At 34.4% G+C, this 40,802-nt stretch carries 39 protein-coding genes and 1 riboswitch (1 of these 40 only partly in view); of the genes, 9 read left to right on the top strand and 30 right to left on the bottom strand.

Features of this window, described 5'->3' with window-relative positions:
* Positions 1-268 carry the beginning of a ribonuclease H-like domain-containing protein gene (locus JM172_RS06205; protein WP_214481416.1) on the bottom strand. It extends 968 nt beyond the left edge of the window, so 268 of the gene's 1,236 nt are visible here — the first part of the coding sequence; the start codon lies at positions 266-268; its stop codon lies off the left edge, out of view.
* A 296-nt stretch (positions 269-564) separates the two neighbouring features.
* Positions 565-2,811 (bottom strand): DEAD/DEAH box helicase, encoded by a 2,247-nt coding sequence (locus JM172_RS06210; protein ID WP_214481418.1) that lies wholly within the window; start codon positions 2,809-2,811, stop codon positions 565-567.
* 139 nt (positions 2,812-2,950) lie between these two features.
* On the opposite strand from JM172_RS06210, the gene JM172_RS06215 reads away from it, so the two are divergent.
* On the top strand, positions 2,951-3,643 hold the full coding sequence (locus tag JM172_RS06215; protein ID WP_214481237.1) for a Crp/Fnr family transcriptional regulator: 693 nt from the start codon (positions 2,951-2,953) through the stop codon (positions 3,641-3,643).
* Positions 3,644-3,911: 268 nt separating this feature from the next.
* On the opposite strand, the gene hcp is transcribed toward JM172_RS06215, so the two are convergent.
* The gene (hcp, locus tag JM172_RS06220) at positions 3,912-5,207 is read right to left on the bottom strand and encodes a hydroxylamine reductase (RefSeq protein ID WP_214481238.1); all 1,296 of its coding nucleotides are present in this window, start codon (positions 5,205-5,207) and stop codon (positions 3,912-3,914) included.
* A 222-nt stretch (positions 5,208-5,429) separates the two neighbouring features.
* Between hcp and JM172_RS06225 the strand changes: the two genes are divergently transcribed.
* Positions 5,430-5,897: an Hsp20/alpha crystallin family protein gene (locus JM172_RS06225; RefSeq protein ID WP_214481239.1), complete on the top strand. Its 468-nt coding sequence runs from the start codon at positions 5,430-5,432 to the stop codon at positions 5,895-5,897.
* Positions 5,898-6,093: 196 nt separating this feature from the next.
* On the opposite strand, the gene JM172_RS06230 is transcribed toward JM172_RS06225, so the two are convergent.
* Positions 6,094-6,243 (bottom strand): hypothetical protein, encoded by a 150-nt coding sequence (locus JM172_RS06230; protein ID WP_214481240.1) that lies wholly within the window; start codon positions 6,241-6,243, stop codon positions 6,094-6,096.
* A gap of 281 nt (positions 6,244-6,524) precedes the next feature.
* Between JM172_RS06230 and JM172_RS06235 the strand changes: the two genes are divergently transcribed.
* Genes JM172_RS06235 through JM172_RS06245 form a run of 3 tightly spaced genes read left to right on the top strand, consistent with a single transcriptional unit; the run spans position 6,525 to position 7,256 of the window.
* Positions 6,525-6,707, top strand: coding sequence for a hypothetical protein (locus tag JM172_RS06235; protein WP_214481432.1), 183 nt, complete (start codon positions 6,525-6,527; stop codon positions 6,705-6,707).
* 17 nt (positions 6,708-6,724) lie between these two features.
* Entirely contained in the window at positions 6,725-6,976 is a 252-nt protein-coding gene (locus JM172_RS06240) for a sigma-G-dependent sporulation-specific acid-soluble spore protein CsgA (RefSeq protein ID WP_214481241.1), read from the top strand.
* A 43-nt stretch (positions 6,977-7,019) separates the two neighbouring features.
* On the top strand, positions 7,020-7,256 hold the full coding sequence (locus tag JM172_RS06245; protein WP_214481242.1) for an Acb2/Tad1 domain-containing protein: 237 nt from the start codon (positions 7,020-7,022) through the stop codon (positions 7,254-7,256).
* Positions 7,257-7,402: 146 nt separating this feature from the next.
* On the opposite strand, the gene JM172_RS06250 is transcribed toward JM172_RS06245, so the two are convergent.
* The 4 genes from JM172_RS06250 to JM172_RS06265 all read right to left on the bottom strand — a co-directional run bounded on the left by JM172_RS06250 (position 7,403) and on the right by JM172_RS06265 (position 13,630).
* Positions 7,403-7,828, bottom strand: a complete 426-nt coding sequence (locus JM172_RS06250) for a YppG family protein (RefSeq protein WP_214481243.1) — start codon at positions 7,826-7,828, stop codon at positions 7,403-7,405.
* Between the two features lie 389 nt (positions 7,829-8,217).
* Positions 8,218-9,018: an FxLYD domain-containing protein gene (locus JM172_RS06255; protein ID WP_214481244.1), complete on the bottom strand. Its 801-nt coding sequence runs from the start codon at positions 9,016-9,018 to the stop codon at positions 8,218-8,220.
* Between the two features lie 338 nt (positions 9,019-9,356).
* Positions 9,357-10,460, bottom strand: coding sequence for a response regulator (locus JM172_RS06260; protein WP_214481245.1), 1,104 nt, complete (start codon positions 10,458-10,460; stop codon positions 9,357-9,359).
* Positions 10,460-13,630, bottom strand: coding sequence for a hybrid sensor histidine kinase/response regulator (locus tag JM172_RS06265; protein WP_214481246.1), 3,171 nt, complete (start codon positions 13,628-13,630; stop codon positions 10,460-10,462). The genes JM172_RS06260 and JM172_RS06265 overlap by 1 nt, the downstream gene beginning before the upstream one ends.
* A gap of 435 nt (positions 13,631-14,065) precedes the next feature.
* On the opposite strand from JM172_RS06265, the gene JM172_RS06270 reads away from it, so the two are divergent.
* Positions 14,066-14,263 (top strand): YppF family protein, encoded by a 198-nt coding sequence (locus tag JM172_RS06270; protein WP_214481247.1) that lies wholly within the window; start codon positions 14,066-14,068, stop codon positions 14,261-14,263.
* 175 nt (positions 14,264-14,438) lie between these two features.
* Here JM172_RS06270 and JM172_RS06275 read toward each other — a convergent pair whose 3' ends face one another.
* Complete coding sequence (locus JM172_RS06275) at positions 14,439-14,978, bottom strand: hypothetical protein (protein ID WP_214481248.1); 540 nt, start codon at positions 14,976-14,978, stop codon at positions 14,439-14,441.
* A 257-nt stretch (positions 14,979-15,235) separates the two neighbouring features.
* Between JM172_RS06275 and JM172_RS06280 the strand changes: the two genes are divergently transcribed.
* A complete protein-coding gene (locus tag JM172_RS06280; RefSeq protein ID WP_214481249.1) occupies positions 15,236-15,403 on the top strand; it encodes a hypothetical protein in 168 nt (55 codons plus the stop codon).
* A 106-nt stretch (positions 15,404-15,509) separates the two neighbouring features.
* On the opposite strand, the gene thiC is transcribed toward JM172_RS06280, so the two are convergent.
* The 3 genes from thiC to JM172_RS06295 all read right to left on the bottom strand — a co-directional run bounded on the left by thiC (position 15,510) and on the right by JM172_RS06295 (position 18,324).
* Positions 15,510-17,276, bottom strand: a complete 1,767-nt coding sequence (gene thiC, locus JM172_RS06285) for a phosphomethylpyrimidine synthase ThiC (protein WP_214481250.1) — start codon at positions 17,274-17,276, stop codon at positions 15,510-15,512.
* 176 nt (positions 17,277-17,452) lie between these two features.
* Positions 17,453-17,567, bottom strand: a riboswitch (TPP riboswitch).
* 72 nt (positions 17,568-17,639) lie between these two features.
* Positions 17,640-18,008: a DUF1798 family protein gene (locus JM172_RS06290; RefSeq protein WP_214481251.1), complete on the bottom strand. Its 369-nt coding sequence runs from the start codon at positions 18,006-18,008 to the stop codon at positions 17,640-17,642.
* Positions 18,009-18,114: 106 nt separating this feature from the next.
* Positions 18,115-18,324, bottom strand: coding sequence for a hypothetical protein (locus JM172_RS06295; RefSeq protein WP_214481252.1), 210 nt, complete (start codon positions 18,322-18,324; stop codon positions 18,115-18,117).
* Positions 18,325-18,992: 668 nt separating this feature from the next.
* On the opposite strand from JM172_RS06295, the gene recU reads away from it, so the two are divergent.
* Both recU and JM172_RS06305 read left to right on the top strand, forming a co-directional pair.
* Positions 18,993-19,592 carry a Holliday junction resolvase RecU gene (recU, locus tag JM172_RS06300; protein ID WP_214481253.1) on the top strand — a complete coding sequence of 200 codons (600 nt, stop codon included), beginning with the start codon at positions 18,993-18,995 and terminating at the stop codon, positions 19,590-19,592.
* Between the two features lie 40 nt (positions 19,593-19,632).
* The gene (locus JM172_RS06305; RefSeq protein ID WP_214481254.1) at positions 19,633-22,176 is read left to right on the top strand and encodes a transglycosylase domain-containing protein; all 2,544 of its coding nucleotides are present in this window, start codon (positions 19,633-19,635) and stop codon (positions 22,174-22,176) included.
* Positions 22,177-22,459: 283 nt separating this feature from the next.
* Here the strand turns inward: JM172_RS06305 and JM172_RS06310 are convergent, their stop codons facing one another.
* The 18 genes from JM172_RS06310 to JM172_RS24700 all read right to left on the bottom strand — a co-directional run.
* Positions 22,460-22,972 (bottom strand): YpoC family protein, encoded by a 513-nt coding sequence (locus JM172_RS06310; RefSeq protein ID WP_214481255.1) that lies wholly within the window; start codon positions 22,970-22,972, stop codon positions 22,460-22,462.
* A 2-nt stretch (positions 22,973-22,974) separates the two neighbouring features.
* Complete coding sequence (gene nth / locus JM172_RS06315; RefSeq protein WP_214481256.1) at positions 22,975-23,646, bottom strand: endonuclease III; 672 nt, start codon at positions 23,644-23,646, stop codon at positions 22,975-22,977.
* A gap of 287 nt (positions 23,647-23,933) precedes the next feature.
* The gene (locus JM172_RS06320) at positions 23,934-24,629 is read right to left on the bottom strand and encodes a DnaD domain-containing protein (protein ID WP_214481419.1); all 696 of its coding nucleotides are present in this window, start codon (positions 24,627-24,629) and stop codon (positions 23,934-23,936) included.
* A gap of 393 nt (positions 24,630-25,022) precedes the next feature.
* Positions 25,023-26,315, bottom strand: a complete 1,293-nt coding sequence (gene asnS / locus JM172_RS06325; RefSeq protein ID WP_214481257.1) for an asparagine--tRNA ligase — start codon at positions 26,313-26,315, stop codon at positions 25,023-25,025.
* A gap of 470 nt (positions 26,316-26,785) precedes the next feature.
* Positions 26,786-27,973 carry a pyridoxal phosphate-dependent aminotransferase gene (locus JM172_RS06330; protein ID WP_214481258.1) on the bottom strand — a complete coding sequence of 396 codons (1,188 nt, stop codon included), beginning with the start codon at positions 27,971-27,973 and terminating at the stop codon, positions 26,786-26,788.
* 20 nt (positions 27,974-27,993) lie between these two features.
* Positions 27,994-28,473, bottom strand: coding sequence for a cell wall elongation regulator TseB-like domain-containing protein (locus JM172_RS06335; RefSeq protein WP_214481259.1), 480 nt, complete (start codon positions 28,471-28,473; stop codon positions 27,994-27,996).
* Between the two features lie 19 nt (positions 28,474-28,492).
* A complete protein-coding gene (locus JM172_RS06340) occupies positions 28,493-28,663 on the bottom strand; it encodes a YpmA family protein (RefSeq protein WP_214481260.1) in 171 nt (56 codons plus the stop codon).
* Positions 28,664-29,307: 644 nt separating this feature from the next.
* Positions 29,308-30,129 (bottom strand): ComEC/Rec2 family competence protein, encoded by an 822-nt coding sequence (locus JM172_RS06345; protein WP_214481261.1) that lies wholly within the window; start codon positions 30,127-30,129, stop codon positions 29,308-29,310.
* Positions 30,130-30,180: 51 nt separating this feature from the next.
* Entirely contained in the window at positions 30,181-32,979 is a 2,799-nt protein-coding gene (gene dinG / locus JM172_RS06350) for an ATP-dependent DNA helicase DinG (protein WP_214481262.1), read from the bottom strand.
* 91 nt (positions 32,980-33,070) lie between these two features.
* Positions 33,071-33,454: an aspartate 1-decarboxylase gene (panD, locus tag JM172_RS06355; protein WP_214481263.1), complete on the bottom strand. Its 384-nt coding sequence runs from the start codon at positions 33,452-33,454 to the stop codon at positions 33,071-33,073.
* A gap of 2 nt (positions 33,455-33,456) precedes the next feature.
* Entirely contained in the window at positions 33,457-34,314 is an 858-nt protein-coding gene (gene panC / locus JM172_RS06360; protein WP_214481264.1) for a pantoate--beta-alanine ligase, read from the bottom strand.
* Complete coding sequence (gene panB, locus JM172_RS06365) at positions 34,311-35,150, bottom strand: 3-methyl-2-oxobutanoate hydroxymethyltransferase (protein WP_214481265.1); 840 nt, start codon at positions 35,148-35,150, stop codon at positions 34,311-34,313. Before panB ends, panC begins: the two co-directional genes overlap by 4 nt.
* A 404-nt stretch (positions 35,151-35,554) precedes the next feature.
* A complete protein-coding gene (locus JM172_RS06370; protein ID WP_214481266.1) occupies positions 35,555-36,547 on the bottom strand; it encodes a biotin--[acetyl-CoA-carboxylase] ligase in 993 nt (330 codons plus the stop codon).
* Positions 36,505-37,719 carry a CCA tRNA nucleotidyltransferase gene (locus tag JM172_RS06375; protein WP_214481267.1) on the bottom strand — a complete coding sequence of 405 codons (1,215 nt, stop codon included), beginning with the start codon at positions 37,717-37,719 and terminating at the stop codon, positions 36,505-36,507. Before JM172_RS06375 ends, JM172_RS06370 begins: the two co-directional genes overlap by 43 nt.
* Positions 37,720-38,190: 471 nt before the next feature.
* Positions 38,191-39,342 (bottom strand): N-acetyl-alpha-D-glucosaminyl L-malate synthase BshA, encoded by a 1,152-nt coding sequence (gene bshA, locus JM172_RS06380; RefSeq protein WP_214481268.1) that lies wholly within the window; start codon positions 39,340-39,342, stop codon positions 38,191-38,193.
* Positions 39,339-40,046 (bottom strand): bacillithiol biosynthesis deacetylase BshB1, encoded by a 708-nt coding sequence (gene bshB1 / locus JM172_RS06385; RefSeq protein ID WP_214481269.1) that lies wholly within the window; start codon positions 40,044-40,046, stop codon positions 39,339-39,341. The genes bshA and bshB1 overlap by 4 nt, the downstream gene beginning before the upstream one ends.
* Entirely contained in the window at positions 40,043-40,459 is a 417-nt protein-coding gene (mgsA, locus tag JM172_RS06390; protein WP_214481270.1) for a methylglyoxal synthase, read from the bottom strand. The genes bshB1 and mgsA overlap by 4 nt, the downstream gene beginning before the upstream one ends.
* A 12-nt stretch (positions 40,460-40,471) precedes the next feature.
* Positions 40,472-40,802, bottom strand: a 331-nt coding sequence (locus tag JM172_RS24700; RefSeq protein ID WP_284730434.1) for a 4-hydroxy-tetrahydrodipicolinate reductase, incomplete at its 5' end; no start/stop codon positions are given.

A 40,802-nucleotide genomic window follows, 5' to 3' on the forward strand; every position in this document is an offset into this window, starting at 1 on the left:
GAGGGTGTTGAATGTGATGACTTTGCCACATCTCAATTACCTCATGGAGCTCAGCAAACGAGTGTTGACCATGTTTATACCCTATTGGATATGAAACTTCTCTGATAAGACAGTATTGATCATCAAAAAAATATGGATTTGCCGAAAAAGAAGTCCATTGTTCAAGAAATGGTATAGTATGATCGTCTGTCTTTGAACTTTGGCTATTCTTCTCACTTTCGTTGACAAGGTGTTTCTTATATAAATTAAGTTTGTTTTTAATAGACATAAATAATACTACTTGTAACAACGTAAACAAATGAATGACCATTTGATTTATGTTATCACCGTATGTTCACCTGCCTCATATCTAATACGAACATAGCCATGAATGCTCTAGAAGTCACATGTCAAATAAATAGCTTAAGCTGTTTTGGCATTGATTGTCGCTGTTCGTTCTAAGCATTAGCACGTTTTCACCTCGTGTTCGTGGTAGCTTTTCTACTATTACGATTATTGAGCTCTATTAAAGCTCATTTAACAGTCATAGTAACATAGCAATAAAGTTTACGTAAGAGTAATAGGTTAAAATTGTTCTAGCATGTTAAGCACCGCTCTCTTGCGGTCGTTACCTCCTATTTCGATACCAATACAGGATGGACAACCTTCCTCACAAGGACAACGTAATATTAGGTTTCTCGATGCTTTAATGATTAAGTCCTGACTTTTATAGACCTCTTCTGCTAATCCTATTCCCCCTGGGTAATGATCACAAATAAAGATTGTTGGTTTTCCTGTATGTGTGGCTTTAATTTGTGATACTACATGGAGATCATTACGATCACACATGACGTGGATAGGTATAATATGGCTAAATACATTTCTAATCCCAAGTAAAATTTGCTCTAACGCTTTTTCATCTTCGTTATTTTCAACTTTTTGGATTTCAAGCCATGTAGCACTCGTATGTAATTCTTCTTCGGGTAATTGAATTGGGCCAGAGCCTACATTCTCAAATGAAGACAATTTAATTTTCTTAAATATCGTAGGTCGAGCATTAATTGTTACATCTCCATAATTCATTGTAGTTGTTTTTCTATTCTTTGTTTGATCTATTTCCAATACTTTTAATTGTATAGCTAAATTAGCGTCAGTGTAATATTCTACATCCACTTTCTTTACGTACGCTTTCTTATGTTCCCAGTCTAGTTTTTCTACCTGATGTTGGATCCCTTCATGTATATAAATCGCTTCGTCATGTAAAAGAGTCATAGCGCTAAAACGATCCATTTCGCCAATGATTTTAACATCGGCAATATTTGATTGATCGATAATAACGACATTCTCTTGTGATGCCGACCTCAGACTAATATTGCTTGCTGGAAAGGATTGATTCGCCCAATAAAATTTCTCACCATTACGATACAACACGCTTTCATCGACTAAATATTCCATTATTTCCATCACATCTTGTTTCCCAAATTGTTCATTCTCTCTAAAGGGTAATTCATAAGCTGCACATTTTAGATGGTCAACTAGTATAATTAAATTTTCTGGATTGATTCTTGCAGATTCTGGTGATTTTTCAAAGAAGTAGTTTGGGTTGTTCACAATATATTGATCAATTGGAGTAGAGTTAGCTACCATAATAATAAGTGCTTCACTGTGACGACGACCTGCACGTCCAGCTTGCTGCCACGTACTTGCAATACTTCCAGGATATCCTGTCATGACACACACTTGTAACTGCCCAATATCGACCCCCAATTCCAAAGCATTCGTACTCACTACACCCATTATGTTCCCATTGCGTAGACCTTGCTCAATTTCTCTTCGTTGCTTCGGTAAATAACCGCCTCTATATCCTCTAATAGATTTTGAACCGAGTTCTTTTTGTACTAGTTGTTGAATATGACTTAATAAAATCTCAACACGTACTCTACTTCTTGCAAAAACAATTGTTTGAATATGATTTTTTAAAAATCTTTGTGCAAGATCATTGACTTCAACCGTTGCACTTTTTCTAATGTTTAAAGGTTTATTTACAACAGGCGGATTATAAAAAACAAAATGCTTCCTGCCACTAGGTGCACCGTTGTCATCAATTAAGGTCATTGTGCTTTCTGTTAACCTTTCAGCTAATTCCTTAGGATTTGCTATAGTCGCTGAAGTACAAATAAAGATCGGATCACTACCATAAAAATTGCAAATTCTTTTAAGCCTGCGTATGACATTCGCGACATGACTTCCAAACACACCGCGATATGTGTGTAATTCATCAATTACGATATATTTTAAGTTTTCAAAGAGACTAACCCATTTTGTATGATGAGGAAGTATAGCTGAATGTAACATGTCAGGGTTGGTGATGACAATATGTCCAGCTTTTTTTACTTTTTGTCTAATCGTCGGCGAGGTGTCACCATCATAAGTAAAACTTTTTATATCAATCCCCATTTCTGAAATGATCTCATTTAATTCACTCTTTTGATCTTGCGCTAACGCTTTAGTAGGGAAAATATATAATGCGCGGTTCATTTCATCTTGTGCAACAGCTTGAAGAACTGGAAGATTATAGCATAATGTCTTTCCAGATGCAGTTGGGGTCACCGTTACAATATTCTGTCCATCTTGAACTGCTTCATATGCCGTACATTGATGTGTATATAATGAGTTTACACCCCTATTATGTAAAGCTGTTTTAATTCTGGAGTCAACATTGTCAGGTATACTCATTGTTTTTGCTTTCTCTGGCTCTACCTCATGCCAATGTATAATATTATCATTTACTTTAAGTTCGTCAATAATGTCGGACAGCGACTTTTTATTCACTACCTGTTCACCGCCTATTTTAATTAATATCACATCTATTTTATTGTAACGAATAAACGTTCGCAATGAAAGTTTTTAGTCGCCAAATTATAAAATCTGTTAAAATAAATATAATGAAAATACTGTGGAGTGGAAAGAAATGAATAAACAAACTATTGAAGACGTTTTAAGAAATGTACCTTTATTTAAAGAACTTATAAATACTGAATTAAAGGAAATTGTAAATATTGCAATCACCAGAACGTACCAAAAAGGGACTCATATTTTCATGCATGAAGACCCGTTAGATTATGTGTATTTTATACATACTGGTAAGGTAAAGATATATAAAAATGATATTCAAGGGAAAGAACAGATTGTATCTGTATTAAGTGATGGAGATATGTTTCCACACGTAGGTTTTTTTAGAAAAGGCAATTATCCAGCTTCGTCATTCGCTGTCGAAAGTACTGCTGTTGTAGCAATTTCTATCTCTAATTTTGAACAATTACTTTTACAACATCCAGAAGTTTGTATTAAACTATTTAGAGTGATGGGTGAAAAAATTATCGATTTACAAAAGAGACTTGAAGAACAAATTTTAAATAATACATATGAACAAATCGTTAAGCTGTTATTAAGACTTTCAGAAACTCACGGAACGGAAGTTGATAACCATACTAGAGTGCTGTCGACCCAATTCACCAATAAGGAACTAGCTAATATGATTGGTACGACTAGGGAAACAATAAGTAGAACGATCACAAAGCTTAAAAAACAAGGATATATTACAGTGAATTGCGATGGCAACCTTGTTATTGATGTAAGCAAGTTCGAATCAGAAATCTTGTGAGTTAAAGGCTAAAAGCTCTTTTTAAAAGCGATTACGAAATGGACAATAAGGTAAAGTTCTATATGAAGTCCAAAACTTTGAAGATAGAAAAACATCCGAATCGCAGGTTATATACAAATTTAGCTCTTTTACGAAAACAACAATTAATGCAAAGACAACCAAAAAGATGAGTTGCTAGAGCAGCAACTCATTTTTCATGTTCCCAAACTGTTATTACTCAGAGTGAGTGTAAATTGGTCATCCGAAAAAACAAACTTACCTTAGTGAACTAAATAGTTAAGGATAACATTTGTTCCATATCGTCCTGCGCATTATCAATTAATTGGAGGTTGAATGTTTCTTGTAAAACGTTCAGGACTCCCTCAGAAATAAACTCTGGTGGCTTAGGCCCAATGCGAATATCTTTAATGCCTAAACTAAATAAACCAAGTAAAATTGCTACGGCTTTTTGCTCGAACCAAGAAAGAACAATACTGATTGGTAAATCATTTACTTCACATTCAAAAGCATCAGCTAAAGCAAGTGCTATTTTTACCGTTGAGCCTGAATTATTACATTGACCTAAATCAATATAGCGAGGAATTTCTGTCCCTGGTACCGTGCCATAGTCTACATCATTAAAACGAAACTTCCCACAAGATGTAGTTAAGATAACTGTTTCTGGTGGCAAAGATGTAGCTAGCTCTCGGTAGTACTCTCCACCTTTTCCTGGAGCATCGCATCCAGCTATAACAAAAAACCTTTTAATTTTGCCATCCTTAACTGCTTGGATAACTTCAGGTGCCAAGCCTAATACTGTTTCATGATGGAAGCCGGTTACTAATGTTTGTTCTGATTCAATGTTTGCATCTGGTAATTGGAGTGCTCTATTTATTAAAGGAGTGAAATCATCATTCTCTATTTTTTGAACATTTTCCAAGCCAGCTACTTCATATGAATACATTCGATCTGCATACGTGCCCTTAATCGGCATTACACAGTTTGTGGTTGCTAAAATAGCACCAGGAAACTTTTCAAATAATCTACGTTGGTCATACCATGCTTTTCCTATATTCCCTTTTAAATGCTGATATTTTTTTAATTCTGGATAACCATGTGCAGGGAGCATTTCTGAGTGAGTATAAATGTTTATCCCTTTCCCTTTTGTTTGCTCAAGCAACTCTTGCAAAGCAAATAAATTATGACCAGTTACTACGATACACTTTCCTTCAATTTTATTTTGAGAAACTGTTATTGGCTGGGGTATACCTAAACGTTCAGTATGAGCTTTATCAAGTACGTCCATGATACGAACTGCTGCTTGCCCTACCTTCATTGCCATATCAATATGTTCTTCAACATTAAAATTTGAATTCGTTAACGTCATATAAAGTGCTTCATGAGTCGTTGCATCAACAAATGGATCGGTATATCCAAGTTGATTAGCATGTGTCCTGTATGCAGCGATGCCCTTTAAACCAAATACGATTGTATCTTGTAAGCTTGCGATCGTTTCATCCTTTCCACATACACCAACCACTTTACACCCTCCTGATGGAGTTTGTTCACATTGATAACAAAACATGTCTATCTCCCCTTTAAAAACGGAATTTTCATGTTTTAGCATACATCTTTCGCATACTATCAATTGTGATGTTAATCACTTTTATGCATAATTTACAAAATGTTCACATTTATACCATTTTTTCATTACATGACATGAGATACTTTGTGTGTTTTTTTGTGCCCTTTCCGAACGAAGCGCATAAGTTATAGCGAATAAACTTTTTTAATTGAGGTGAAAGTTGTGAGTTCAGACAATAATAAATTATCTAAAAATCTAGAGAACGAATTCAATGGCTTAATCAAATCGATGAATGAATTCATTAGTGAAAATCCTTTTAAACGGATATTTGAGTCTCTTGATGACCTACTTAGAGAGCCCCTCTTCATTCAACAAATACCTATACGAACATTTGAAACAGATAAAGAGTATGTTATTAATGCAGAATTACCTGGTGTTAAGCGAGAGCAAATAAGCCTTGAATTCTTCGAACATTATGTAACGATCTCACTTAATAACAGCGAAATAATTGAAGAGACAAATGATAAACAACAAACATACCAAAAAATGCATACATTCCAACAGGCTTCAAGAACCGTTCACGTTCCCTACAAAATCCCAGAGCAAAACGTAACGGCAACATTTAGGGACGGCCTACTAGATATACGTATTCCACGCCAACAGCGCAAGCGGATATCCATTCAGGAATAGAACTTCATTAAATGCTCTTTCGTAAACCTTCTTGCTATTAAACAGAATGATGAGTATAAATACAACTCAATAATTCTAAGAGTAGATAAAGTTCCACGAACGCTAGTGTGTGTATATCAAAGAAGAAGTGAAAAAATCAATACTATATAAAAAAGCAGCGAAGAAAATATTCATTCGCTGCTTTTTATGTATTCCATTAGGAATTTTTGTGAGATTCACTTCCGTATTTCGGATTATTTTCTGGAGTTGAATCATGTTGAATGGACTGCTCATTAGCAAATTCAGTCTCATTCCTATTGTTCGGATATTTATTTTGTCTCTTTCGGTTATTGTTTTGATTAGTCATTCATATTCCTCCTAGTTATCGTTTTTATTATTCATTTCCTTTTTAGGACGTTTTTGTGTAAATTGGTTTCCAAATTCCATGTTTGTTTTTTGTGGTTTATTTTGCTTCTTTGTCACCTATGCTCCTCCTTTTTCAATTCATTTGGAGCAACGGATTGACATGACCTTTGCTCCAATACATAGTCTGTGACGCATGAAAAAAGATTATACACCTCATATTTCATACTATAAATTACATATTTTTAAAAATTAAAAGCAAGTTATATGTAGGAGGTGGATGTAGTGAATAAAAAGAATGAAAATCCAGAACATATACAAACTGAAACTCATCTAGACCCATCAGAAGAGCCAAGATTAGTAATCAAGACAAATCTTGATCCTGAAACGAGTGTTGAGGAAAATCCCTATTATAATGAAAATGTGAAAGATGTTGAAGAGTTTACGGAGTATTTTGATAAAACATAAAAGGTGTGTCAAACATTATGGATAAGACATTAAGATATTTACAAGAAACATTATCAAACTATTTAGATAAACACAATATATCGGAACAAATATATGAAAAACTTCTTGCAAAAACGTATCGCAGTGAAGGGGATTTTGTTAAAGAATTAAATGAAGAAGAAATATCATTTTTAGATGAGGTTTTACCTGATGAAATAATATATGCTTTAGATGAACAAGATTTCAAACGTGTAGAGCAATTGAATGAGGTTTATGAGTTGCTGTATTAGTAATAATGAGTAGTCAATAATAAAGGTCATGGGGTGATGAAGCTTGACACGTAACAATGATAATTTTATTAATATTAAATTTCAAGATGGTGCTATCGATAAGAATGGGATAAACGGTTGTCAAGTAGAAGACGTTCTTCCTATCTTAATCAATAAGCTTAAAGCATTTCAAAATGGCGATTTTCACAGCATGGAAAATTCACTAGCCATTTCAAATCTAGAAGCAGCTAACTATGCTTTACATTGTAGACGTGAAAGAGTTGAATTAGAAAAACATTAGAGCAGAGAGGATGACTTACAGGGCAGAAATTCCCCGAACCAATATAGCTTCTGCCCATTTAACAAAGAGTCATCCTATCAATTAGCAGTTAACCATTTTCTCAAGGTTCAAACTACGTTCGGAACATTTCTATGCGGCAAAGATGGTCATAGATTTATTAATGATGAAAAACCTTTAAAAGCAGAATTAAACTGATTCATCGCCCCCATCATTTGTCCTGCTGTATTCATCATCTTACTATAGTCATAAGAACCGTCATCTTTTTTGAAATGATTCATGATAGATCCGAAACCAGGCTGAGGTTGCTGCATATTAGGTTGTTGTAATGGGTATGGTGTTGGATACGGCTGAAACGTATTTGGTCTTGGTCTTGGCCTTGGCCGAAACGGTGTTACAGGAGCGGCAGGAATTCCTGGTGAAATTGAAAATGGTGCAAATGGTGTCGTAGGTGGAATTGGACTAGTAGGTTGAAAAGGTACAAAAGGCCCTTGCGAAAATGGTGGTCGTGGAAATGGTGGTCGCCAAACTGGCGGGAATGGGTACCTATTGTTTCTTTGATGCATCACACTCATTGCTATTTCCCTCCATAGGAATTAATATTGGCCTTAATAATGTATGTCAAAGCAAGATGTGTTGTGCTGAAATTCGTGTGGAGAAAAGAGCCTCATTTCTGATTCAAGGCTACGAGCCTAAACACAGCTACTTCACAAAATTGAAAGTCCCCACCTGCAAGGGTGGGGATCAATGATAAAATAAGTTTATTAGAATAGGTCTGTTTTCGATTAAGTATAATACTAGTAATCATGCGATCTATTTTAAACAATAACAGTCACAATACTCTTTCATGTATCTAATTAATTATCGAAAGAAACAATTGGGATGCCAAGTGCCTAACAAAAGCAATAAATTTATGATAAGACCCAATCTACCTTATTTATATTAACTGCATAATAGCAATATCTTAATCATTCCAACCATATGCCATCACTTCAATTGTAGCTACTTGATCAGCAAATTCAATCGGAATATCTGGATATAATAATTCAAATCCTGCTTCATTTCCTGGATTTAAACCAACATCAATATAATCATTTAAAATACCTAATAATGTTCCATCCTCTGCATATAAAGCACCTGCGACACTTATACTTTCTTGTTTTTCGTCCTTCGTATTCTTCACTAAGCCTGTTACTCTATATGGGGTCCATTCATCGCCTTTTACCCCTTTAATCGCTGATACTTCCATTAAATTAGGATCTTCAGTTGTTTCGTTAAACTCAAAATTATATGTAGTTTCTTTGTATAGACTAGCATCAGTAATACCATCAATAATTGCACTTTCTGAAACAAATGCTTTTTCACCAGGTAAAACTACATTTGGTACTGCATATATCCACGTTGCTGTACCTAAAATTCCTCCCTCCTGATCTTTAAAATTCATTTGTGTTTCACCAATCTTAATAGGTACTTCACCTGTGTTTTCATAAATTGCTGCAGAATGTAACCAAATAGTACCTATTGAATCAACCCAAGCTATACCGTTATCTTGAACAATTTCCAGACTCACATTTTCTACTTCAGCTTCTTCTTCTTCAACTTCAACTACACTAACTCCAGAAGTTTCTTCAACTTCTTCTGTATTGCTATCTTCTGCCGGTGAAGCCGAACCTCCGCTCGCTCCTGATAATTTTTCATCATTAGAACATCCCATAAATAGCAATAATACAGACATGAATACAAGTAAAGCACTTAACTTCTTCATCAAATTCCCCCTATAATCTCTGTTTGTCATTTCAAAAGGTTGTTACCGCTATGGTTTGTTGTTAATAAGCATGTATATACCTTGAGTTTCATTGCAGTTTTTTTTTGGATTACTATGCCAACCATATATGTTATAAAATAGCAACAAAGTTTACGATAGCAGCCTTACAAAAAGATATTATCAAACGATACTTACAATTTTCTTACAAAGAATAAGGGTATTTTGATGTATCACTATGGGAAAATATAACAAATGTAAGTTTGATAAATTAACGGTTTAAAAAAGAAGAGTACTGTTTGATTATTAGATTTCAAACAACACTCTTGGCTCAGTTATATTTAGTTTTGGATGAACTGTTTTACTTCATTTGAAGGCTCAACTCCGAGCTCTTCCCTTAATAACTTGACATAGTTTTTATAGTATTCTTTTAACCTTTTTTCATAAATAAGGTTGCTAGCATATATATTTAGAAGAAATATAGTCATTTCTTCATGCAGAGGGTATAAAGTCAAAAATGTTTTCACAACTTCTTCTGAGCGATTAATATTCCCTTCTTGAATAAAGAAACTTGCTAATTCACGAGTTAGTTTTTCATACATTCCTGATAGCTCTTCTTCAACCCCTAAAACCCATAAATAATCTTTCATTTCAAATAAATGCCCTTTATATACTTGGAAGGTTCTTTCACTAATTTTAAGATTATCTTTATTTACCTTGTCATAGTGCACAAAATACGCTTTAAAAGTTAGTAGATCACAATATTCTGCTTCGACATCCAGTATATAACCGTCGTTTAAGTTACGAATTTGTAGCTTCATATTATTTTCCTTTAGCACTTTTTTCATTCTAGAAATAGTCGTGTGGAGATTTACAGTTGCATTTTTCGTCCAAAACATGTCCATCAATTTCCACTTATTGATGACTTGATTTGGATGGACGAGAAAATACGCAAATAGCTCTTCTGTTTTTCTTGTGGGCCATTTAACAACTGTTCCACCTTCACCTCTTACTTCAAATTTTCCTAAACATTGTATCGATGTCTTCGTTTTTAAGTCTATTTGTGCAAGTTTTGTTTTGTCCAAATGATTTTTTAGTAAACGGGAGGTCACTCTATTAATATCTTCAGAAGTAACAAATTTTACAAGGTAGTCAACTGCATAAACTTTAAATGCGTGAACAGCATAATGTTCGTAAGCTGTTGTAAATACAATTTGAATGTCCTTATCAATTTGTACTATTTTTTCTGCCATTTGGATGCCATTCATTTCCGGCATTTCTACATCGAGAAAAACCACATCAGGTCGAATGTCAGCGAACATTGCCAATGCTTCTATTGGACTTGTAAAGCTTCCAGCAACAGTTAATTGAGGTTGTTGACTTATTAATAAATGCATCAAATCTAACGTTGGTTGTTCATCTTCCACAATCATAACTTTAAGCATTACAACCCCTCCAGTTCAGTATCATACAAGTCATCCTTGACTCTTTTTCGTAATTCCAATGTAATCTTAGTTCCACAGTTTATTTTTGAGTCAACTTGTATATGCGCTTCATTCAAAGATGCTAATCTTCTTCTTATGTTCGTCATACCTATCCCTGCATTTTTCAGTTCTCCATTTTTAAACTGCTTTAATGCTTCCTCCGACAATCCCACCCCGTCATCTTCTATGATAATAAGTATAGAGGTTTTACGGTTTGTAATTGATAATGAAACATTTCCTTCTCCTTTTTTATTAAACACTCCATGTCTAATCGCATTTTCAACAAAAGGCTGAATACATAATGCAGGAATATAGATTCCATCTAACTCATCATCTATGCTAGCTGTAAAGTTTAACCACTTAAACCTAACTCTTTCAATTTCCACGTAAGCCTCTATCAACTGTAATTCTTGCTCTAGTGGTATAAACATCGTTTGAGGAGTTGTGTTGTAAATGATACGTAAGTATTGGTTTAACATTTTGAGCAATCGAATAGCATCATCAACATTTGTATAACATAGAGATGCAATTGTGCTAAGAGCATTATGTAAAAAGTGTGGCTTTATTTGTGCTTGTAAAAAAGCTAGTTCATTATTGAAAGCATCCTCCATCGATGTTTTCATAGCAAGCAATGTTTGAATCCTCGCTAATATCGTGTTGGAGTCAAAGGGTTTCGTAATATAATCGTTCGCACCAGCGTTAAAGCCAAGAGCGATGTCCTCTGGCATATCTTTCACTGTTGCTAACAAAACAGGTAATGATATGAATGATTTTGACTCCCTTATTTTTTGACAAAGCTCAATTCCCGACATTTCTGGCATCATCACATCAGTTATAACAAGGTCAATATGAGGATGTTCATTGAGTTTACTTAAAGCATCATTCGCTGAAAATGAAATAATAACCTTAAAATGTTGCTTTGATAACATATTTTGAAGCACTTGAATATTAGCTCGTTCGTCATCTACGATGAGAATCGTTTGATCAGAATTAGCAGTAGTGTCGTTATCGCTTTGTAAATCCTCATTTCGTCTATATGTAGATGCAGTTGTTGTTGATGCAACTTCTTCGACTAGCTTCGGATTTTGGGCAATCGGTAGGGTAAAACAAAATCTAGACCCTATACCAACTTCAGTCCAATCGACCCAAATACGACCATTCATCTTTTCTATTAATTGTCGACTAATATATAACCCTAAACCCATACTTTGATAGCTATCAACTTGCATAAATTGATCTAATTGTTCGTAATAACTAAATATCTCTTCCCTTTTCTCATCTGGGATTCCTATTCCCGTATCTTCTATATATATGTATAAGGTTTCTTCTATTTTTTGAGATGAAACAGTAATTTCCCCACGTTCTGTGTGCTTTATCGCGTTATGGATTAAGTTATACAAGATTTGGCGCAAACGATTTTCGTCAGCTTCTACTAACGCATAATCGTGTAGATTATTTATTAAGTCAATATTTTTCCCTTGCACTTCAAATGCGAGTACATCAAACACGATTTGAGCTGATACTTTAATATCTACAGTTGCTATGTGTAACTGCAATTGTCCATTTTTTAGTCTGGAGACATCAATTAAATCATTTACTAAATTGGATAGCTTAACTGAGGTGTCGTGAATGAGTGTAAGATTATTCCTTTCGTTATTTGACATTTGATCTTTTTTATCTAACAAGTATGAAGAAATATTAATAATACCGTGTAATGGTGTTTTTAACTCATGAGAAGTTTTTGCTAAAAACTCATCTTTCATTTTGTTCATTGAAATTAACTTATTCGACAAGCTTTCAAGCATGCCAAATGTATGTGTATATCGAAGAGCTAATAAAATATACATTACCGCTACAAAGATAACAATACTTATTTCTCTGTATTGGCCTAAATCATAAATAATTTGAGACCGAGTTTTTAAAATCGGCTCCCATTGTATAAATTCTCCAGTCAAAGCTACCATAATATCAAAGAAATTAATCGTACCGAAATACATAAAAAAAAGAAAAATAAATATGCTCGATAATAGTAATAACTCTCTTTTCTCGACCTCATCATATTTTCTTTTATAAAATACCCACACTAACTTAAAGAAAATAAAACTTAAACAACCTCCGCTAATAAATAAGAAAAACATCTCCATATGAGTATATTTATCATAAGGAAACAGCAAAACTATTAAAGGATAAATCACTAAGAGTGAGCATGCAATACGCATCACCCTCTTAGAAAGTAATGTCGCATCTAACGCATGAAGGAATAAGAATATGAATAAAATTGCGCTATATGCTGATATATCTTGAATCTTATAGGCCGTATCAATTGAAATTGATGGAAAAAACAGCATAAAGAGCTTCTCACTTCTACATGAGTAAGAGATTAATAAACATAAGAAAAATAATCCATTGTATAAATAAAACTTGTTACTTTTCATTTTCATAAAATAAATACTCATATGATATACACAAAATAACAACAAAACAAAAATAATAGCTAAATCTGTACCAAAAGAGATGAGTTGCAACTTAGATATGTCCTCTTGAAAGCCAAATTCTATATCGTCAATAATACCCCCATCATAATAATCATATTTAGATACTTGTATGACTAATTCAAAAGAGGATTGATTTAGCGGGAAATACTTTGCATAAGGAATATTACCGATTTGTTGCGTCTCTACATTGTTGGTAGGCTCCCCACTCTGCCCGACTAAATAACCGTTAATAAACAATTTATGTGCCATGCGTATATCATTAATTTTAATTCCGAAAAGTTGGTCAGTATGTTTATCATTTAATAATACCTTTAGTCGATAGGTAGCAAACCCATCTTTATTTATTACACTCGAACCTCGTATTTGATTACCAACGTTCGGAACATTTCGAAAGTTGTTACTAAAATCGTTTTTATTTAAAATAGCAGGTTGTAATAGCACATTTTCATAAAATTCCCAATTCCCATTAAGACTAACTAAGCCATCCTTCTTAAAGTTCCAATTGGTAAGGTCGATAACTCCTTTATTAGCAGTTGGAGCAGATGGGTTAGAATTAGTCACCGGATTTAAAAAGTATAGAAAAAGTATTGCTAATATTAATCCGATGATGATCATTTGACGTTCATGCTTACTCATCTTATTTCTCCTAATTAATAAATTGTAATTAAATATCGGAATAAATTATTATACTACACAAAATCGTGACACAAGAATAAATTGTAATGTGTTTCATCAGTCACGATTAATAAACTATTTTCTAATTGTTACAGAAAACTAGTTGTATACGTTCAAAGACTATGAAAAACAACAGCAACACTTTTCCTAATCTGTATTGCTTTTGAAATAAGTAAAGAAAAGATCGTATTCGATTAACACCATATTTAACAAGGAATGAAACTTATTATTGTAAATATTTATGCGTATATATTTCTACTCTATGAGAAAACACCCTATTAGAAAAAAATAAAATAAATGTAAGTAATTGTCGGAATTCTCAATATTTAAAATTTTTTAAAAGAGTGCTTTTTCGTGATACCATATAAATAAATTATATTAATCGGAGGGGTTCTCATGAATGTTCAAGAATTGCGTAACCACTTTATTTCTCAAAGGAAATATGAACCTATTGATGGTAATGAATTGCTTGATTTCGCAAGGCAAATCTACTTGCATGGAAACCTTCCCATTAGAGATTACAGAAATATTGTACGTCAATTAGAGACTGATGGAGCGCAGAAGCCTGAGTATGTTGTAGATGAAATCGTCTAAACGATATATAGGAGCTGCAAGTCAAAATGGGCTTTCACGTTCATTTGACTTCCGATAATAAAACATAATTGACTAATCTCTTACTATTCATCTAAAAAACTATGACATCATATTATAAGACATAATATGGAGGGGATACTATAATCCCCTCTATTTTTATTCAATACCTGTTCTACTAATTATCAATTTCCCTAAAAAAACCACCAAAATCAATGAACTGAACACGCTCTATACCAAAAAGCTTATATTTAATTTTCAACTGCTTAATTTCAGTCGTCTTGTAAGATTGATCAAATTCCTCCATTCTTAGTACATATGTCAATTCAAACCTTTCTTTATCAGGTTGATAGTCTTGAATATCTCGATATACGGTATCTATTTTTCTTTCCTCATTTTCAGCTAAGCTTCCATAAGATCCACTTACATAAATATAAGGTATAGCTGATAATCTATCACTCTCATTTAATGCTGTACCATCACTTTTTATTATTGTAATTTCTTTTATAATTGGACTACCTACACCATTCCATTTCATGCCATAAGACAAATGGACTGCGTCATTATCTCTTAATGATTCTAGTGGAATCCACGTGTGGCTCCATGTTGAAAACCCACTTTCTTCAAAATCCTTGTATAAATTGATAGTTAAAATCACTCCAACAGTGATTAAAATAATGATCGGCCCCGATAAAATAATTAACCATTCTTTTTTCACCTCACCACTCCATTCTAGTTAATACGTTCATGTTAAGAAGTACACTTTTCTTAACATCATTAAAATATATCCCACTTATAGAGATCAGTACAAAAGATCCATAGGGAATATTTTCATTTTTTTCTTTTTATGGATATTAATGAAGTTTGATCTTATTTTATCATTAAATTCCATTTTATTTTGAATAAAAGTTATATTTATCGCCTTTTTATCCAATAGTAATAAAGATGGAAAACTATACATAGGAGGAATTAAGGATGGGTCGTGGTAAGCATTTTAATCATAAACGGAAAGGTTATAAAAACACCAAACATAAATTCGGACATAATGTAGCAGCAAAATATAAAGAAGAAGCAGAATTTGCAATCGAAACAGTAGCTACGAAGAAAGATCGCCCAGTTTCAATTCACGTTGAAAAAGAGTAAGTTTTGTTAGAAATAGTCTGTGTAAATAAGAGTATTTAATGAAAGTTCATGGTAAAAACAAGTGAGAAGTAAGCGCTATTCGCCTACTTCTCACTATATAGAAGATTTAGCCGTATATATTGGAGCCTGTTTGCGTAAATTCCTCTGCCTTTTGCTTCATTCCTTCTTCTATCACTTCAGACTCATTTTTACCTTGGTCTTTTGCCATATCTCGAATGTCTTGAGATATTCTCATTGAACAAAACTTAGGCCCACACATTGAGCAAAAATGGGCTGTTTTAGCACCTTCGGCAGGCAATGTTTCATCGTGATATTCACGTGCTCGCTCTGGGTCTAACGAAAGGTTAAATTGATCGTGCCACCTAAACTCAAAGCGTGCCTTAGAAAGTGCATCATCTCGATTTTGAGCACCAGGATGTCCTTTCGCAAGATCTGCTGCATGGGCAGCAATTTTGTAAGCGATAACTCCTTCACGTACATCTTCTTTGTTCGGTAAGCCTAGGTGTTCTTTAGGTGTTACGTAGCAAAGCATCGCCGTTCCAAACCAACCAATCATTGCAGCACCTATAGCTGAAGTAATATGGTCATAGCCAGGCGCAATGTCTGTCGTTAATGGGCCAAGTGTGTAAAATGGCGCATCGTGACAAACTTCTTGTTGTTTATCCACATTTTCTTTTATAAGATGCATCGGAACATGACCAGGTCCTTCAATCATCACTTGAACATCATGCTTCCAAGCAATTTTCGTTAATTCACCCAATGTTTCCAATTCAGCAAACTGCGCTTCATCGTTCGCATCAGCAATGGAACCTGGACGGAGACCATCCCCTAAAGAAACTGATATGTCATATGCTTTTAAGATTTCACAAATATCTTCAAAATGAGTATATAGAAAGTTTTCTTCATGATGTGCTAAGCACCACTGCGCTAAAATAGACCCACCTCTAGAAACAATGCCTGTCGTACGCTTTGCAGTCATTGGTATATATCTCAAAAGTACCCCTGCATGAATCGTAAAGTAATCTACACCTTGTTCAGCTTGCTCAATTAATGTGTCACGATATACTTCCCACGTTAAGTCTTCCGCAATGCCATTTACTTTTTCAAGCGCTTGATAAATAGGAACCGTTCCGACTGGAACTGGTGCATTTCTTATAATCCATTCTCTCGTTGTATGTATGTTTTTCCCTGTAGACAAGTCCATCATCGTATCTGCACCCCAACGAATAGCCCATGTCATTTTTTCTACTTCCTCATCGATGGATGACGAGACGGCCGAATTGCCAATATTCGCATTAATTTTCACATGGAAGTTTTTCCCTATAATCATCGGTTCACTTTCTGAATGATTAATATTTGCTGGAATGATCGCGCGACCACTAGCTACTTCATCTCGGACAAACTCTGGGCTCATATTTTCACGTATAGCTATAAATTCCATTTCAGGGGTAATTAAACCCTTTCTTGCATAGTGCAATTGTGTGACACATCCGCCACTTTTTGCTCGTAGAGGCTGCTTATTAATATGTGGAAATTGTTCAAGGTTTGAACGAGCATCTGATTCTACATATCCATTATCCTCTGGTTTTATTTCACGGCCTTCATACTGTTCAACATCATTTCGTTTAATAATCCAGTCATCTCGTAGCTTTGGAAGACCTCTCCGTATGTCAACATCATATGCAATGTCTGTATACGGTCCGCTCGTATCGTATACTCTCACAGGCTCATTTTCTTCCTCGCCAAAAGTACCACTAGTATGTTGAAGCTCAATTTCTCTCATCGGTACTTTTACATCAGCTTGATCTCCTTGTACATAAACCTTCTTGCTACAAGGAAATGTCATATTTTGTGCAATACTTTCTTTTGTCATTGAAAATTCCTCCTCAATAATATGAATGAATCAACTGTCAGATAGTCGGTTTGAATAAAGTATACAATTTCCAACTATCTTATAAAGTTGCTGACCCATACCAACTAAAAAAGAGTTCTCAAAATTGAGAACCCTTTTGTTGAAAGTAATTTATGACATAGCTATAGTAACAATAAGCTGGTCGAATTCTACTTCCCTACGCTGGTATGAGCCAGATCAGGTTCTAAGAGTCAAAGAACTTTAACGCGCTCTTCTCTCAGTCCAAGCTATTGGACCCCCCTAGTAGTGAACATATGTAGTTATCGTTAATACTATAACACAATTAATATTGTTGTGAATAGAGAAAAAATAAATTATACAATTTTATTTTTCTTTAAGTTCACTTATCATCGCATTTAATAAATAATCAACTGATTGGTGAAGGTTTAACAAACGCTTCCCCTTCCCTTCATTATAAAAAACTTGAACAGACAATGTTTGCAAATTTTCAAAAGTTGATTCAATTTGCAAAGGATAAATATATTTAGGATTTTGTTCATTAATCCACTGCAAAGCATTGATTTTCCACATATCAAGAATTTTATTAACTTCATTAGCAAACGGATATACCTCACGATAAAAATCAACTTCAACATGAGTAAGCTCTTTTCTTTGTTCCAGTATATCTATGCATTTATTATTAAATGTCTTTAACATATTTGTTAATTTTATTAATTTTTCGTAATTTTCCATATTTTATTCTCCAATTAATCTACTTAAGTTCCAGTAATATTATATCAATTCAATGGATTGATTGAAAGGATAGCGAGGGTATCTTTTGCTGAATTTCTATGTGGGATTAGAGTGCAATGTCGATGATGTTATGATCATATATATTTTCTATTTTATGAAGGTTATTTGATATAGTTTTAATATTCCTTTGTTGTTGCTCAACATATATACCTATGTGTTCTTCAACATGATTAACAAGCTTTTGATCTATTAATTCAAGATAGTCAAGCAATTCATCAAACACCGAATTCTGCAATTCTTTATTGGTCAATTCCATTTATCTTCTTCCTCCTCATCAGTATATTTAACTTACATTATAATCATTGAGCTAAACATAGCCTCTCTTTTACTTATACGTTATAGTTTCGTGATGTTAAGTTCAACACCTCCACGATTGACAAAACTAGAACTAATTCAACAAAGAAAGTCGACAATTTTATTTTTGCGACAATTCGACAACGCAGTTCGCATGAAAATAACAGGATTGTTTACACTAATTGTTAGGAGGTGTTTTAGTTGGCCAAAAATAAAAACAACAAGCAGCAAAATACTCAAGAAAATAAACAGAAAGCAACGGGATATGGTAACCCAAAACTAGAAGGCCCTAATAAACCTGCTACTTAACTTCAAACGAAGATGAGGGCTAGCCTTCCCTCATCTTCGATATATTACGTGTGAATCACCCCAACTACATGTCCTCATAGTACACTCTCCAATCGTTTACTTCATTCAAAATATTATATTTGTAACATTATTATACGAACAATCGTCTAATTATTTGAGGCTAAATAACGTGTAAAAAGAAGTTTATCACTTGCCATAACTTAAAAAAACACCTATACTTTTTTTTTAACATCATTATGATGACACTTTGTTAAAATCGTTACAATGTAGTTTTATTATTTGTTATGATAGTTGGTGAAGTTAGGTGAGGAGGATGAATCAGTGATTCGCTATCCGAATGGTAAATTATATAAAGAAAAACAAGATAAAGATACTAATACCGCTAAAAAAGCTTCATACAGTAATCGTGGTATGACTTTGGAAGAGGATATTAATGACTCTAATCATTATTATTTACTACACAATATAGCGGTTATTCACAAAAAGCCAACGCCAGTTCAAATCGTACAAGTTGACTATCCGAAAAGAAGTGCTGCTGTTATTAAAGAAGCCTATTTTAAACAAGCTTCAACTACTGACTATAATGGTATTTACAAGGGTAGGTATATAGATTTTGAAGCTAAAGAAACTAGAAACAAAACATCATTCCCTTTGCAAAACTTTCACGACCACCAAATTAAACATATGCGAGATGTAATAAATCATAACGGATTGTGTTTTGTCATTTTACGATTTACTAAGAATGAACAGATCTTTCTGCTAGAAGCTACCCACCTATTAAGTTTTTGGGACCGTATGAAAAAAGGAGATAGAAAATCAATAACAAAACAAGAGATAGTGGATTTAGGTCATGAAGTCCCACTAGGCTATAACCCACGCATTGATTATCTTAACATATTGGATAATATTTATTTCTCATAACTCTGCTAGGGATTATTAAGTTGAAAGGTAGGAATACCACATGGCAAGTCAATCACAGTCAAGAACAGCACGTAAACAAGCTGAACGTAACCATAAAAGTAACCAAAAACCTAAAAAAAGTATCTTTCAATTTATTAAGAAACTTATTTTAGTATTTTTTTCGTTAGGAATTATTGGCGCTATAGTTGGAGGAATTGCATTTTATGTAATCATTAAAGATGTGCCTCCATTAGATGAACAAGCATTTCAAGCATCATTCTCTTCAAAGGTATTTGATAAAGATGGCAATGAATTTGCTGAGCTTGGGATAGAGAAACGCACGTATGTAAAATATAACGAAATTCCAACAGTACTTCAAGATGCATTTCTAGCTGTTGAAGACGCTCGTTTTCTTGAACATCATGGAATTGACCCCATTCGAATCGGTGGAGCCGTTCTTGCTAATATTACAGAAGGCTTCGGTGCTGAAGGGGCAAGTACTATCACACAACAAGTTGTCAAAAACTATGTGTTAACACCTGAAAAAAAAATAAGTCGAAAAGTTCAAGAGGCATGGTTAGCATATAAGCTTGAACAAATTAAATCTAAAGAAGAGATATTAGAACTGTATTTAAATAAAATCTTTTTAGGTGGAAGTACGTACGGAGTAGGCAAAGCAGCTGAAGTATATTTCGGCCTTGATAAAGATAATTTAAATGACATGCAACTACATCAGGCTGCTTTACTAGCAGGAATGACTCAAAGTCCAAATAATTACAATCCTATTAAAAATCCTGAAGCAGCAGAAGAAAGAAGAAATGTTGTACTGTCTTTAATGTCGCAACATGGCTTTATTTCAGCTGAACAGGCTGAACAAGCCAAAGCAATACCTGTTGAAGAATCACTGAATGTAACAACAATAGAATCTGAACCTTATGACGCTTTTCTAGATTATGTTATAGAAGAAATTAATGAATCTGGAGATTACGATCTATATTCAGGTGGACTAGAAATCTATACGACGTTAGATACAGAAGCACAAAAATACACTAATGAGCTGTTACAATCGAATAATGTTGTCAACTTCCCAAACGAGAACCTCCAAGCTGGAATTACATTACTTGATACAAAAACAGGTCAAATAAGAGCCATCGGTGGTGGACGTAATCAAGACGCTGCAAGAGGTTGGAATTATGCTATAGATACAAAAGCACAACCAGGATCTTCCATAAAACCTGTTCTTGATTATGGTCCTGCAATTGAATATTTAAAATGGTCGACATATGAACAAATTAATGATGAACAAATGACATATGCTGATTCTAATAAACAAATATATAATTGGTATGATGGATATAGAGGCTGGATGTCTATGAGATATGCTATAGAACAGTCAGTTAATGTTCCAGCAGTTAAAGCAGTGAGAGAAGTCGGTCTCGATAAAGCAAGAGACTTTGCGGTTGGTTTAGGAATCCCACTAGAAAAACAAATATACGAACCATACGCTATAGGTGGATTTAGTACTGGTGTATCTACATTAGACATGGCAGGTGCATTCAGTGCCTTTGGTAATGAAGGATTTTATAATCAACCTCATGCTGTTACTAAAATTGTTTTTCCTGATGGAAGGGAAATAGATTTAACGCCGGAAACTGAAGAAGCGATGTCAGATTACACTGCTTTTATGATAACTGATATGTTAAAATCTGTTGTTACCAATGGAACAGGTCGGGATGCCTTTGTTAGCAATGCAGTCCCAGTTGCCGGTAAAACAGGATCTACTAACTATCCTGTAGAAGAAACACAAAAATACGGTTTACCGGAAAATGCAACGAAAGACGTATGGTTTGCAGGCTATACAACAGAATATACGGCAGCAATATGGACAGGATTTAATCGAATTAGTGAAGATGCATATTTTAAAAGCGTAGATGAAGAAAAAATTGCCCGTAGACTATTTAAAAATTTATTCACCCACATATCAGGTGGTGAATCTGCTGATTTCACTGTACCTAACAGTGTGGTTCAACAAAAGGTTGAAAAAGGGTCAAATCCCGCAAAATTACCTAGTGAATTTACACCACAAAGTGAAATCGTCTACGAATACTTTGTGAAAGGCACAGAACCAACTAAGGTCTCAGAAAAATATGATAAAATAGACCCACCTAATGGTTTTGAAGCTTTATATGATGAAAGAACTAATGCATTACAATTATTGTGGGACTATACGTTAGATGGGTCTGAGGAAGAATTAAGTGACATTTCATTCGAAATTAAACAATCAATTGATGAAGGCCCGTATGAAGTAATAGGCACTACAAAAGAGTTTAGTTACCTCGTACCTGATCCGATTGAAGGGGCAATCTACTCTTATCAGATCTCAGCAGTTAGTGACAGCAATCCAGAAAATAGAAGTGACCCACTAAGTGCCTCTGTTGAGATTCCGATATTTGAGGAAGAATTAGAAAATCCGTTTGATGACTTATTTGATGAAGAGCCAGGAACTGATGATGAAGGAGAAATTGGAGACCCATTAATTGATGAAGGTGACCATGATGAACGGCCACCTGAACCACCTCCAAGTGAAGAGGATAATAATGAATAATAACTGAAAAAACAACAGGCTATGAGAGGTAGCCTGTTGTTTTTTTTGTGGGTAAGCTCGTCCAAATGGTGGTTAAACAAAAGTCATTTTTTCATTTGTAAATTAATATTTAAAGATTTTTAACTAAGGTTATTTTCACATAGATTATCGCCCTTCGTGCTCAAGTTATCCACGTATATAACTATTGCTCCGTAAGTTGAATAACTACATAAAGCCCTGTAATAGTAATTAACAAAGTTGACGAACCTTACTCACTAGCTAATTTCAATCCTAAGTATCGATGTTATTTTTGTAATGCAACAATCTTATAATATATTTTAGTACTTTCTTGAAATAACTCACTAAGCTGTATAAAAGAATGAAATTGATGTGGTTTTTTCATTATAAAATCAATTCTTTCACCTACATTGATCGGTTTGTATTTCAATTCTTTAATTTGATCTTGAATATTAATAAGGTTCGTTACAGGGCTGCTGTTCATCCAAAAAAGCATAGATAAGAACAAACCTAATGATTGAACAATCGCCTGTTTGATATTCGTTTTTATCCTCTGCTGAAAATGTTGAGTTAACTCTGGTTCAATCTCCTTCCATTTAGCTATTACTATAGGAATATATTGCTCTATCGACAACCAAGGCTTAATTGTATCTATATCGTTATGTGCTGCAATGTCGTAGCCAAAATTTATTAAATCAACGTTCAATTCAAATGAATTATGTAGGTTAATATTTAGATTTGTTATAGACTCAGGGAAAAAGAGTGTATTTTTCATATGGTTTGGGATATTTAGTTCCAACCTTATTTCTCCCCTTTGGTAATTCTATTGTTCTTTTTCATTCTTTTTTTACCCTCTCTGCACAAATCAAGGAGTGGACATACTTCACACTGAGGTGATTGTGCTTTACAATGATATCTACCGAAAAATATCATGCGATGATGGGTCACAGACCATTCATCCTTTGGTACTTTTCGCATTAGTGTTTTTTCTACTTCTAAAACACTATCCTTCCAACGACATATCCCTAAACGTTTACTAACACGTTCAACATGAGTATCAACAGCAATCGCCGGTATGTCAAACGCGACTGAGACGACTACATTTGCTGTTTTTCTTCCTACACCTGGTAACTTCGTTAACTCGTCACGGTCATTAGGAACAATACCTCCATATTGCTCGATTAATAACTGAGATAGATTGCGGATATTTTTCGCCTTATTTCGAAATAAACCAATAGATCGAATATCCTGTTGTAACTCTTCTAATGAGACTGCCAAATAATCTTCAGGCTTCTTATACTTTGTAAACAACTTTTTAGTTACTTTATTTACAAGTGCATCGGTGCATTGTGCAGATAGAGCAACAGCAACCACAAGCTCAAATGGATTTGAGTGATTTAGTTCACAATGTGCATCAGGAAACATTTCCCCCATTTTATCTAAACAAAACCTAATTTGTGTATTATTTAACATAGTATATTTCACACCCAATTTTAATTATTGACTACTCCGCATTAATTGTTCCTTTCCCTACGAACAGATAACACTAATAAAGATTATCATTAGGGACGGTTATTCCTCTTTTAAAAAGATCAATATCATACAGTCTCCGTTGGATTTTTAGGTTAATTTACAACATTGTAAAGTAGTATTCTTTGCAATGCGGATCAGTCTTGTTAATCAATTTACATAAGTAAGTAGGACAAAAAAAATCAGGCTGCAAATAGCTCACCTGATTGTTCGCTACTTTTTTCAAAAGATCACTGCTGTTCAAGCCAATTATAAAAAGGAATAGTACGTTTATATTCCCCTTCCTGTGTACTTGACCGTTTTTGTTGATGCTTCCGAATATTTTTACCGTAACTTTGAGCTTGTTCAACCGTTTTTATCCCATTCTTTTTCCACTCAAATAATATGCGATCAATATATCTAAAATTTAATTTTCCTGATAGTACTGCTTCACGCAATGCTGTCTTAATAATGATTGGATTATATTGATCCTGATCAAGCCACATAGATAATGTTTCACCTTCGAATGGTGATAAAGGTCGACCAAACTCTTCTTCAAACATCACATATAAATTAATATCTTCTTTGTTTGGTTCTTCAACCGCAGTCTCTGATACAAAGCTCATTAAAACTTTTTCCCACAATGGCTGCAAGGAATACTGCTCATTAATTTTTCCATGCTCATCACTGCCTTCTTCAATACGAATATACGCTCTTTTTAATAACAATCGTAATATATCCGTGCACTCTTCTGTTGAAAATGTCATTCTATCAGCTAATTCATTTGGTGTAGGGAATTTGTTTCCTTGTTCTATAAAAGAATACACATGTAAAATTAACATAAGTTCCTGTTCATTAAGGCCAATCTGTACGTAGTTTTGTAACAGCAATTTTGGGATAGAGATACTGCCTTGATCAAGCCAGTCAAGCATTTTATCTTTACTTATCATTTATGACACCTCGTCCTTAGTATAACATGAACAAGAATATGTGATGACCGTTTACAAACCATTTCACAGTACATCATATATGCAAAAAGGATGTCTCAAAAGAAAACGATCTGACATACAATTTCTTGCAATAAGGAGATTCTTCCTTAAATATTGGATGAAATGTAAGTTAGATCCTTTAGAGTCACCCTCCAAGGGAATTTATCAGTCATAATATGCTAAATAGCAAATGACAGACAAACATAATCATTTTAGTTTATATTTCAACTTAATTATTTATGAATACCATTTATTACAGTGAGATCTTCACTATTCACTTTCTGGTGAAAACCTTACCCCATTTAAAGCTCCCACCTATTGAGGTGGGAGCCGGAGAACATTAAACTAATTTTAAGGATATAGACGGTTTAATAAACGTGGGAATGGAATTGTTTCACGTACATGCTCAACACCACTAAGCCATGCTACCGTTCTTTCTAATCCTAAGCCGAATCCAGAATGGGGAACCGAACCGTATTGACGTAAATCTAAATACCATTGATAAGCCTCTGGAGATAAATCATGTTCCTTCATACGTTGAGCTAATAATTCAGCATCATGTATGCGTTCAGAGCCGCCAATAATCTCACCATACCCTTCTGGAGCAATTAAATCAGCACATAACACAACATCGTCTCGATTTGGATCTGGCTGCATATAAAAAGGTTTTAATGCTGTCGGATAATGTGTTATAAATACTGGCTTTTCAAAACTTTCTGCAATTGCAGTTTCATGAGGAGAACCAAAATCATCCCCCCATTCAATATCGTCAAAGCCCTTGTCGTGTAAAAACTTAATTGCATCATCATACGTAATACGTGGGAATGGTGCTGTAATCTTACTAAGTGTTTCAGTTTCTCTCCCTAAAATTTTCAATTCAAGTGCACAGTTTTTCAACACTGCTTGAACGATATAGGCTACATATTGTTCTTGTACTTGTAAATTATCTTCAAACTCGTAGAATGCCATTTCGGGTTCAATCATCCAAAATTCGATTAGATGACGACGAGTCTTAGACTTTTCTGCACGGAAAGTAGGACCAAAAGAAAATACTTTTCCTAAAGCCATCGCAGCAGCCTCCATATATAATTGGCCACTTTGTGATAGATAAGCATCCTCTTCAAAATATTTAGTATGGAATAATTCCGTTGTCCCCTCAGGAGCACTTCCAGTTAATATTGGTGGATCTACTTTGACAAAGCCATTGTTATTGAAAAATTCATACGTTGCACGAATGATTTCATTACGTATTTTCATAACTGCATGCTGTCGTTTCGAGCGTATCCATAAATGACGATTGTCCATTAAAAATTCTGTACCATGCTTTTTAGGTGTTATCGGGTAGTCAACCGATTCACGAATCACTTTAATATTAGTTACTGTTAATTCATATCCAAAAGGTGACCGTTCATCTTCTTGAACCGTACCTGTTACAAACAATGAAGTTTCTTGTGTGATTGATTTAGCAAGCTTGAATACTTCTTCTTCAACCTCAGCCTTAACTACAACCCCTTGAATAAATCCTGAACCATCTCTTAACTGTAGAAAAGCGATTTTTCCACTTGAACGTTTGTTAGCTAACCAAGCTCCAATGGTTACTTCCTGGCCAACATATTTACTTACTTCAGTAATTGTCGTTTTCACTATAAAATTCCCTCCAAAATACAATACATCCGTTTGCAGAGGTAAACAAGTTGCTTGCCTCTTTTTATATGTATCCAAGTTACATTATACATTTCGACAAAAATTGTTGCAAGGCAGAAAAGCGTGATTGCCACTGCTATTAGCTAATAGCACGGAAGAGTCTTAAAGCAACTTAGCATTGAGGCTAGACAATAAGACAATGCTATTCCAATCCTTATTCAACGAGGGTAAAAGTGCAAGATTCTCCAACAAAAAGGGTCTGACTCGATATTATTTGCACAATACATGCCTAAAGTACAAACTAACACTTTTTGAGTCAAACCCTCTTTTATTTGGCTGTTTATGCAGTTGTAATTCTACACCAGAATAAGCATCTCGTCTAAAACATAAAAAATAAATATATTAATCCCTTGTATCTTGAGTAAAAATGTATAACAAGCGCTTATATTTTGAGTGCATATTAAAAATCATTATGCATGACATTGCACTTTCATAAAATGACTAATTCTTTCAATTGCTTTTTCTAATTGATCAAGTGATGTCGCGTATGAAAGTCGTAAATTGTCTGGAGCTCCGAATCCTGACCCTGGAATGATTGCAACTTTTTCTTCTTCCAAAAGAGCTTTAGCTAATTCATCTACGTCTTTTAAACCTGCTAATTTAGCTGCCTCTTTGGCATTAGGAAATAGGTAAAATGCCCCTTTAGGTTTAATACAAGTGAAGCCGGGAATTTGAATCAATTTTTCATAAATAATATTCAAGCGTTCTTCAAAAGCTACACGCATATCTTCTACAGGCTGTTGAGAACCATTATAAGCCGCAAGAGTAGCATATTGTGCAATTGACGTTGGGTTAGATGTACTGTGACTTGCAAGATTTGTCATTGCTTTAATAATTTCTTTATTACCTGCAGCATAGCCAATTCTCCATCCAGTCATCGAATGTGATTTGGATACACCATTGATAATGATCGTCTGCTCTTTTAATTGTGGAGATATCTGAGCAATCGAAACGTGTGCACTATTGGCGTATACGAGCTTTTCATAAATTTCATCAGAAATAATTAAGATGTTATGTTGTAAACATATTTCACCTAACTCTGCCAATTCTTCTTTACTATATAACATTCCAGTAGGGTTACTTGGAGAATTAATAATAATTGCTTTAGTGCGCTCTGTAATTGCTCCCCTAAGTTGTTCGCCAGTAATTTTAAACTCATTCTCTTCTTCACCCTTGACAAATACAGGATGTCCTTCTGCTAATTTTACTTGCTCAGGATAGCTAACCCAATATGGAGAAGGTATAATTACTTCGTCACCCTCATTAAGAAGGACTTGAAATAGTGTATAAAGTGCGTGTTTCGCACCAGTACATACAATTATTTCAGACGGATCATATTGAATCCCCTGATCTTTATTAAATTTATCACATATCTCTTTCTTTAAAGTTGGGAGGCCACCTGATGGTGTGTATTTAGTTTTACCTTCATTCATGGCTGTAATAGAAGCTTCTATAATATGCTGTGGAGTATTGAAATCTGGTTCACCAGCTCCTAACCCTATTACATCATGCCCTTGTTCTTTAAGTTCTTTTGCAGTAGCAGTAATAGCCAATGTTGTTGAAGGTGTTAATGAAGATACTCGATGTGCCAATTTCATGTCAGTTCCTCCTTGATTGTTTAGGATATTATATACCTTTTGCGTTGAGTGCCTGTTTCAAAATAAGAGTAATGATAAACGTATCGGTTTTGGTGATCAATATAAACCGTTTCCCAAATTGGTATATTTCCATCCATTCCTAACGTTACTGATATGATCTTTTTGGGATTTTGTTCTTTGTTAACCATGTCAATGATTTGCTGTTCTGTTGTGCCATCTGCTTGGTTTTTAATAACAATAGGTTTGTTAACATCCTCAGGGATAAAAACTGCTAGAGCTTGCTCTGACTGATCTTCACCAAGCACAACAGAATATGCTTCTGTTCCATGATATGTATATACTTTTTGAATAGTTTGCATTTGTGCTTCCTTTTTAGCTATGTTAATTGCTGTATCTTCAGCGATTTCAATCGGCTTCATTGCACTTAAATACAAATATCCAATTATTATAAAGAAAATAATAGTGCTAATAACAGCTATTGGGATAATTCTTTTTTTCATCATTATAAAGTCCTTTTTATTACGTACGGTAAATAGTAAAAACTGCTGTTTCTTCATCATTCTCGTCTAAAGCTAGTCCAAACATTAAATCTTGTCCTTTTAAAGTACGATTTAAATTATCGACAATTTTGTATAAATCAGAAGAATGTGCAATCTTTAAAGTAGATAATACTTCAATTTTACTTTCCATGCAATAGAGTCCTCCTATTTTGTGAACAAATTTTGTTACTTATATTGTTAAGAACTAAGGTAAAAATAACAGTACTCACAAAGTAAGTGAGAGTAATCTATATCAATTATAACAGGTGTATTCAACAAATTGATAATAAATATGATAAGAGTGTTTCCTAGCTCTTTTTATAAGGCTCTTTTCTGAAACTTGTTGAAATGAGCTTAATTTCAACCAACAAATAAATGTATACAATTGACCTCATTTTACATGTGAAAGGATGCCTAAGAAAAGCAACAATCAAATGCGATAACAGTCTTTTATAAAAAATATACCCTAACCCACACCGTAGACCTGTACACACAAGTTGTTACAGGTTTTTTATTTCAAAATCTTTACGTGAACTTTGTTCCCATGTTCAAATAAATTTCATTATGTATAGTAGGTTTTTTATAGTCTTTAGAGAAGAATTATTTAGAAATGGTAACAATTAATGTGCCTACAGAAGGTCAGAAACTTCTTTCTAATGTTACCAAATTAGTATCATAAAAAATGTTATATATGTTAGTCATCTTTGTATTGAAGAAAAGATGGACGAACGAGTACTCGTTTAATTCTTTATACGACAAACAATCCTTGCTAAACACCCTATGTTTAACAAAATTTTATTCCTGCTTATTTACTTCAATCGGGATAATTTCATACTGATCATTACTATATTTAATGGAAATATTCCCGACTTGTTTCGTTAAATAAATATCGATCCAAGAATCATATAACCTTTCCAGTACTTCTTGATTGGGCTTGTTATTCTTGTTCTGAAAAATGATGGCAACTTTCGGGTCAATTTTTTCTAAAAAAAATGAAGTTGTACCACCTTCTGCTCCAAAATCACCAACCTTTAATATATCGACTTCTGTTTCCATATGTGTTAATAATTTTTTCTCAATTAACTTTCCTGCATTTGTCATATACAAAATGTGGTGACTTTTAAGAAATATTGATAAATCAAGAGCGCCATCGGTCTGTCCTATATTTTCATTTTCAACCTTAATTACGACATGATTGAATAACTCAAAAGAATCTTGATTTTTCCACTTTTCTATTTTTATATCATCTAAAAAAGGATAGGGATGTTCGTTATTCGAAGCTAACACAATTTTTCCTACCGGGAAATTTTGTATAATCCAATCGATATTCGTATCGTATTGAATATCATCTTTTGTAATAATGACCGTGTCAAGCTGTTTAATATCATACAATTGAAACATCATTTCCATTTCACTTTGGGTTTTTGGACCACCACAATTAATTAAAATCGTATTGCCTTTAGCATTTTGAATAAGTGTGGCTTCTCCAGATGACAGATCAAAAAAAGTGATTGCAATATCGTCCTGTGTTAGCTTTAAATTCACTTTTGCTATATCAACCGGCTGCTGCGGTTGCAACAAATTCCCTATAAAGGACAACCCGAACCAAATTGTCAAACATTTAGAAAAGTGTAACACTACTATCCCTCCACAACTACTACAGCTATCCTAATGCCACTCTTCAATTATAGAAAGTAACCGATCAATTGAACCTTCAATAACTGGGATTGTTGGTACAGCTGCTAAGAACTGTTTACCATAGGATGTTGTTGTAAGACGGCGATCAAACACAAATATAATCCCTTTATCGCTTTTATGTCTTATTAATCTTCCAACCCCTTGTTTGAAGCGGAAAATAGCATCTGGTAATGCTAATTCTGTAAACGGATTACCACCATTAAAACGTATTTTTTCATTTTTTGCTGCTGAAATGGGATCATCAGGTGATGAAAAAGGTAGTCTAATGATACCAACGCTAGCTAACTCTTCTCCTACTAGATCAACCCCTTCCCAAAAACTTGAAGTTCCAAGTAAAATTGATTTGGATATTTCTTGAAACGTTTTGGAAAGCTTTGACCGGCTAGAACTGCTAGAACCTTGTGCTAAAATGACAAAGTCATCTAATTCAGTTTTCACCTTTAGTTGGCTATACATTTCTCTAACCATGTCATAAGAAGTAAATAACAGTAACATTCTACCTTGTAATTTGCTCGCAATTGCTACAATATGATTTGCTATGTTTGCTATATAATCTTCTGTAGAAGTCTCTTTTATAAGCGGAACATCATTTGGTATGCATAGTAGAGCCTGCTTCTCATATACAAAAGGCGATGGCACAAATTCAGTTAACGGGTAAAAGTCTTCAAGGCCCAGCTGGTTTATAATATGCTTAAATGACTCATGGGCATTTAAAGTAGCTGATGTTAAAATTACACTGTGCTTGTTAGAAAAAAACTCATCGGCTAATAGATCTGAAACATCAATTGGTTGTGTATATAGCTTTACCGCGTTTTGAGCCCCTTTCGTATCTGTTTCCATCCATGAAACTGACTCTTGATTATCAACTAATAATATTGATTCTAATACTTGTTGCGTATGATTAAACTTTTCTATAAAAGAAAAGAATAAATCGATTTCACGTTTATCATGGACGGATAATTTGTGTTCTATGGATTTAATGGCTGTAAATTGAGTTTGCATTGTACTCACAAGCTCAATCATTTGCATCCTTACTCTACTGACCAACTCAAGTGATGCATTCCACTCTCTACCATGTTCTTCACTAACATTAAATCTATATTGAGTTCGGTACGCTTGACCATCGTTGTTATTTTTAAGTATGATTGCTCGTAGCATTCTAAATAAATCATCAACTTCAGCCTTTAGGTTTTTAATTAGATGGTCGATAATCCGAAAAGAATCTACGTTTAAATGTTTGTCGCTAAATAAATGAAAAGCATTGGAAAGTAGACTAGGTTGGTCAAGTGAGCCAAGCTTTGCAAATAAAAAGACGAAGTAATTATAATTAATATAATCTCCAAAACATTCGCTAGCAATCCGCTCTAATTGATGAGCTTCATCAATAATTGCCACATCATATTTTGGTAATAAAGAACTGTGTTCAGCTTGTAAATCAGTCAACATTAGTGAGTGATTTGTAATGATAACATCTGCCTGGTGAGCTTCATTTCGTGCTTTATGATAAAATTCATAAGGCTTCCAAGGATTGTCATTGTTCAACAATGTATGCGAGTGTTCATTTATTTCGTCCCAAAATAACAAACCACCAGAGGTAAGATTCAGTTCATCTACATCACCTGTTGTTGTTTCTAACAACCAAACAAGTATTTGACATTTTGTCAAAATCACATCATAATTACTATCCAAATATGCTAAACTGCGTTCAAATTTCCACAAATTCATATAATGGCGCTTCCCTTTTAAGACAGCTACTTTCAGTGGCACATCTAACAAATTCCTCAATATCTTAATTTCATTGTCAACTAGCTGCTCTTGAAGTTGGACGGTATAAGTACTTATAATTACTGGCTTATTTTTAGTTATGGCAAAAAGAGCTGCTGGTAGTAAATATGCAAGTGTTTTACCAGAGCCAGTTCCAGCTTCAATGATGGCATGTTGATTCGTTTGCAATGCTTTATCAACAACATCCATCATATGTAGTTGACCTTCACGAAGCTCGAAATTTATAATATGCTTCTCCATTAATGATGGAAGATCATTTTTTAATTGTCGAAATGCTTGTTGTTGTAAGTTGCCACTCCGATTTAAATAACTGTGTGTTCTTAGCGCAAGCCCCCGGACGATGGTCAAACCCGTGTGTACTTCTTCTCCTAGCGAATGCTTATGTTCTATCACATGTGCAATAATTCCAATAACATCACTTTTCAAATAAACAGCATGCTTTTTTAACGCTTCTAATGTAACTAATGGAAGGGAGTTTAATTTATTAATTAGTTCCAAAAACAGTATAGCTGTCACTTCAGCGTCGCTGTCAGCACGATGAGGCTGCAGATGCTCAACTACAAAATCAGCCGATAGATCTGACAATTTGTAACTATCTTTAGTTGGATACAATATCCTAGCTAACTCAACGGTATCCAAGGATGGTATAGTTAATTCACTAAAGCCATGTGACTTTATTTCTTCTTGCAAAAAGTTTAAATCAAATGGGACGTTGTGAGCTACAAAATAAGAATTCTCAAGCATATTAATAATTATAGGTGCTATCTCGGTGAACATTGGAGCATCTGTTACCATTGAATTAGTAATACCAGTAAGTTCACTTATAAAAGCAGGAATTTCACGATTTGGATTTACAAAACTGGAAAAGCGGTCAATGATCTTTCCATCTTCAATGACCACAGCCGCAATTTGAATAATTTTGTCATTACTTTTAACTGCATTTCCTGTTGTTTCTAGATCTATAACTACGAAACGGGAGAACATCTATAACACCTCAATATTGTTCAAGGGTGATCCCTCTTTGAACAAAAACTTATTTATACATGAAAACCCTCATCAATAGAGGGTTTTATACTTACATAACCGTTCTCGCTGGCTCTTTGCCAATAAGTTCAGTTATCTGATTATTTTCATCCATAATTGCAATTTTTGGTTGATGTTCTGATAAATCAGCCTCACTAATCAATTTATACGAAATAATAATAACGATATCATCTTGCTGTACAAGCCTAGCCGCAGCGCCATTTAAACATATAACTCCACTACCTCTTTCACCTGGAATAATATATGTTTCTATTCTAGCTCCATTATTATTATTAACAATTTGAACTTTTTCATTTGCAATCATACCAACTGCGTCAAGAATGTCCTGATCAATTGTTATACTTCCAACATAATTTAAATTTGCCTCTGTTACTCGGGCGCGATGTATTTTTGCATTCATCATTGTACGGTACATTGTTATTCCTCCTTACAAACTTCCATAGTAATATTATCAATCAACCTTACCTCTGTAAACTTAACTGCGATTGCTATAATGATGTTGCCACTAATTTTAGATAAGGCAGTTAATTTAGGATAGGAATACAATTCTACATAATCAATATTTCCATCAGTATGTGTGTCAATATAATCAGTAATTAAGGCAATAATTGTATGTGGATCTTTTTCACCTAGCTTAATTCGTTCTGTAGCTAATTGTAAGCTTTTATATAAATATGGTGCTTGTTGTTTCTCTAATTTAGTTAGCCTGACATTTCGAGAACTTTTTGCTAAGCCGTTTGCTTCTCGAACAGTTTCAATGGGAACTAAATTAATTGGAAGATTAAAATCTTTAATTAAACCATCAACAACAGCAACCTGTTGTGCATCTTTCATACCGAAGTATACATTATCAGGGTTCACAATATTAAATAATTTGGTTAAGACAGTTGCTACTCCATCAAAATGTCCAGGTCTTGATTTTCCACAAAGAACATTGACACGCTCATTCACAACGACAGTAGTTGACATTGCTGAGTTATACATTTCATTTATATCAGGATAAAACAAGATGTCAACTTGCGCATCACTTGCCATTTTTTCATCTCTAACTATATCGCGTGGATATGAGTCAAAATCTTCATTTGGACCAAATTGCAAAGGGTTTACAAAGATGCTAGCCACAACTATATCATTTTGGGGACGAGCACTGTTCATTAAAGAGATATGTCCTTCGTGTAGAAATCCCATCGTTGGCACAAAACCTATACTCATGCCTTTTTGCCGATACTCTTTAATCATTTTTTGCATATCTAATATTTTTCTAATGATGATCATGCTTTAGCTCCCCCGTAAAGTGCTTCCAGTTCTTCTTCTTTCATATGGAAAGAATGCCCTTTTTCTGGGAATTTACGATCTTTCACTTCTGCAACAAAACCTTCTAAACCTGTTTTTATATCATTATTAATCTTAGTATATTGCTTTACAAACTTTGGTACTCTTTCAACCCCATAACCGATCACATCATGATAAACAAGTACCTGTCCGTCTGTCGTTTTTCCTGCACCAATACCAATTGTCGGTATGTCTATTACCTTCGTTACTTGCTCTGCCAATTGAGTAGGAATACATTCAAGCACTAATGCGATTGCCCCAGCTTGTTCACAGCTTTTAGCATCTTCAAGTAGTTGTTTAGCTGCCTGATGATCCTTCCCTTGTACTTTATATCCGCCTAAAATACCTACAGATTGAGGAGTCAATCCCAAATGAGCTACGACAGGAATATTACTTGATGTTAAAATTTTTATCATATCAAGTACATCACCTACTCCCTCAACCTTAACAGCATGAGCTCCAGCTTCCTGAATAATTCGTTGGGCATTTCTTAGCGTTTCCTCTTTGGAGATTTGATATGACATGAATGGCATATCCGTAACGATAAAAGTATCTTGTGCACCACGCTTAACTGCTTTCGTATGATGGACCATATCATCAACTGTCACAGGGATAGTTGATTCATAACCTAAAACGACCATACCTAAAGAATCTCCCACTAAAATCATGTCAACGTTTGCTTCCTCAGCGTGCTTAGCAGATGGATAATCATATGCAGTTAGCATAACAATCGGATCATTCTCTTGCTTCATTTGTAAAAAATTTGGTACTTGTTTCACGTTTTTCCCTCCTTTTTTAGAGGGCATGAGTAACCGGTTAGTTCGTATTAAAAAATCCCTCAGTCTCAAAAAACATGAGAAAGAAGGATATAATTCACATCATCGGTTTGCTTCATCCCTCTGTCCCAGTCCATATGTTGGATCAAGGCAGACTAGCTATATACATATTTAAACTAATTGAATAAGGTATAGTTCTCATCAGGATACTACCCTCATGCAAAATTATACAAAATTGTTGTCCTTTTTTCCAGCAAAACTTTACAATATGTACTTAGTGTAAAGAAAGGTTTCTTTACTATTAATCGTTGTCATTACTACAAGGAACTTAACACCTTTGTCCATAGATCTATAAAATGATGATCAGGTGAATAAAAAACAAGTAAACGAAAGAATTCATTTATTTATTACATAATAGATATATCAGCTGAATGAATATAATGTATGTTATCCATTTCATCCTTCATCATAAGTACACCTTCATCTGTAATACCCAAAGCTTCACCTTTCTTCGTTTCATTTAACGTTGTTACTACAATATTTTTACCAATACTTACTGCATAACTTTCCCATAACAGCTTAACGAATAAAAAACCGTGTTTTAAGTATTCAAAATACAACTTTTCAAATTTTAATAGGATGTGTTGAATCAATTCAGAACGATTAAGTTTATTCCCTGTTTCTATCGCTAATGATGTGGCAGTTTTGTCAATCCCTTCAGGAAAATCACTTGTTTGTTGATTGACATTAATTCCAACACCAATGATAACAGAATGAATACACTCTGGCTCAGCTTGAAGTTCTGTTAATACACCCACAACCTTTTTACCATTCACTAAAATGTCATTAGGCCACTTAATTTTAGGCGACAAATGAGTAAGTTCTTCAATACCTTGTGCAACAGCTACAGCTGTGAGTAATGTAAGCTGAGGCGCTTGTTGAGGAGGAATATTAGGTCTGACTATTAAACTCATCCAAATCCCTGTCCCCTCTGGAGAGAACCAAGATCTATTCAGTCTCCCTCGACCTTCTGTTTGCTCTTCAGCTAGAACGATCGTCCCTTCCTTTACACCTTCATGTGCAAGTGTGTGAGCAACCCTTTGTGTTGACGTAACTTTCTCATGAAAATGCACGTTCCTACCCATCACTTTTGTTTGTAAACCAAGCTGTATTTCGTTACTTGAGATCTTATTAGGTTTTTTGGTAATTCTGTAGCCTTTTCGACGGACTGCCTCTAGCTCATACCCTTCGTTACGTAAATCTTCAATATGTTTCCAAACGGCCGTTCGACTGCACCCAAGTAGTTCACTTATTTTTTGCCCTGATATAAATTCATCTCCAGCACCTGTGAAAGCTTCTAACAATTGTTTTCTAGTTTCAGATTGCAATGTAACAGCCACTCCTTTATGTTCTCTACTTCATTTTCAACATCTCCATTGACAATTGCCATCTCAATGTTGTTAATATATTCTTTTAACCATGGACCAGGTTTTTTATTAAACCAAGCTTGTAGGTCATTTCCATTAACAACTAACTCCTTGCGAGAAATGATTGGTAAACTAACGTACATTTTTTTTATATTATGTAGCCTTTCTGTACCATCATTTTGATGAACAACAGCTCTTATACGTTCAATTTGTTCTGCATGTTCTAGGCCACATTGATAGAGTGTAGTCTTTGTCCATTCTGATGCTAATAACATGTTAAAATACCGTATGTTTATTTCTACGCTTCTAATTAACTTTACAGGTAATTTCCATGACCGCAAAAACTTTCCTGGTGTCTCCATTTTTAATAACATTGTGAATAAAGTCCAAAACTCTTCGTTTTGTTGAAGTGAGTGCCATTTATAGTTTGCCAGCTGTTCAAATTCGATTTGTTTATTCGCACAATGAGGCAAATATTTATAAATTTTAAGTTCAGCCAGTAATTGAAAAGCTATGTGACTATTATTTCCTCTCATAATTTTTTCAAACTCAGCTGTAATTCTTTCAACAGAAATATGTTTTAATATATTGTTACACCGGCTTATCCCAGCTTTCGTATCATCACTTAAGACAAAGGACAGTTGACTAACAAAGCGTATAGCTCTTAACATCCGTAAGCCATCTTCATAAAATCGTTCTGTTGCGTCACCTACACAACGAATCATCTGTTTTTGTATATCAGCTTGACCATCAAAAGGATCAATTAAGGCTCCAGAGCCTGTCATTGCAATTGCATTAATTGTAAAATCACGCCTCTGTAAATCTTCCGAAAGAGAGCTAATAAATGTAACGTCCTTAGGACGTCGATGCTCCTCATAATCCCCTTCATTTCGAAATGTAGTTACTTCAAATGATTCACCTTTGTGAAGAACTACGACTGTACCGTGACGGATACCCACATCAATTGTCTTCGGAAACAGCTTTATAACTTGTTGTGGTAACGCTGAAGTTGCAATATCAACGTCACCTATTTCACGATGCAGTAGCATATCTCTAACTGCTCCCCCAACAAAATATGCTTCGAATCCTGCCTGCTGTATTGTTTGGATAATAAATGTGGGTAGCTCAAACGGATCATGTAACATAAGATATCTCCTTTTATTAAACCTTCATGATTCTATATGTTAAAAACATCAAACTCCTCAATTAGCTTGAACTAAATGAGTGAGAGCACAACTTAATGTTTAGGATAAATTTAAACTTAAAGACAAGATGTTTTGCATCGTTTTATAAATGGACAGTCATTGCATTCATTACTGCTTATATAATTATCAAATAAAAACGTATGAACATAAATGTTACTGTCCCAAATTAGTATCAACCTCAAACAAAGTTTATTAAAAGAGCCGTTGTAAAAGGCTGTTTTCGCATTCATTGTTGTTTTTCTTACTAAGAACGAAACACGTACACAGCTAGAGTACGTGGCATCTTTCGCTTCTGTTCAACAATGACTAACCATGTTAAATGACTTTTTAGTATTAATTAGATAACAATATTAACAAAGTTTACGAAAAGAGCCTTTGTAAAAATATCATAGCAGTTTTATGAAAAGAATCTTATTTAACAATGTCGACCCTACGGTTTAGTAAAGTAAAATATAAGCGTTCATATTGTTCAACTATTTTTGTGGAATGAAACTTTTCTTTTACAGTTGTAACAGCTGCTTCAGACATTTGTTTGTGTAATTGATCATCTGTCAGAATTTGCACTGCTTTCTTCGCAACATCTTCAATATCTCCAACCTGACTAATGTAGCCATTTTCTCCAGGAGTGATTACTTCTGGAATTCCACCAATATTTGTACCAATACCTGGCACACCACAAGCGAATGCCTCAAGTAATACAAGACCGAAACTTTCCTTTTCAGACAATAATAGAGTTAAATCACTTATTGAGTATAACTCCTCAACATTTTCTTGTTTACCTAAAAAAAGTACTTTATCAGTTAATTGTAAATCGTTTACTAATTTACAAACAACTGTTACCTCAGGGCCATCCCCGATTAGCAGCAGTTTAGACTTTACTTGTTTTGCAATGATATTGAATGCTTTTACAACATCAGTGACTCTTTTTACCTGACGAAAATTCGATACATGAATAATAACTTTATCTTCTTCGTCTATACCATACTCACCTTTTAGATTTTGAACAGCTTCTTTTTTAGAATAAACACGCTCATCAACAAAATTATAAACAGTAGAAATTTCTTTCTTAACATCAAGTAAGTCATACGTTTGCTCAACAAGAGAATTAGAAACAGCTGTTACAACATCTGAATTTTCGATTCCAAATTTGATCATATCACTCAATGATGGGTCATAGCCAAGAACTGTAATATCAGTACCGTGTAATGTTGTTACAATTTTCAGCTTTTCGTCTCCAACCATTTGCTTAGCTAAATAAGCACAAACAGCATGAGGTATAGCATAATGAACATGTAATAAGTCCAGTTTTTCACGTTTCGCCACTTCTGCCATTTTTGACGCTAATGAAAGGTCATAGGGAGCATATTTAAAAACAGAATATTGGTTGATTTCTACCTCATGATAATAAATATTACAATACAACTTGTTGAGCCTAAATGGCATACTTGATGAAATAAAGTGAATTTCATGGCCTCTTTCTGCTAACATTTTACCTAGCTCAGTTGCAATAACACCCGACCCTCCCACTGAGGGGTAACAAGTGATACCAATTTTCATCTTCATTTACACTCTCCTAACAAATCATGTTTCATAAGCAAAGGCTTTTTACTAATAAACCCTTCTGCATAATCAACGCCAACCTCTTTGCCAAATAATCTTTCTCTACTTTTTACTGTCTCTATGTACCCATTAGTTAATGGAGTATCAATTGAATCATTTACCTTCGTAAATTGACTTTTATATGCTCTTAAACTATTTAGCTTTTGTTCTATAGTTTGAGATATATCAATGACAAAAGTAGGCTTATGAAAGCCATTGATCATATAAAAATATATTGATGATACTTTATGTGCTGCTAAGCGTTTGTTATCTTCGTAGTTCTTAATTCCAGCAGAAAATACTGCTTCCTCTACAAGGTGCGCGCAATTCCCATGATCCGGATGCCGATCCTCAAAATAAGGTGCAAAAACAATATTAGGTCGATAGAAGCGAATCTTCTCAACAATTAACTTTATATATTCTTCTTTTTTGAATAAACCACGATCCGGAAGTTGTAAATTTAATCGTTCACTAATAGATAGTATCGCAGATGCCTTCATAGCCTCTTGCTTTCTAATCTCAACTGTTCCGTTTGAAGATAACTCGGCTTCTGTTAAATCACATATGCCAATTTTGAATCCTTTATTAGTATATTTGGCAATCGTGCCACCCATGCCAATTTCTACATCATCAGCATGAGCACCGAATGCAAGCATATCTAGTTTCATGTCTGTTCACCTTGTTGTTCGTGAATAATTGAGCGCCATTGGAATTCTCCTCGTTCTAGGCCTTTGACTAGTATCTCAGCTGTTCCCATATTTGTTGCTAATGGAATCGCGTACACATCACAAAGTCTTATTAAAGCAGATACGTCTGGCTCATGAGGTTGGGGAGTTAAAGGGTCACGAAAAAATAAAACCATATCCATTTTATTGTTTGCTACCATCGCTCCAATTTCTTGGTCACCCCCAAGTGGACCTGATTGAAAGCGGTGGATCTTCAAGTTAGTAGCTTCAGAAATTTTTTGTCCCGTCGTACCAGTCGCATAAAGTTCATGCTGTTCCAAAGTAGATAAATAAGCTGTTGCGAATTGAATTAAATCATTTTTCTTTTTATCATGGGCTACAAGTGCTATTTTCATCTTGCTCCTCCATTATGCAATAATATTTTCTAAGCCATATACTAAATGATCAAGTTTCATAACAGTTTCAATTGAAATTTTCACACCTGTCATGAATGATTCTCTATTATATGAATCATGGCGAATTGTTAAGGTTTGTCCATTTCCACCAAATAATACTTGCTGATGTGCTATCAAACCAGGGAGCCGCACACTATGTATATGCATCCCATCAATATTAGCTCCTCTAGCACCTGTTACTGCCTCATGTTCATCAGGATGCCCTTGTTGTTTTGCCTCTCTCTCCGCTGATATCAATTGTGCCGTTTTTATAGCCGTACCAGAGGGAGCATCTAATTTCCGA

Source organism: Bacillus sp. SM2101, from assembly GCF_018588585.1.
Classification (GTDB): Bacteria; Bacillota; Bacilli; order Bacillales; family SM2101; genus Nanhaiella; species Nanhaiella sioensis.

What these genes read in the sequence shown, in the direction of transcription:
- JM172_RS06215 (WP_214481237.1), top strand. Translation starts at nt 2,951, where the DNA reads ATGAATAAACAAACTATTGAAGACGTTTTAAGAAATGTACCTTTATTT.
- hcp (WP_214481238.1), bottom strand. Translation starts at nt 5,207, where the DNA reads ATGTTTTGTTATCAATGTGAACAAACTCCATCAGGAGGGTGTAAAGTG.
- JM172_RS06230 (WP_214481240.1), bottom strand. Translation starts at nt 6,243, where the DNA reads ATGACTAATCAAAACAATAACCGAAAGAGACAAAATAAATATCCGAAC.
- JM172_RS06240 (WP_214481241.1), top strand. Translation starts at nt 6,725, where the DNA reads ATGGATAAGACATTAAGATATTTACAAGAAACATTATCAAACTATTTA.
- JM172_RS06250 (WP_214481243.1), bottom strand. Translation starts at nt 7,828, where the DNA reads ATGAGTGTGATGCATCAAAGAAACAATAGGTACCCATTCCCGCCAGTT.
- JM172_RS06255 (WP_214481244.1), bottom strand. Translation starts at nt 9,018, where the DNA reads ATGAAGAAGTTAAGTGCTTTACTTGTATTCATGTCTGTATTATTGCTA.
- JM172_RS06260 (WP_214481245.1), bottom strand. Translation starts at nt 10,460, where the DNA reads ATGCTTAAAGTTATGATTGTGGAAGATGAACAACCAACGTTAGATTTG.
- JM172_RS06265 (WP_214481246.1), bottom strand. Translation starts at nt 13,630, where the DNA reads ATGAGTAAGCATGAACGTCAAATGATCATCATCGGATTAATATTAGCA.
- JM172_RS06270 (WP_214481247.1), top strand. Translation starts at nt 14,066, where the DNA reads ATGAATGTTCAAGAATTGCGTAACCACTTTATTTCTCAAAGGAAATAT.
- JM172_RS06280 (WP_214481249.1), top strand. Translation starts at nt 15,236, where the DNA reads ATGGGTCGTGGTAAGCATTTTAATCATAAACGGAAAGGTTATAAAAAC.
- thiC (WP_214481250.1), bottom strand. Translation starts at nt 17,276, where the DNA reads ATGACAAAAGAAAGTATTGCACAAAATATGACATTTCCTTGTAGCAAG.
- JM172_RS06290 (WP_214481251.1), bottom strand. Translation starts at nt 18,008, where the DNA reads ATGGAAAATTACGAAAAATTAATAAAATTAACAAATATGTTAAAGACA.
- JM172_RS06295 (WP_214481252.1), bottom strand. Translation starts at nt 18,324, where the DNA reads ATGGAATTGACCAATAAAGAATTGCAGAATTCGGTGTTTGATGAATTG.
- JM172_RS06305 (WP_214481254.1), top strand. Translation starts at nt 19,633, where the DNA reads ATGGCAAGTCAATCACAGTCAAGAACAGCACGTAAACAAGCTGAACGT.
- nth (WP_214481256.1), bottom strand. Translation starts at nt 23,646, where the DNA reads ATGTTAAATAATACACAAATTAGGTTTTGTTTAGATAAAATGGGGGAA.
- JM172_RS06330 (WP_214481258.1), bottom strand. Translation starts at nt 27,973, where the DNA reads ATGAAATTGGCACATCGAGTATCTTCATTAACACCTTCAACAACATTG.
- JM172_RS06335 (WP_214481259.1), bottom strand. Translation starts at nt 28,473, where the DNA reads ATGAAAAAAAGAATTATCCCAATAGCTGTTATTAGCACTATTATTTTC.
- JM172_RS06340 (WP_214481260.1), bottom strand. Translation starts at nt 28,663, where the DNA reads ATGGAAAGTAAAATTGAAGTATTATCTACTTTAAAGATTGCACATTCT.
- dinG (WP_214481262.1), bottom strand. Translation starts at nt 32,979, where the DNA reads ATGTTCTCCCGTTTCGTAGTTATAGATCTAGAAACAACAGGAAATGCA.
- panD (WP_214481263.1), bottom strand. Translation starts at nt 33,454, where the DNA reads ATGTACCGTACAATGATGAATGCAAAAATACATCGCGCCCGAGTAACA.
- panC (WP_214481264.1), bottom strand. Translation starts at nt 34,314, where the DNA reads ATGATCATCATTAGAAAAATATTAGATATGCAAAAAATGATTAAAGAG.
- JM172_RS06375 (WP_214481267.1), bottom strand. Translation starts at nt 37,719, where the DNA reads ATGTTACATGATCCGTTTGAGCTACCCACATTTATTATCCAAACAATA.
- bshA (WP_214481268.1), bottom strand. Translation starts at nt 39,342, where the DNA reads ATGAAGATGAAAATTGGTATCACTTGTTACCCCTCAGTGGGAGGGTCG.
- bshB1 (WP_214481269.1), bottom strand. Translation starts at nt 40,046, where the DNA reads ATGAAACTAGATATGCTTGCATTCGGTGCTCATGCTGATGATGTAGAA.
- mgsA (WP_214481270.1), bottom strand. Translation starts at nt 40,459, where the DNA reads ATGAAAATAGCACTTGTAGCCCATGATAAAAAGAAAAATGATTTAATT.